The sequence below is a fragment of the Kribbella sp. NPDC020701 genome (assembly GCF_055562215.1).
Genome location: NZ_JBVHFT010000004.1, coordinates 401,912 through 458,206 on the forward strand (window position 1 = coordinate 401,912; position 56,295 = coordinate 458,206).

At 67.6% G+C, this 56,295-nt stretch carries 54 protein-coding genes (2 of these 54 only partly in view); 21 read left to right on the plus strand and 33 right to left on the minus strand.

Annotated elements, in window-relative coordinates:
- Positions 1 to 698 carry the end of an RHS repeat-associated core domain-containing protein gene (locus ACZ3HV_RS12145; RefSeq protein WP_465683538.1) on the plus strand. It extends 1,630 nt beyond the left edge of the window, so the window shows 698 of its 2,328 coding nt (coding positions 1,631-2,328); the start codon falls outside the window, past its left edge; its stop codon occupies positions 696 to 698.
- A gap of 508 nt (positions 699 to 1,206) precedes the next feature.
- On the opposite strand, the gene ACZ3HV_RS12150 is transcribed toward ACZ3HV_RS12145, so the two are convergent.
- Positions 1,207 to 1,692: a hypothetical protein gene (locus ACZ3HV_RS12150; RefSeq protein WP_465683540.1), complete on the minus strand. Its 486-nt coding sequence runs from the start codon at positions 1,690 to 1,692 to the stop codon at positions 1,207 to 1,209.
- A gap of 339 nt (positions 1,693 to 2,031) precedes the next feature.
- Positions 2,032 to 2,637: a recombinase family protein gene (locus tag ACZ3HV_RS12155; RefSeq protein WP_465683542.1), complete on the minus strand. Its 606-nt coding sequence runs from the start codon at positions 2,635 to 2,637 to the stop codon at positions 2,032 to 2,034.
- Between the two features lie 743 nt (positions 2,638 to 3,380).
- Here ACZ3HV_RS12155 and ACZ3HV_RS12160 point away from each other — a divergent pair.
- The 4 genes from ACZ3HV_RS12160 to ACZ3HV_RS12175 all read left to right on the plus strand — a co-directional run bounded on the left by ACZ3HV_RS12160 (position 3,381) and on the right by ACZ3HV_RS12175 (position 6,425).
- On the plus strand, positions 3,381 to 4,010 hold the full coding sequence (locus tag ACZ3HV_RS12160; RefSeq protein WP_465683544.1) for an AfsR/SARP family transcriptional regulator: 630 nt from the start codon (positions 3,381 to 3,383) through the stop codon (positions 4,008 to 4,010).
- A 268-nt stretch (positions 4,011 to 4,278) separates the two neighbouring features.
- Entirely contained in the window at positions 4,279 to 4,677 is a 399-nt protein-coding gene (locus ACZ3HV_RS12165) for a hypothetical protein (protein ID WP_465683546.1), read from the plus strand.
- 142 nt (positions 4,678 to 4,819) lie between these two features.
- Positions 4,820 to 5,569 carry a hypothetical protein gene (locus tag ACZ3HV_RS12170; RefSeq protein ID WP_465683548.1) on the plus strand — a complete coding sequence of 250 codons (750 nt, stop codon included), beginning with the start codon at positions 4,820 to 4,822 and terminating at the stop codon, positions 5,567 to 5,569.
- A 79-nt stretch (positions 5,570 to 5,648) separates the two neighbouring features.
- Entirely contained in the window at positions 5,649 to 6,425 is a 777-nt protein-coding gene (locus tag ACZ3HV_RS12175) for a GntR family transcriptional regulator (RefSeq protein WP_465683550.1), read from the plus strand.
- 137 nt (positions 6,426 to 6,562) lie between these two features.
- Here the strand turns inward: ACZ3HV_RS12175 and ACZ3HV_RS12180 are convergent, their stop codons facing one another.
- Positions 6,563 to 9,499: a Tn3 family transposase gene (locus tag ACZ3HV_RS12180; protein WP_465683553.1), complete on the minus strand. Its 2,937-nt coding sequence runs from the start codon at positions 9,497 to 9,499 to the stop codon at positions 6,563 to 6,565.
- A gap of 121 nt (positions 9,500 to 9,620) precedes the next feature.
- Here ACZ3HV_RS12180 and ACZ3HV_RS12185 point away from each other — a divergent pair, with 121 nt between their 5' ends.
- Positions 9,621 to 10,913, plus strand: coding sequence for a pyroglutamyl-peptidase I (locus ACZ3HV_RS12185; protein WP_465683555.1), 1,293 nt, complete (start codon positions 9,621 to 9,623; stop codon positions 10,911 to 10,913).
- Between the two features lie 71 nt (positions 10,914 to 10,984).
- Here ACZ3HV_RS12185 and ACZ3HV_RS12190 read toward each other — a convergent pair whose 3' ends face one another.
- The 6 genes from ACZ3HV_RS12190 to ACZ3HV_RS12215 form a co-directional block, all read right to left on the minus strand.
- Entirely contained in the window at positions 10,985 to 12,286 is a 1,302-nt protein-coding gene (locus ACZ3HV_RS12190; RefSeq protein ID WP_465683557.1) for a Gfo/Idh/MocA family protein, read from the minus strand.
- Between the two features lie 10 nt (positions 12,287 to 12,296).
- On the minus strand, positions 12,297 to 13,127 hold the full coding sequence (locus tag ACZ3HV_RS12195; RefSeq protein ID WP_360375349.1) for a carbohydrate ABC transporter permease: 831 nt from the start codon (positions 13,125 to 13,127) through the stop codon (positions 12,297 to 12,299).
- Positions 13,124 to 14,110, minus strand: a complete 987-nt coding sequence (locus ACZ3HV_RS12200) for a carbohydrate ABC transporter permease (RefSeq protein WP_465683559.1) — start codon at positions 14,108 to 14,110, stop codon at positions 13,124 to 13,126. Before ACZ3HV_RS12200 ends, ACZ3HV_RS12195 begins: the two co-directional genes overlap by 4 nt.
- Positions 14,111 to 14,115: 5 nt before the next feature.
- Entirely contained in the window at positions 14,116 to 15,582 is a 1,467-nt protein-coding gene (locus tag ACZ3HV_RS12205) for an ABC transporter substrate-binding protein (protein WP_465683561.1), read from the minus strand.
- An 18-nt stretch (positions 15,583 to 15,600) separates the two neighbouring features.
- Complete coding sequence (locus tag ACZ3HV_RS12210) at positions 15,601 to 18,708, minus strand: endo-1,4-beta-xylanase (RefSeq protein WP_465683563.1); 3,108 nt, start codon at positions 18,706 to 18,708, stop codon at positions 15,601 to 15,603.
- A gap of 116 nt (positions 18,709 to 18,824) precedes the next feature.
- On the minus strand, positions 18,825 to 19,931 hold the full coding sequence (locus ACZ3HV_RS12215; RefSeq protein ID WP_465683565.1) for a LacI family DNA-binding transcriptional regulator: 1,107 nt from the start codon (positions 19,929 to 19,931) through the stop codon (positions 18,825 to 18,827).
- 276 nt (positions 19,932 to 20,207) lie between these two features.
- Here ACZ3HV_RS12215 and ACZ3HV_RS12220 point away from each other — a divergent pair, with 276 nt between their 5' ends.
- Positions 20,208 to 22,169 (plus strand): MGH1-like glycoside hydrolase domain-containing protein, encoded by a 1,962-nt coding sequence (locus tag ACZ3HV_RS12220; protein WP_465683567.1) that lies wholly within the window; start codon positions 20,208 to 20,210, stop codon positions 22,167 to 22,169.
- On the opposite strand, the gene ACZ3HV_RS12225 is transcribed toward ACZ3HV_RS12220, so the two are convergent.
- A complete protein-coding gene (locus tag ACZ3HV_RS12225; protein ID WP_465683569.1) occupies positions 22,091 to 22,789 on the minus strand; it encodes a hypothetical protein in 699 nt (232 codons plus the stop codon). The two genes, ACZ3HV_RS12220 and ACZ3HV_RS12225, sit on opposite strands and share 79 nt — an antisense overlap.
- Before the next feature lie 169 nt (positions 22,790 to 22,958).
- Here ACZ3HV_RS12225 and ACZ3HV_RS12230 point away from each other — a divergent pair, with 169 nt between their 5' ends.
- Together ACZ3HV_RS12230 and ACZ3HV_RS12235 are read left to right on the plus strand one after the other, a co-directional pair.
- Complete coding sequence (locus ACZ3HV_RS12230) at positions 22,959 to 24,107, plus strand: sensor histidine kinase (protein WP_465683571.1); 1,149 nt, start codon at positions 22,959 to 22,961, stop codon at positions 24,105 to 24,107.
- Positions 24,104 to 24,772: a response regulator gene (locus tag ACZ3HV_RS12235; protein WP_465683573.1), complete on the plus strand. Its 669-nt coding sequence runs from the start codon at positions 24,104 to 24,106 to the stop codon at positions 24,770 to 24,772. The genes ACZ3HV_RS12230 and ACZ3HV_RS12235 overlap by 4 nt, the downstream gene beginning before the upstream one ends.
- On the opposite strand, the gene ACZ3HV_RS12240 is transcribed toward ACZ3HV_RS12235, so the two are convergent.
- Both ACZ3HV_RS12240 and ACZ3HV_RS12245 read right to left on the minus strand, forming a co-directional pair.
- A complete protein-coding gene (locus ACZ3HV_RS12240; protein ID WP_465683575.1) occupies positions 24,701 to 25,405 on the minus strand; it encodes an HAD family hydrolase in 705 nt (234 codons plus the stop codon). The genes ACZ3HV_RS12235 and ACZ3HV_RS12240 overlap by 72 nt on opposite strands.
- The gene (locus ACZ3HV_RS12245; RefSeq protein WP_465683577.1) at positions 25,405 to 27,489 is read right to left on the minus strand and encodes a DNA gyrase/topoisomerase IV subunit B; all 2,085 of its coding nucleotides are present in this window, start codon (positions 27,487 to 27,489) and stop codon (positions 25,405 to 25,407) included. Before ACZ3HV_RS12245 ends, ACZ3HV_RS12240 begins: the two co-directional genes overlap by 1 nt.
- A 446-nt stretch (positions 27,490 to 27,935) precedes the next feature.
- Here ACZ3HV_RS12245 and ACZ3HV_RS12250 point away from each other — a divergent pair, with 446 nt between their 5' ends.
- Complete coding sequence (locus ACZ3HV_RS12250; protein WP_465683579.1) at positions 27,936 to 28,166, plus strand: DUF7455 domain-containing protein; 231 nt, start codon at positions 27,936 to 27,938, stop codon at positions 28,164 to 28,166.
- A gap of 93 nt (positions 28,167 to 28,259) precedes the next feature.
- Here the strand turns inward: ACZ3HV_RS12250 and ACZ3HV_RS12255 are convergent, their stop codons facing one another.
- A complete protein-coding gene (locus ACZ3HV_RS12255; protein WP_465683581.1) occupies positions 28,260 to 29,735 on the minus strand; it encodes an aminotransferase-like domain-containing protein in 1,476 nt (491 codons plus the stop codon).
- A gap of 84 nt (positions 29,736 to 29,819) precedes the next feature.
- Here ACZ3HV_RS12255 and ACZ3HV_RS12260 point away from each other — a divergent pair, with 84 nt between their 5' ends.
- The gene (locus ACZ3HV_RS12260; protein ID WP_465683584.1) at positions 29,820 to 30,449 is read left to right on the plus strand and encodes a LysE family translocator; all 630 of its coding nucleotides are present in this window, start codon (positions 29,820 to 29,822) and stop codon (positions 30,447 to 30,449) included.
- On the opposite strand, the gene ACZ3HV_RS12265 is transcribed toward ACZ3HV_RS12260, so the two are convergent.
- Positions 30,407 to 32,416 carry an amylo-alpha-1,6-glucosidase gene (locus ACZ3HV_RS12265; RefSeq protein ID WP_465683586.1) on the minus strand — a complete coding sequence of 670 codons (2,010 nt, stop codon included), beginning with the start codon at positions 32,414 to 32,416 and terminating at the stop codon, positions 30,407 to 30,409. The genes ACZ3HV_RS12260 and ACZ3HV_RS12265 overlap by 43 nt on opposite strands.
- Positions 32,417 to 32,476: 60 nt before the next feature.
- Here ACZ3HV_RS12265 and ACZ3HV_RS12270 point away from each other — a divergent pair, with 60 nt between their 5' ends.
- The 5 genes from ACZ3HV_RS12270 to ACZ3HV_RS12290 all read left to right on the plus strand — a co-directional run bounded on the left by ACZ3HV_RS12270 (position 32,477) and on the right by ACZ3HV_RS12290 (position 37,186).
- On the plus strand, positions 32,477 to 32,962 hold the full coding sequence (locus tag ACZ3HV_RS12270; protein WP_465683588.1) for a DUF456 domain-containing protein: 486 nt from the start codon (positions 32,477 to 32,479) through the stop codon (positions 32,960 to 32,962).
- Positions 32,963 to 33,072: 110 nt separating this feature from the next.
- The gene (locus ACZ3HV_RS12275) at positions 33,073 to 33,606 is read left to right on the plus strand and encodes a DUF5666 domain-containing protein (RefSeq protein ID WP_360375377.1); all 534 of its coding nucleotides are present in this window, start codon (positions 33,073 to 33,075) and stop codon (positions 33,604 to 33,606) included.
- 65 nt (positions 33,607 to 33,671) lie between these two features.
- On the plus strand, positions 33,672 to 34,373 hold the full coding sequence (locus tag ACZ3HV_RS12280) for a response regulator transcription factor (protein ID WP_360375379.1): 702 nt from the start codon (positions 33,672 to 33,674) through the stop codon (positions 34,371 to 34,373).
- Positions 34,373 to 35,896, plus strand: a complete 1,524-nt coding sequence (locus ACZ3HV_RS12285) for a sensor histidine kinase (protein WP_465683591.1) — start codon at positions 34,373 to 34,375, stop codon at positions 35,894 to 35,896. The genes ACZ3HV_RS12280 and ACZ3HV_RS12285 overlap by 1 nt, the downstream gene beginning before the upstream one ends.
- Before the next feature lie 552 nt (positions 35,897 to 36,448).
- Complete coding sequence (locus ACZ3HV_RS12290) at positions 36,449 to 37,186, plus strand: VOC family protein (RefSeq protein WP_465683593.1); 738 nt, start codon at positions 36,449 to 36,451, stop codon at positions 37,184 to 37,186.
- Between the two features lie 9 nt (positions 37,187 to 37,195).
- Here the strand turns inward: ACZ3HV_RS12290 and ppk2 are convergent, their stop codons facing one another.
- Positions 37,196 to 38,104 (minus strand): polyphosphate kinase 2, encoded by a 909-nt coding sequence (ppk2, locus tag ACZ3HV_RS12295; RefSeq protein WP_465683595.1) that lies wholly within the window; start codon positions 38,102 to 38,104, stop codon positions 37,196 to 37,198.
- Between the two features lie 199 nt (positions 38,105 to 38,303).
- On the opposite strand from ppk2, the gene ACZ3HV_RS12300 reads away from it, so the two are divergent.
- Both ACZ3HV_RS12300 and ACZ3HV_RS12305 read left to right on the plus strand, forming a co-directional pair.
- Positions 38,304 to 39,113, plus strand: coding sequence for a phosphotransferase (locus ACZ3HV_RS12300; RefSeq protein ID WP_465683597.1), 810 nt, complete (start codon positions 38,304 to 38,306; stop codon positions 39,111 to 39,113).
- Positions 39,114 to 39,173: 60 nt separating this feature from the next.
- Positions 39,174 to 39,905 carry a TetR/AcrR family transcriptional regulator gene (locus ACZ3HV_RS12305; protein ID WP_465683599.1) on the plus strand — a complete coding sequence of 244 codons (732 nt, stop codon included), beginning with the start codon at positions 39,174 to 39,176 and terminating at the stop codon, positions 39,903 to 39,905.
- Positions 39,906 to 39,911: 6 nt separating this feature from the next.
- Here ACZ3HV_RS12305 and ACZ3HV_RS12310 read toward each other — a convergent pair whose 3' ends face one another.
- The 10 genes from ACZ3HV_RS12310 to ACZ3HV_RS12355 all read right to left on the minus strand — a co-directional run bounded on the left by ACZ3HV_RS12310 (position 39,912) and on the right by ACZ3HV_RS12355 (position 48,899).
- A complete protein-coding gene (locus ACZ3HV_RS12310; RefSeq protein WP_465683601.1) occupies positions 39,912 to 40,967 on the minus strand; it encodes a Gfo/Idh/MocA family protein in 1,056 nt (351 codons plus the stop codon).
- 1 nt (position 40,968) lies between these two features.
- On the minus strand, positions 40,969 to 41,811 hold the full coding sequence (locus ACZ3HV_RS12315) for a sugar phosphate isomerase/epimerase family protein (RefSeq protein ID WP_465683603.1): 843 nt from the start codon (positions 41,809 to 41,811) through the stop codon (positions 40,969 to 40,971).
- Positions 41,808 to 42,947 carry an ROK family transcriptional regulator gene (locus ACZ3HV_RS12320; protein WP_465683605.1) on the minus strand — a complete coding sequence of 380 codons (1,140 nt, stop codon included), beginning with the start codon at positions 42,945 to 42,947 and terminating at the stop codon, positions 41,808 to 41,810. Before ACZ3HV_RS12320 ends, ACZ3HV_RS12315 begins: the two co-directional genes overlap by 4 nt.
- A gap of 77 nt (positions 42,948 to 43,024) precedes the next feature.
- A complete protein-coding gene (locus tag ACZ3HV_RS12325) occupies positions 43,025 to 43,702 on the minus strand; it encodes a YidC/Oxa1 family membrane protein insertase (RefSeq protein ID WP_465683607.1) in 678 nt (225 codons plus the stop codon).
- 45 nt (positions 43,703 to 43,747) lie between these two features.
- Positions 43,748 to 44,020 carry a DUF6412 domain-containing protein gene (locus tag ACZ3HV_RS12330; protein ID WP_465683609.1) on the minus strand — a complete coding sequence of 91 codons (273 nt, stop codon included), beginning with the start codon at positions 44,018 to 44,020 and terminating at the stop codon, positions 43,748 to 43,750.
- The gene (locus ACZ3HV_RS12335) at positions 44,020 to 45,345 is read right to left on the minus strand and encodes an RNA polymerase sigma factor (RefSeq protein WP_465683611.1); all 1,326 of its coding nucleotides are present in this window, start codon (positions 45,343 to 45,345) and stop codon (positions 44,020 to 44,022) included. Before ACZ3HV_RS12335 ends, ACZ3HV_RS12330 begins: the two co-directional genes overlap by 1 nt.
- A 252-nt stretch (positions 45,346 to 45,597) precedes the next feature.
- On the minus strand, positions 45,598 to 46,221 hold the full coding sequence (locus tag ACZ3HV_RS12340) for an HhH-GPD-type base excision DNA repair protein (RefSeq protein WP_360375403.1): 624 nt from the start codon (positions 46,219 to 46,221) through the stop codon (positions 45,598 to 45,600).
- A 1-nt stretch (position 46,222) separates the two neighbouring features.
- Positions 46,223 to 46,636 carry a universal stress protein gene (locus tag ACZ3HV_RS12345; protein WP_355464225.1) on the minus strand — a complete coding sequence of 138 codons (414 nt, stop codon included), beginning with the start codon at positions 46,634 to 46,636 and terminating at the stop codon, positions 46,223 to 46,225.
- Between the two features lie 445 nt (positions 46,637 to 47,081).
- Entirely contained in the window at positions 47,082 to 48,560 is a 1,479-nt protein-coding gene (locus tag ACZ3HV_RS12350) for a glutamate-cysteine ligase family protein (RefSeq protein ID WP_465683614.1), read from the minus strand.
- A gap of 81 nt (positions 48,561 to 48,641) precedes the next feature.
- Positions 48,642 to 48,899, minus strand: a complete 258-nt coding sequence (locus tag ACZ3HV_RS12355) for a hypothetical protein (RefSeq protein WP_465683616.1) — start codon at positions 48,897 to 48,899, stop codon at positions 48,642 to 48,644.
- Positions 48,900 to 48,970: 71 nt separating this feature from the next.
- Here ACZ3HV_RS12355 and ACZ3HV_RS12360 point away from each other — a divergent pair, with 71 nt between their 5' ends.
- On the plus strand, positions 48,971 to 49,264 hold the full coding sequence (locus ACZ3HV_RS12360; protein ID WP_465683618.1) for a hypothetical protein: 294 nt from the start codon (positions 48,971 to 48,973) through the stop codon (positions 49,262 to 49,264).
- Positions 49,265 to 49,283: 19 nt separating this feature from the next.
- On the opposite strand, the gene ACZ3HV_RS12365 is transcribed toward ACZ3HV_RS12360, so the two are convergent.
- Positions 49,284 to 50,060 carry an MBL fold metallo-hydrolase gene (locus ACZ3HV_RS12365; protein ID WP_465683619.1) on the minus strand — a complete coding sequence of 259 codons (777 nt, stop codon included), beginning with the start codon at positions 50,058 to 50,060 and terminating at the stop codon, positions 49,284 to 49,286.
- Between the two features lie 18 nt (positions 50,061 to 50,078).
- Between ACZ3HV_RS12365 and ACZ3HV_RS12370 the strand changes: the two genes are divergently transcribed.
- Both ACZ3HV_RS12370 and ACZ3HV_RS12375 read left to right on the plus strand, forming a co-directional pair.
- A complete protein-coding gene (locus tag ACZ3HV_RS12370; protein WP_465683621.1) occupies positions 50,079 to 51,434 on the plus strand; it encodes a DNA polymerase IV in 1,356 nt (451 codons plus the stop codon).
- Positions 51,427 to 52,362 (plus strand): hypothetical protein, encoded by a 936-nt coding sequence (locus ACZ3HV_RS12375; RefSeq protein WP_465683623.1) that lies wholly within the window; start codon positions 51,427 to 51,429, stop codon positions 52,360 to 52,362. Before ACZ3HV_RS12370 ends, ACZ3HV_RS12375 begins: the two co-directional genes overlap by 8 nt.
- On the opposite strand, the gene ddaH is transcribed toward ACZ3HV_RS12375, so the two are convergent.
- The 7 genes in view from ddaH to ACZ3HV_RS12410 are tightly spaced (at most 32 nt apart) and all read right to left on the minus strand, a layout consistent with a single transcriptional unit that may run on beyond the window.
- Positions 52,331 to 53,092 carry a dimethylargininase gene (ddaH, locus tag ACZ3HV_RS12380; RefSeq protein WP_465683625.1) on the minus strand — a complete coding sequence of 254 codons (762 nt, stop codon included), beginning with the start codon at positions 53,090 to 53,092 and terminating at the stop codon, positions 52,331 to 52,333. The two genes, ACZ3HV_RS12375 and ddaH, sit on opposite strands and share 32 nt — an antisense overlap.
- 32 nt (positions 53,093 to 53,124) lie before the next feature.
- Positions 53,125 to 53,856 (minus strand): MBL fold metallo-hydrolase, encoded by a 732-nt coding sequence (locus ACZ3HV_RS12385; RefSeq protein ID WP_465683627.1) that lies wholly within the window; start codon positions 53,854 to 53,856, stop codon positions 53,125 to 53,127.
- Positions 53,853 to 54,245 (minus strand): YccF domain-containing protein, encoded by a 393-nt coding sequence (locus ACZ3HV_RS12390; RefSeq protein ID WP_360375422.1) that lies wholly within the window; start codon positions 54,243 to 54,245, stop codon positions 53,853 to 53,855. Before ACZ3HV_RS12390 ends, ACZ3HV_RS12385 begins: the two co-directional genes overlap by 4 nt.
- Positions 54,242 to 54,580, minus strand: a complete 339-nt coding sequence (locus ACZ3HV_RS12395) for a hypothetical protein (RefSeq protein ID WP_465683629.1) — start codon at positions 54,578 to 54,580, stop codon at positions 54,242 to 54,244. Before ACZ3HV_RS12395 ends, ACZ3HV_RS12390 begins: the two co-directional genes overlap by 4 nt.
- Positions 54,496 to 55,116: an alpha/beta fold hydrolase gene (locus tag ACZ3HV_RS12400; RefSeq protein WP_465683631.1), complete on the minus strand. Its 621-nt coding sequence runs from the start codon at positions 55,114 to 55,116 to the stop codon at positions 54,496 to 54,498. Before ACZ3HV_RS12400 ends, ACZ3HV_RS12395 begins: the two co-directional genes overlap by 85 nt.
- Positions 55,088 to 56,224, minus strand: coding sequence for a saccharopine dehydrogenase family protein (locus ACZ3HV_RS12405; RefSeq protein WP_465683633.1), 1,137 nt, complete (start codon positions 56,222 to 56,224; stop codon positions 55,088 to 55,090). Before ACZ3HV_RS12405 ends, ACZ3HV_RS12400 begins: the two co-directional genes overlap by 29 nt.
- Positions 56,221 to 56,295 carry the 3' portion of an SDR family oxidoreductase gene (locus ACZ3HV_RS12410; protein ID WP_465683635.1) on the minus strand. The gene runs 759 nt beyond the window's last position, so only the last 75 of its 834 coding nucleotides appear in the window; its start codon lies beyond the right edge, outside the window; it ends in the stop codon at positions 56,221 to 56,223. The genes ACZ3HV_RS12405 and ACZ3HV_RS12410 overlap by 4 nt, the downstream gene beginning before the upstream one ends.

Genomic DNA, 56,295 nt, shown 5'->3' on the forward strand with positions numbered 1-56,295 from the left:
CGGGTCTGGCCATGACCGCCGACCAGGACGGCGGCTCGCTGGCGCTAGGGAACCCTCACGGCGACATCGTTACCACCGCGAATGTCGCCGCCCCCGGAACGATCGCGACAGCCATAGAGGCGTGGTCGAACTACGACGAATACGGAATGGTCACCGCACCTTCCGGCAACAACGCGCCTTACGGGTGGCTCGGAGCGAACCAGCGTCCAACATCCGCGAGTGGCCTGATTCTCATGGGGGTACGGGTCTATAACCCGGCAACTGGCGCGTTCCAATCCAATGACCCCGTTCCAGGCGGCAACGCGAACCGCTACACCTACCCAACTGACCCGACGACGAGCTTTGACCTCGATGGCCAAATGAAACGCCAGGAGCGAGGCGGCGGCAGTGGCCGCCACTACAAGAAGCTCACCAAGAAGCAAATCAAGAAGGCCAAGAAATACATGAGTTTCTTCAAGCACTATGGCAAGAAGACGCTCAAGAAGGCCAAGAAAAAGATGGACTGGGAGTGCATTTGGGCCTGCGCCACCATGGTGCTCGTCACGGTCGCGTTCGCGACGGCAATCCTGGCCGTCATCACGTTCGGTTGGACTCTTGTCGTCATCGGTGCCGTCGCCGGAGCTTGGGCAGCGCTCGTCGCCGCCTATTGGTGGTGGAAGACTGCATGCGTGAAAAGATACTATCCAGACAAAGCGTAGGCAGGAGGAATAACAGATGAAGGCGCTTAGGGGTGCGGCCATCCTTGAAATGGCAGGCGCAGTCGGTCTAATGGTGTTCGCAGCCGCTACAACCAACTGGCTGCCGGCGGCGATCGGGGGAGTCCTTTGCGTGACCGGAATCCTCTTTTGGCGGGCCGCGGATGATCCGCGAAGCGTCACGATCACAACTTGGCAGCTGCTGCTTCTGGCGGTCGGGTCCTGCGGGGCAGTGACTGCGCTCACCGCAGCCCGTCCATGGCTTCATGGCGGCTCCCTGCACGCCGCCGAGGCAGTCGGGCTGTGCGTCCTCGCCATCGCGCCCTGGTACGCCACTAGGGTGAGTCGCGCGAACAGGACAGACTCGCAGAGGTAACGACGCCCGAAGTTCGTGGCGTAACGAGGCGCGCCGCTGTCGATGCAACTAACCGCTAAGAATTGGTCTCAAATTCGCTAGGCTCTGGTCAATCGTGACCAGAGCCTGGCTGAGGCCAGGCTGAGGCCCGGCCCATCAGCTTGTTACACTGTGTTCCTTAAGGAGATCCTCAAGCCACTGTGCAAGGGCCGGCATGTTTTTGACCGCTGTTTGGTTAATGGTGAGATCCCTGCCCCAAGGATCCTTCGCAATGATCGGTAGAGCCTGGAAACCCGGGCCGCGACGGACCAGGCCAATCGCGCCTACCTCGGCCCACCTGAGAGATTTCTTGCGCCCGACAAGAATGCCTCGATGGTCGACCGTCAGCGCCGGGTAGCCTGTCACAAGTTGCCAGACGCCCTGTCCAGTAAGAGCGACGCCCACCCCGGCGATCACAACCAGGAGAGCGAGCCGGACCCCGCCGGCCTCACGTGTCGAGGACAGTGTGGGTAGCTGGGTCAAAGCGATTACGAGCCAGAGCAAGCCCAGACCCGCTAGTATAACTCTGGGTCGCGCGATGAAGACCACGCGACCGTTGCGCTGCAGTTCGTCCGTCCATACAGCTGGCGATGCCTCGCCCATTACTAGCACCTCAACCCCCACTCGTGATGACGCTGCCGGAGCTAATAGTATTTCGCATTGGATCGCAGAAGGGGATGTGCTGCGTCGCCGGGCTGCCTCCCGATGGCGCGGTGTTTGAGCGCGATGCCCGCTCAGCTGACCTTGGGCCCACGACGAGGGTGTTGGCTACCACGACGGTCGAGCCGAGGGCGACAGTGAGCAGGCTTGCGGCACAGGCAAGGTATACCTCTTGAGAGGGGCTGTACGTGGCGCCTGGGCGGCGAGGGGGTGAAGCCGCGCCATCGCCAGATTGGGACGTCGATAGAGCATGTCCCCAGCGACAAGACGAGATTGGATCGGTTATCCCTTCACCTCGTCCGGCTCGCCGGTCGCCGCCGATTGTGCTTTGACGCGCTCCAGCACCCGGTACACGGTTGGGCGGGAGACCTCGAACAGTTCGGCCAGTTCGGCGATGGTGTGCTCGCCGGCGGCGTGCAGTTTCAGCAGGTGCGCTTGCCGGGTGGCGGACAGCTTCGGTGCCCGGCCCTTCAGTTTTCCCTTCGCGCGGGCGATCGCCATGCCTTCGCGGGTGCGCATCCGGAGCAGGTCGACTTCGAACTCGGCGAAGGTGGCGAGGATGTTGAAGAACATCTTGCCCATCGGGTCCGACGGGTCGTAGACCATCGTGCCGAGTTGCAGCCGGACGCCGCGGGCGACGAGGGAGTCGCCGATCTCGCGGGCGTCGGGCACCGAGCGGGCGAGCCGGTCGAGCTTAGGCACGACGAGGGTGTCGCCGGCCCGGACGGCGGCCAGGGCCTTGTCGAGTCCGGGACGGGCGCGAGTACTACCGGAGTAGGCGCGGTCGAGGTGGATGTTGGCCGGGTCGACCCCGAGGTCGAGCAGGATCTGCCGGTTGGCCTCGAGGTCTTGTTTGTCCGTCGAGCAGCGGGCGTAGCCGATCAGCATGCGCCGTACTGTACCTGCGCTTGTAACGGATAGCCCCCGGTCACCGGACAAATCACCGGACACCCTATGTGAGACGCCACGCCAGGCGTTGATCCCAGATCGGCTGGCGGTGTTGGCGGGTGTCCGGTTGGGGTTCCCCTAACGGACGCTGCTGGTTCATTGACGAGTCAGCCCGCATGCGCAGCTGGTTGAAGTGCCGCCGCAGCACGCGACGCGCAGCTCGACCGGCGGACGCCAGCCCGCCCGCGCCCTTCGAGACCCACGGGTGGCGGCGCGGCTTCTCCTTATTCGACTCCCGCTCCGTTCGCCTCCCGCTCCGCGCAGGCCAGTAGGTCCGCCACGATCTGCACGTCGGGCAAGCTCGAGCGAGTCGTCGACCGACTTGGCCTCCACCGGCCTGTTCGATCTCGCTCGAGTGGCGGCAAGCACAGCGTCGATAATCATTAGCGGGCTTCGCGGTTCGCCGAGGACGGCACAGATCAACTGATTGTTTGGCGCCAAGTCGAAGCTCGGTTCTCCGAGTTGCAGGAAGTGGCAACGGCTACTGTGTGATGAGGTCTGGTGACGCGGTGCGAGCCGGCGTAGGTTCCAAACCTCCGGAAATCGCATTTTCCGGGAGGGTGGGGGCCTTCATGGCACGCGGACGTGACCGCGAGGTAGTAGTTCAGGTGCTTGGTGGCTTTGGGGTTTGGCGCGGGCGAAGACGATTGCACCTTCGTCCGAGCACGCGCCGACTGATTGCCTTGCTCGCGGTTGAGGGCGCGATCGCACGAGGTGACGCGGCGGTCCGGCTGTTCGAGGACCAGAGGCTGGAGCGTGCCTACGCGAATTTGCGGACGATCATGTGGCGACTTCGTGAAGATGCCGACGGGCTGGTCGTTGAGGAAGCGGACGGTCTGAGAATCGATGCTGACGTCGTTGACTTCCAAGAGGCCCTGCGGTGGAGCCTGTCGATGGTGCAGCGCGAAGCACCGCCGGAGGCCCCTCCCCCGTTCATCGGTCGGCGTCTGTTGCCCGGCTGGAGCGAGCCGTGGCTTATAGCGCCGCGTGAACACCTTCACCTGCTGCAACTACATGCGATCGACGCAGCAGCCGAACGTCTCTTGATGGCCGGCCGATTCGGCGAGGCCGCGGCCAGTGCGCTCCTCGCGGTGACCATGGATGCGCTTCGGGAAAGCTCGAACCGGCTACTGATCGAGGTGCTGATCCGCGAGGGCAATGTCGCTGATGGCCTGCGCAACTATGAGGCCTACGAGCGGCTCCTCGAGGCTGAGATGAATGCGAAGCCGGGAATCGCAGTTCAGACCCTGATCGCGCCTTTGCTCGCAGCGGGATTAGTTGTGCCACACCGGTCGCGGACCGCTCACCGCTGACGCGCACCTCACACGCCTCCACCCGTGCCGCATGCGTCGCGCTCTTTGTCTCGAGCGGCGAATTCCTTCGAGCCCGGTGAGACGGATCTGCGACGCCACCGCGATGGAGGTGCGACTGCCGTGAGGCGGTCGTCGGCCGGCCACCGAGGCGGTATCGCGGGCTCGTCGAGGCGGAGCGACGTGACTCCCGAGACGGTCCCCAGAAGACGATCGAGGCCTGCGAGTGCGGTTCTGGACGCGCAAACCTCGAGCGTGAAGGGACGAGACAATGAGAGTCCGCACTTTGCTGTCGGGCGCCGTGGCCGTAGTGGCGCTCCTGATCGGAGTGACCGGCCCGGCAAACGCCGCCGACAAGGATGGATCGTGTCAGACCAACGAGCTGTGCTTGTACTGGAGCACTACCTCGACTTCGTTCATCGACTTCTATTACGGCGACAACGACCACCGGAACAACACCTGGACGTGCTGTTCCGACCGGCTGGGTTGGGGCACCAAGGTCTCCGACAACGCGGCGACGGCCTGGAACCGCCACGGTACCTCCTACGCGGTGGTCGCTTCGCTCCTGGCATGTGAGGGGGCCTTCGACGTCGTCGTCCCTCTGGAGACGACGCTTCTGAGCGATGCCGTGCGGAACAACAACTGGTCGAACTGCTGGGAGCTCCCGTAGAACCATGACGAGACACTCTCGAGCACCGCTTCGCTGCGCACGCCTCCTGGCGTGTGCAGCGATCCTCGGCTCCGTCATCGGCTGCACTACGCACAACAATGGTCGATCCGGCGAAGCACCTCCCGTCGCATCGATCACAGCAATGACAGACACCACGAACCTGCAGTTGCCACTCGACCAGTACATGTTCTCGATGAAGGACTACCGCCTCCTCAGCGATGCTCACGGAATCCTCGTGCAGCGCTGCATGCAGCGCTTTGGCGTCAGTTACATGGTCCGCCACTTGCAAGATGGCGGAGTTGGAACGAGGAACCAGCGTCGTTACGGCATCACGGATCCAGCAGAAGCCCGCCGCTACGGTTACCGCGTGCCCGGTACGGGCAAGCCGGCGCCAAAGTCAGCACAGGACCGCGACCCGAAGGTTGCCGCTCTCCTGACCGGTGAAGGAGCCAAGAGCATCAACGGCCGAACGGTCCCATCGGACGGCTGCGCGGGCGAAGCCCAACGCTTCCTTACGGGAGGCGCCGCGAGGCCCGATGACATCGCTCAGCCGATGGGAATGAAGAGCTGGGATCAATCGAGCGCCGACCATCGAGTCCAGGAGGTCTTCGCACGCTGGTCAGAATGCATGAAGAGAGCCGGGTTCAAGTACAGGACTCCGCTGGAAGCCAGTCGGGATCGTGACCTTGCCAGCCAACCGCTCCCGCTCCAAATCAAGACGGCGGACGCTGATACGACCTGCAAGCAGGAAACCAATGTGATCGGGACCTGGGCCGCTATCGAGGCGGCGTATCAGGAGATCATGGTCCGAGAAAACAAGCCGGCTCTTGAGCTCTTACGGAAGGCGAACTTGGCCCGGCTGCAGCGAGCGGCCACCGTGGTGCCCGCTTGATAGGCCGATGAGGATTCGCCATCAGATCGGCTCTTGCCGAGTGCCGTTATCGTGGTCGAACAGCAGCTTAGGAGCGGCAATGCCACCAAGACACCAGGTCGTCGCCTACCTCATCCAGCGCAGCATCGCGGCCGGGGAGCTCGCCCCCGGCCAACTCCTGCCACCCCACGAGGAACTGGCGCGCCGGTATGGGGCCTCGTCGGAGGAACTGCGCCTGGCGATCGCCCATCTACGCTGCTGCGGGCTGATCTCCGCGGACGACACCCACGGCTCGGCCGTCGGCAACCCACCCACCCAGAGCCACATCACAACAGCGTCAGTCAGTTACCTGAAGCCGTTTCCGACCCAGGACAGCCAGTTCCGCGAGTCAGCCAGTCAGGTCGGCCTCGCCGCGACTCAGCGGGCTGCGACCGACGTTAGACCCGCCTCGGCCGAGATCGCGGATCGGCTCGACATCAAGATCGGGCAGCAGGTCCTTCATCGGCGGACCATCCGACTCACGAACGCAGTACCGGCCGAGTTGGAGGACACGTACTACCCCTGCGATCTGGTCGGCACCGAACCCACCGTGATTGACGACCTCAACGACGACTTCCTTCACGGGCTCGGCTGGATACGAGTGGGGTGGGAAGACGCGATCACAGCTCGCAGCGCGGCCGATACCGAAGCAGCGCTCTTAGGGCTCGATGACGCCACGCCCGTCATCGACCGCACCCGAGTCCGCTACGCACTGCGAGAAGATGCGCAGACTCGGCCAGTCAGCTACACCCAGTCTGTCCTCGTCGGCGGCCGCAACCGCCTGAACTATCACCTGAAACAAGCCGACTTGCCCCAGCGCGAAGAAGGCAAGGGATAGCTCCAGTCAGATCAGCGCATGATCGTGTCGGCAGCCGTCGTACGAGAGGTTGCTCGCGGGGCGCTGACAGGCTGTACCGCCACACTCAGGTCGGGTGCTCGGAGAGATCGCGGTTCCCGAGGGCCGTGACCTCAGGCTCAGGTCTGGTGGCGCAGAGGGAGCCTGCGGGTCATGTTCAGCCGTACCTCGCCGTAGGGGGCGACGTGGGTCCAGAACAGCGGTGTGAGACCGCGGTGGTCGACGTCGGTCATCTTCTCGGCCCATTCGTCGTCGGCCAGAACGTCTTGCACCATCAGGGTGTTGACGTACACCAGCGCTGACTGCAGCACCCGCAGGCACAGCACCGATAGTTCTTGTTCCTCGCGCCGGTTCGAGGCGATATCGCCACCCTTGCCGAAGAAGATCACCTGGTTGCCGCCGTTCCACGACTCGACCACGTTCAGGCCCTCGTTGATCTCACGCTGCAGATCGCGGTCGCGCAGATACCGGGCGACGAACAGGGTCTTCTGGGCGCGGCCGAGCTCGATCATCGCCTGATAGGTCGGGTGAATCGCGTTGGCCTTGGTAAACCGTCGCAAGATCGCCTCCGTGGAGGCGGTGCCGGCCCGGATGGCGGTGGCGTACTTGATCATCTGGTCGTACTGCTCACCGATGACGTCCCACCGGATCGGCCTGGTCAGCGCCGGCGCCAGCCGCGGATAGGCGTCCGGTTCGCCGGTGGCCGGCCGGTACAGCTTCACCATGTTGATCCGCTTGATCCTCGGCAGCAGATCGAACCCGAGCAACCGCGTCAACCCGAACCCGACCTCGGATTGGCCGTGGGAATCGACATAGTTGCCGTCGACCTCCATCGAGGTGCCGTGCCGCATCGCGCCCTCGATCATCGCCGCGACCTCCGAGGCCGAACAGTTGATCACCTGCGAGTGGATCGCCATCGACTTCTTCTCAACGTGCCAGTAGATCAGCACCCCGCGGCCGCCGTAGCGCGAGTGCCACTCGGTGAAGATGTTCTGGTCGAACGCCCCGAAGTGCGTCGAATCGCTCGCCACCGCTGACGATCCGGCGCCCCAGACTTGCTGACGCCGGACAGCGAAGGTCGCATTGGCGATCTCGGTGGCCATCGCCCTCGCTACGTCGACCGACAGGTAGCGGCGCCGCACATAGCGCAGGTCGTCCTCGGAGTGGCCGTGCTCGCCGCCAGAGATCGCCCGGATCCCGGTGTTGGTGCCGTAGGCGTACACCGCGAGCAGCAGCCTCTCGGCCAGCACCTCCCGCGACAGGTCACCACGCCCCGCCGTACCGGTCACCTGGTCCAGGCAACCGGTCCGCAGCACCGCCTCCTTCAGCATGTCGATCAACGGCACCGTGCCCCACCTGGTCCGGATCTCGCTCTTCAACGCGCGGAGATTCTTCGGCTCCGGCGCGGCATCCAGTGCGGTCAGCTTGATCGCGCCCTGCTTGCCCCGGGCGCGGAGATCGACCCATCCCAGCTGGTCGACCTGGTCGTTCAAAGTGGCGAGCTCGGCGCGCAGCTCGGCCTGGAGTTCGCCGATGAACGCGGTCGGATCCAGCGGTTTCCGCAGCGCGCCGTAGTGCTCCAGGCGGCGAGCGTCGAAGTCGCTGGGCAAGTCCTCGTCAGGGTTGCGCCACCGGTCCGCGCCGACCACCCAGATCTCCTTGCAGCGCAGCCGTTCCCGCAGCGCCTGGAACGTGCACACCTCATACGTCGACCGCACCACCTTGCTGCGGCCGTTCTCGTCGGTACGGCGGACCAGGTCCGCCCAGTCGCCCAGCACTCCCTTGTGGTCAGGGACGTGTTCGCCGGCCGGGTAGAACGTGAACCGGCCGTCCTTATGGCGGGCCACCAGCTCCAGCGCGTCCAGCACCGGCCGGTGCGTCGCGTTCGACGACCGGAACTCCAGCACGGCAAGCAGCTCGATCAAGCCGCGCCGGTAATGGTTGGTGTAAGAGGCCTTCAGCGTGGTCTGCACCGTACGCCGATACACCGGGCCCTTCGTCTTGTACTCGTGCACCAACTCCCGCAACGTCTGCTCACCACCGGCCACCGCCGGGAACACCACCGACCGCACCTGGTCGTCCGGAGCATCCAGCGCCGCCTCGGCGATCGCGAACAAGATGTTCTCCTTGCCCGTCACCTTCTTGAAAGCGTTCACCAACTCCTGCGTCACCCGCCGATCCGCCCGGGCGTTGATCCGGTGCACCGTGGAGATCAGCAGATCGACCAGCGTGTCGGTGATTTCCCGCTCCCGAGCATGCAACAGCGCCGCCAGCAGCGTCAGCCGCAGCTCGACCGGATGGTCGCGCAGATGTGACGGAGACTCCACCGCCGCCCGGGACCGCCACCCCGCCAGCACCTTCGGCGCCACATCACCGAACAAGCCCGCCGGGAGCCCGATCGCGCGGACCGCGCGGAGCTTCTTGATCTCGGTCAACATCGACTCCAGGCTCACGCTGCCCGGATCCGACTTCACCAACGCCAGCACCGAATCGACATCGTCGGCGGCATCGCCGATCCCCGGCACGGGAGCTTCCAGCCGGGCGGTTGCCGATGCTGGCAGCCTGGCCGCGATCCGACACGTCACAGCTACCTCGGCCTGACGCAAAGCCGACCGCACAACCCGGTCGACGCGGCCAGTTGTCGGTGGCTCGATCCGCTCCGCCCGGCAATGGACCAGCAGCTGCTCGCGCACCCGATCGTGCTGGCGCTCCACCTCGCACACCTCGCCCGCCAGCCACGACGCCAGCTCGTCGGCATCCTCGACCGAGCACTCCCGGAAACCCAGATGCCGCCGGACCTGGCTGCGATGGAACTCCACCGTGCGGCCCGACCACTCGTACAAGCCCAGCTCGGACGGCACCACGCCGACCTGGCGCGCCACAAACGCAACAACATCGTCAGGTAGCTCAGCTCGGCCTCGAGGAAACCGGCCATGCCGGCTGTAGAACTTCAACAACAGCGCGAAACCCAGCCTCGTCGCACCACGCTTGCCAGCAACTAAACCCTGCTCGGCCGCCAGCAACGTCCAGCACTCAACCAGCTCATCAATCTCCACCGACCGATCCACAGGCCGCATACTCCCGGCTCGCCAGGGTCAGCCCACCAGCTCGTTTGCGGCTGGTGACAGCGTTCTTACAGACACCCCAACTCGCGCCGGGATCTGATAGACACCCCGTATGAGACTCCGCCCCAGCTCGTTCTCACGTTCACTGCTCGTCGGCGCGATCGCCCTCACCACGGTTTTGTCCGGCGCTCCGTCGGTCCAGGCGACCACCATCACCGGCTGCCTCGACGAATCCGTCACCGGGACGGTCGAGGAGCAACGTCTCGACAACGGCGTCGCCGGCGGGCCGTCGGTCCCGGCCGAGATCCTCCGCCGCTCCGGCTTCGACCGCCAAGTGGCGCTCTTCAACCGCCTGCTCTGCTCGGTCCCCAACTCGCAGGCCGCCGCTGCTCTCGTCGGCACACAAGGCCAAGCCCTCTGGCGTACGGCGATTCACCGCGCCCAGCACACGCCCGCCGGAGCCGACGCCCTCCCCGCCACCGACGACCGCGGCCTGTACTGGGCCCGCCTCTCGATGGCCCTCGCGCTGCGGCAGTGGCAGCCCGGCTTCGGCCTCGGTACGACGGAACGCGCCGACTTGATCCGATCCCTCGAATACACCTCTCGCGGCATCACGAGCCGCCGGTTCGCGCCCGGCGTACGGAAGATCCTGGTCACCGGGTTCGACCCGTTCACGCTCGACGCGGACATCCGGATCGGCAACCCGTCCGGAGCGAACGCACTCACCCTGGACGGACAGCGCTGGACGATCAACGGCAAGACCTACGAGATCCAGACCGTCATGTTCCCGGTCCGCTACACCGACTTCGACGAGAACATGGTCGAGAACGCGCTGGCGCCGCACTACCGTCCCGGCCCGCAGCGGGCGGACCTGGTGATGACGGCCAGCCAAGGCCGCGTGGGGATCTTCGACCTCGAGGTGTTCAACGGCCGGCGTCGTTCGGTCAGTTCGATCGGTGACAACAACAACCTCTGGGGCGGCGGCACGATCTCAGCACCGGTCGTCTCCCCCAGCATGCCGGCCGGACCCGAGTGGATCACCTCAAGCCTCCCGCTCGCCCGGATGGCCCAGGCCGACGTCACGCCGTTCCGGACCCGCGTCAACACCTCGGTGCTCGAAATCCCGGCCGGCCAGACCCAGCCGGTCCGCCGGCCGAACGGCCCGACCCCGGGCTCGATCGCCTCGGAGGGCACCGGCGGCGGTTACCTCTCCAACGAGGTTGCCTACCGCAACACCCTGCAGCGCGATCTCCTCGACCCGTCGATGCCGGCCGGTCACCTGCACGTCCCGGTGCTGTCCTTCGACCCCGCCAACAAGACGGCCATCACCGACCCGACTTACGAAGCCAACCGCGAAGCCATCGTGAGCGGAGCCCACGCGGTCCTCCGAGCGGCGCTCGGGTAGTACAGAAAACTCATCATCACCACGTGTGGCATGATCAGTTTTCTGATCACGCCACACGTGGTGATGGCCACTCAAAGATCCAGTACGTCGGACGTTCGGACAGGCTGGCCGGTGGTGAAGGACTGGTTGGCCGCCAGGCCCGTGACCAGCGCCAGGGCGGCCTGTCGGGCGTCGGCGACGTCCGCGTCCTCGGTCGGGTCGTCGTCCAGCAGGGCTGCGAGAACTCGGGCGTCGGCACCCCCGTGGCCCGCGTGGTCGTGAGGGACGGTGTGATCGACCGGAGGTGACCAGAGCGGCCTGAGGGTGATGCTGGTCCGACCTGCCGTTGGTGCGGCGAGGTCGCCGTGGACCGCTCCCCTGGTCGACTCGACCCGCTGGTTCGGCATCGTCCATGTCGACTCTTCGACATTCAGCTCCAGCCGGCCAAGCGAGCCGTTGAACATGACGCGATAGCCCTCGGCCGGCGAATAGGCGGTGAGGTGATAGGTCATCGTTGCCCCGGAGTCGTACGTCACCAGGACCGCCATGTCGTCCTCGATCGATACGCCCGGCGCGAAGACATTCCGATCGCGGTGATAGCCATCCTCGGCTTCGGCGTCCAGGTAGAGCTCGCGCAACGTGGCGTTGTCGGCGAGGTGCAGCGCGAACGCATCGTCCAGCGCGGCCGGGGAACCATGCACTCTCGCGTAATCCCGCGCGTACCCGTGGCTTTGCTCAGGACCGTAGAACGCCAACTGGCCTTGGGCGTAGACGATGCGTGGCTCCGCGGCGAGCCACCAGTTCACCAGGTCGAAGTGGTGGCTCGCCTTGTGGACCATGAGGCCACCTGAGTTCGCCTTGTGGCGGTGCCACCGCCGGAAGTAGTCGGCGCCGTGTGACACGTCCAGCATCCACTCGAAGTGCACCGAGTGCACGTCCCCGATCGCACCTTCGGCCAAGAGCTCACGCACGCGGCGATGCACCGGATTGAAGCGGTAGTTGTACGCCACGGCCAGCTCGCCGCCGGTCTCCCGGACGGTGTTCAGGATGCTCTGCGCCTTGGTCGCGTCGGTCGTCATCGGCTTCTCACTGATGACCCGTACGCCGGCCCGCAGCGCCGCCTCGATATAACGGTCGTGAGTCGCGTCGACGCTGGTCACCACGAGCAGCTCGATCCGCTCGACCCGCAGCATCTCGTCGAACCGCGCCGGCGGCCACTGATGCGCCGTACGACGACCTGCCGCGAGCAGCATGCGGTTGTGGAAGGCCATCCGGACCGAGTTCGGGTCGCACAACGCGACGACGTCGTACCCGTCCCGCTTGGCCAGGCCCTCGGTGAAGAGCTGGGCGCGGTTGCCGGTGCCGACGATCGCGGTCCGCACGGGTGTTGGCATTCAGGACCTCCTATTGCTTGACCGCGCCGGCCAGGCCGTTGACGAAGAAACGCTGCAGCAGCACGAAGAGCAGGATGATCGGCGCGAGCGTGATGACGGTTCCCGCGCAGAGCAGCGTCCATTCGGTCGAGTTCTCGCCGATGAACGCGTACATGCCGATCGCGAGGGTGCGCAGCTCGGGCCGCCCGAGCGTGAAGACGAGCGGGATGAAGAAGCTGTTCCAGGCCGTGATCGCGGTGAACAGACCAACCGTGGCCAGCATCGGTCCGGACAGCGGCAGCATGATCCGGGCGAACGTCTGGTGGAAGTTGGCCCCGTCCACCTGGGCCGCGTCCTCGAGCTCTCGGTCGATGGCCATGAAGTAGCCCATGAACAGGAACGTCCCGAAGACCACGCCACCAGAGGCCTGCACGATGATCACCGACCACAGGCTGTTCAGCAGATGCAGCCGCTGCATCAGGTCGAACACCGGAATGATCGTGTAGCCGTGCGGCAGGAAGAGCGTCGCCGACACCAGCCCGAGACAGAAGCCCCGGCCCGGGAACCGTGTGCGGGCAAGTACGTATCCCGCGCAGGACGTGACTACTAAAGTGATCACTACCGTGCCCAAGGTGATCAGGATTGTGTTCATGAAGTACCGGCCGAACGACGCCTCCTGCCAGGCGTTGAGGTAGTTCGACCAGAGGAAGTGCGAGGGCAACGGACTGAGCCCGTCGGTGAAGAAGTCGTCGTCGCTCTTCAGCGAACTGCCGAGCGCCCAGAACAACGGGTACAACCACGCCAGGCCGCTGACCAGCAAGGCGACATGCGTCATCACAGTGACCATGCGTCGACGAGTCATGCGATCCCTCCGGTCCCCCGTCGCCGTGCGAGCGAGCGCAGTACGACGACCTGGACGACGGAGAACGCGATCAGCAGGACGCCGTAGATGAACGACGCGGCCGACGCCAGACCGATGTCAGGCTGCACCGCGTTGGCATTACTGCCCCCGAACGCCAGATGGTAGATGTAGGTGTTCACGACCTCGGTCGCGAAGTACGGGCCGCCGCTGGTCAGCACCTGGACCAGGTCGAAGATCTGGAACGTCCCGATCACGGCCAGGATGACGATCACCACCCCGACGGCACGCAGCATCGGGATGGTGATGTACCGGAAGGTCGCGATCCGGCCGGCGCCGTCCAGCCTCGCCGCCTCGTACAGCTCGTCCGGGATCGTCTGCAGACCGGCCAGGAAGTACACGAGGTTGTAGCCGAACGTGTGCCAGATCCCGACCAGGATGATGATCCCCAGCGCGAAGTGCGGATCTCCCAGCCAGTCGATGTGCTTGTCGATCAGGTGCAGCCTCAGCAACAAGTCGTTGATCGAGTCCCCGAAGTTCGACACCAGCAACTGGATCACGACGCCGATCACCGCGGCCGACGTCACCACCGGCAGGAAGAACAGCGTCCGGTAGAACGACGCGAACCGCAGTCGCTTGTTGTTCAGTACCAAGGCGAGAGCCAACGCCAGCACGAGCTGGATCGGTACGACGAAGGCGGCGTACACGAAGGTGTGTCCGAGGGACCGCCAGAAGATGCTGTCGTGGACGATCTGGCGGAAGTTGTCGAGCCCGACGAAGTCCGACGGGTCACCGATCCCGTCCCACTTGTAGAACGTGTAACCGAGCGACGCGATGATCGGGTAGACCACGAACGCCAGCAGCAGCACCATCATCGGTGCGAGGTAGACGTACGACCACAGGTAGGTACGGCGACGCGCCCGCCGGCGCGCCACCGCGGGAGGCGGCCCACCGGTGGCGACCTCCTCCCGCACGGCAGTGGTCATGACCATCAGGCGCCCGGCTTCGTCGTGTACGGCTTGGTCAGATCCCAGTCGGTGAAGGCGAAGTCCTTCGTGCTCGCCCCGGCGCCCACCTTCTTCACCGCGTCGTCGAGCGCCTGGTTCATCTTGTCGGTCAGCGTCGTCAGCGCCCCTTGCACGTCCTTCACCTGTCCGCTGTAGACCCCGGACAGAAGGTCGTTGATGTCCGGTTTGACCGCGGGCAGTTGGAGTTTCGCCAGTTGCGGGTTGCGGATGGTCGGCTGCGGACCGACCACCGCGGCCCCCGACATGGCGACGTACTGCGCGAAGGGTGCGAACGTCACGCCCTTCGGGTCGTTGTTCTTCGCGTAGACGGACAGGCCCTGGCCCTGCTCGACCCACCGCTTCCCCGCGTCCGGGCTGTAGAGCCAGTCGAACCAGGCCCATGCCTCGTCGGCGTGCGCGGTCTTCGACGACACCGCGACGAACTTGCCGCCGGGCGGTCCGTAGAACAGTGCCTTCGGCTCACCGCCCGGCGCGGGCAGCGTCACCAGGCTGTAGTCGGTGAACTTGTGCTGGGTCCACTCCGGCTGGTTCCAGACACCGCCGACCGTCATCCCGAACCGGCCGCGCTCGAAGAACGCGCGGGCCTGCTCGTCGGAGATGCTCATCGAGTTCGGGTAGAACCAGTTCTTGTTCTTCCACTCCAGCAGCAGATTGATGACGTCGAGGTAGTTGCGGTCGGTACCGAACGTCCACCGGCCGACCCGGTAGTCCATCCCGTCGATCCCACCGACCGCGGCTCCACCCGGCGAGCCGGCGCCGCGGACGAACAGATCCAGCCACCAGGCCAGGGTCGTGTTCGTCGAGTTGCCGAAGCCGAACGGCGCTACCTTGCCGCCGCTCTTCGAGGCGATCGCGTCGGCCGCGCGGCTCACGTCGTCCCAGGTCTTCGGCAGTTTGACGCTGCCGTCGGCGTTGGTCAGGCCGGCGTCCTTGAAGACGCCGTGGTGCACGTACAGCTGCAGCGACGGTGCCGGCGCCGCGAACGGTGCGGTGTAGACCTTGCCGTCGAAGACGTCCACTCCCTCGACGAAGCTGTTCTCCGGGAAGCGCGACTGCCAGGACGTCGTCGCCCACTTGTCCACCGGCAGCAGCCAGCTGTCCGACACCTGCTGGCTGAGCTGGGGGCTCTTGGGCACCATCAGGATGTCCGGCGGGTTGTTGCTGCGGTACGCCAGCGAGACGAGGTCGGCGTACTTGTCGCTGACCTGCGTGGTCTTCTTCACCGCGATGCCCGGGTGGGCTTCCTGGAACAGCTTGATCTCGTTGTCCACCCAGCCGGCCTGGCTGGCGTACCAGTCCCAGTAGGTGATCGTGGTCTTGGCCTTCGAGCCCTCGGAATCGTTGCCCGAGGAACAGCCGGCGAGCGCGCCGGCCCCGGCCAGTGCGGCCGCACCCCGGAGCAGTGTCCGTCGGGAGATGGGTGATGACATGACAGTTCCTCCAGTGATTCAGGTGCAGGCCGGCGTAGCCGACGACGCGGTCTGGGTCAGGGATCCCAGCCGCCAGGTGAGCGGGCTGCCGTCCCAGGTGACCGCGACGCGCCGCGGCCGTTGGAAGGGCAGGAACGAGACGGTCTGGCCGCGGTCGGCCGGTCCGGGACTGAACACGTTGTCGGTGCCGACCGGGACCGGGATGTAATAGTTGTTCGCGTTGCTGTAGCCGAAGTACGCCGTGTAGGTGTTGTCGACCGTGTTGTGGACGACGCAGGCCGCGGTCGGCTGCACGGAGTTGAACACGGTCTCCGCCGGACCCGTGCCACCGCTGACGGTCTTGGCCATCGGGGCGAACGAAGCGTCGTCCACCAGCAGGTCACCGGTGCCGGTCGTGGTGCTGATCCACCACTCGGCCCTGGTCAGCGTGCCGGTCCAGGAGATGCTCGTGTTGGCGGCCGAGATCTGGGTCCAGCCGGTACTGCTGACCGGAGCGGAACCGAGTCTGATCGTCGTTGATCCGGTCGACGTAGTGAGCTTGAGACTCACCATCGTGGTGTCCGATCCGCTGGCCAGCCGCACCCAGGCGGACGAGTCGTAGAGCCCGCCGTTCACCACCGACACTCCCTGCGCCGGACCAGCCCACGCCGCGGCTCGGCCGGTCACCGACAGATCGCCGCTGCCGGTGTGCGGAGTCGTCGACGCGTTCTTCAACGTGCAGGTCCCCAGGCAGTACCAGCCTGTGGTGTTCGACTGGTTCTCCAACGTCCCGTTCCCGAGCACCGAGGGCGTCGGCAGGGACGGCGTCACCGCAGGCGGGCCTTGGGCAGGTGGTGGGGTGCCGTCCGTCGGCGTGATGGCGAGGTCGTCGAGGGTGCACTCCGGCGAGCTCGAACTGGGGTTGGACCAGGCGAATGCCTGGACCCACATCGTCCCCGTCGGTGGGGTGAACGCTGCCAGCTTCTGTGTGTACGCGCGTTCGTCGGCATACGTGAGCGCGTACTGGAAGGTCGGCGTACCGGCCGTGGCGCCGCCTCGGACGCCTACGTAGCACTGGGTGCCACTGCCGTTCAGACGACCCCAGCCGGACAGTAGGTAGCTGGTGCCCGGAGTGAGGCCGGTGACGTTCTGGGTCACGCCGGAGCCAGGGCTGAGGGAGAGTGCGGTGTGACCGCTGTGAGCGTTCGCTGCGGTCGCCGGCCCGGTGCCGAGCGGTGTCCATCCACGTACGCCGCTCTCGAAGTCGCCGTCGCCGATCGGGTTGGGCGCATCGGTGCGCACCGTGGTGGCGATGCCGTCGAAGATCACCTTGACCGAGGCACCGGCCGTGGTCGGCATCGGCACCTTGACCTGCTTCGAGACGCCGTTCGCGGTGACCGTCACCAGGTAGTCACCGAGGAATCCGCGCGTACCGAAGGTTCCGGCGCCGGTCGTCTGGCCGGCGACACTCGTGTGCCACTGGTGCTTGATCAGGTCCTCCCAGACCAGGGCGTTCGGTTTTGGTGACCAGTCCGCGTTGTAGAGCGCGACGCGGGGGTTGTAGATGTTGCTGGCCCAGATGCCGAAGTTGCTGATCTGGTTGACGTTCGGGTTCGAGAACATCGCGGTCATGAAGTCGCGGGTGTAGTCCGCCTGCAACTGCAGATCGTCGGTGTCCACGTCGAACTCCGTGATCGCGACCTTCACGCCGAGCCCCGCGAACTGGTCGACGATCGCCATCAGGTCGTCCGGCGACGTCAGCTGCAGTCCGTTGAAGTGACTCTCGAAGCCGACCAGGTCGATCGGCGCACCCGACGCTTTCAGCGATTGCACGGTGTCGTAAACGTGGTCGCGGTGGCGCTTCTCCCAGCCGTTGTTCTCGACCAGTCCGTAGTCGTTGAGGGCGAGCTTCGCGTTCGGGTCGGCCTGGTGGGCGAGCTGGAACCACGAGGCGATCTCGTCGGTGCCGAGAATGTCCTGGACGCTGTGCTCGGAGTACGGCTCGTTCACGACGTCCCACTCGTCGACGATGCCGGCCAGGGCGCTCGCCTCGTCGGTGATGTGGGTGTTGATGCGCGCTCTCAGCGCCGCCGGGTCGTTCTGCAGGTTGACGACATCGGGTTGCATCAGACCCCATGACGGCCAGATCAGGTTGTGGCCGCGGATGCGGATGCCGTGTTCCTTCATCCACTGCAGGGCGGGCAGGGTGCTGGTGTCGCGTTCGGTCTGGTTCTCCCAGTGGTTCCACTTCAGGTTGTTGCCCAGGGCCCCTTGGTTGAAGAGCGTCGAGGCCTTCGTCTGGTACTGCTGCAGGTCGGTCCCGCTGATCCCGCCGGACGGATCGCCGATCAACCGGGCTCCGTCGGACGCGGCTCCGAACTTGAACGCGCTGGTCTGCTGTACGGCGGACACCGTCGCGCCGCTGACCGGGTTACCGGCCGGGTCGACGACCGAGACGTTGAGATTTCCCTTGCGGTACTGGTCGATCCGGGCGTTGGCCGCCGTACGCCAGGCAGCGTTCGCGTCCCGACCGTCGTACGTGACCTGCGGATAGCCGGCCGGAGTGCCTGGTCCCCAGTCCTGCACCGAGACTCCGGCGATCTGGAACTTCTGAGCGCCGTACCCGAGCCAGAGACTCAGGTGCGCGGCGGTGGTCGTCCCGGCCGTGTAGGTGACGGCCGCGCGGAACGGGAACTCGAACTTCTGCCACCCCGTGCCGTAGAGCAGCGCTGCGTTCAGCGACTTCTTGTACGGCGATCCGTCCGTTTCGAAGACCAGGTGAGCATTGCCGGTCGTGGCAACCGGGGTCGGCTCGATCGAGCGCGCCCAGACGGTCGCGACGAGGGCATCGCCCGCGGTCACCGTCGCAGCCGTCGGTACGCCGAGGGTGATCTCGTACTCACCGTCCAGGCCGGGGCTCTGCGGCGCGTTCGGGACGGTGATCTCGAGGGCCTTGGTGAAGTTGGGATTCCCGCTGATCGGGACCTGTGCGGTCGCGTCGGCGGGAACACTCTTGAACTCGGTGAAGTTGGCGAGTGGGTCGGCCGGCAACACCTCGAAGGGCGCCGCGTCGGCGCGGGCTGTGGGCTGGATCGCCACCGCGGCGAGCAGGGCAACGGTCACACCGGTGGCCAGTTTTCTGATCACTCCGGATCCTTCCAGAGGGCGCGCAGCAGCACCTCCCCCGCCGGCCGTGGGCCTGGGGCTGTGAGGAGACTGCCGGGTGAACTGTCGGTGGTCGGGCGGGACCTCGATCCGGAGGATCAGGCCTTGGTGGTCTGCGAGCGTCCGCGCGGGGACCGGGTCACGGGCACCGGCCCGCAACTCGCCCGGACGATCAAACTGGTGGGCATCACCAGGCGCGGCAGGTCGGCCGCCGGCTCCGCGCCGGCGTCCTCGCCGTCCGGTGCCGCGTCTGGTTCTTCATCGTTCGGGCCGATGGCGGCGAGCAGCATCTCGGCGGCTCGCCGGCCCATGTCGACGAACGGTTGCTGGATGGTGGTCAGCGGCGGGCGGATCTGCGCCGCCGACTCGATGTCGTCGAAGCCGATCACGGACACGTCCTCCGGCACCCGCAGGCCGGCCTCGGCCGCCGCGGTCATCACGGCGTACGCCGTCACGTCGGAGTGCGCGAACACCGCGGTGGGCCGCTGGTCCGGCGGGAGTGCGAAGAGTTCGCGGGATCGGGACCGGATCTGGTCGGGCAGGAAGTCACCGGGTTTGGTGAGCTCCGGATCGGGCTGGATGCCCGCGCCCCGTAGCGCGTCCAGGTAGCCGCGGTAGCGGTCCTGGCAGCAGCGGTACACCATTCGGCCTTGGACACAAGCGATTCGTTCGTGCCCCAGCTGCATGAGGTGGTCCATCGCCGTCAACGCGCCGTCGTAGTTGTCCGCGGTGACCGATGGGAGGTCCACATCGGCGTCGATGGTGTTCACCAGGACGACCGGCAGGCCTTCCCGGTGCAGCTGGACGAGCGGTTCGAGCGGCTGCTCGTGGCTGACCACGAGCAGACCGGACGCCATGCTCGAGGTCAGGATCCGGTCGATCAGCGAGCCGTAGTCACGGTCGTTGGTGGCGGTGTAGAGGATGATGTCGAATCCGCTCCGCTCGGTCACCGCGGCCACCCCGATGTTGATCGAGGCAACCATGTGCCACGACAGGCCGGGCACGACCATGCCGATCAGCCGGGTGCTCCCCTTGGCCAGTGCGGTCGCCGCGAAGCTCGGCACGTACCGATGCCGGCGCATCACCGCCAGCACGTGCCGCCGGGTCGCGGGATCGACCTTGGGGCTGTTGTTCAGCACCAGCGAGACTGTGGATTTGGACAGGCCGGACAGCGCGGCGATGTCACGAATCGTCAGCTTCGCCATCCGGTTCATCCTCTGCTAGGTCCGTTGGACTGGTCCAACGGCTGGTGCACCGGAACGTAACAGTGCGCCAGAACGCCGTCAACACCTAATGCGCAAACGGTTTCCATCCGAGGCATTGCGCCGCTCGGCCCTTTCGTGCCAGCATCGCCCCATCGTGTTGGACCGGTCCTACGCAGGCCGGGATCACCTGCCGGGACCGGTCCGGCACGTCACCTCACCGTGCTCCCACATCCAGCCGGCCCGGCCGGCTGCTCGTGCTGCCCAGGAAGGCCGCCCATGCCGCCGTACTCGCTCGACGACTTCGCCTTCGACCTCCGCCGCGCCGTACCGCCCGCTGACCTCTGGGTGGGCAGCGGCACAGGCACCGTCAACCAACTGACGGGCACCGTGTGCGGCGTCGGCGGTTGGTTCGCTCCCCCGCTCGCCGCCCCCGACAGCCGGCTGACGATCTCGTTCGACGTCGACGGCCGGCACATCCTCGACGCCGCGCGACCCGGAGCCGGCAACCGTGGTCTGCTCCCCGCCGGCGGCACCTGGCGCCCGGACCGGCTCGTCCGTCGCGGCACCTACCACCAGTACGACGCCGGCCGCCTGACCTCGCTAGCCGTCGAGTCCACCCTCACCCCACGCCACGGCTCCCCCGGCTACGGCCTCACCCTCACCATCCGCAACCGCTCCGCCGGCGCCCACCAACTGACGATCCACCCGGAGCTCGCCGCGACCCAAGCCAGCCAGGTACCGCTCTCCGACTGGGGCTGGGTCCCGCCCGAACCCGGCACCGGTCTCCCGGTCACCTTGGATAAGGACAGCCTGTCCGCAACCCTCCAACCCCATGGCGAGGTGACCATCACCCTCGGCGTCGGGACTAGTGCCGCGGTCACCGACGCTGAGCACACCACCCGCCAGTGGGAGTCCCGTCTCAGTCAGGCGCTCGGCAGACTCCCCACTCTCACGTCCGACATCCCCGGGCTCGAGCAGTACTACCGCCGTTCGCTCGCCAGTGGGCTCGTGTGCTGGTGGGACCACCCGGACTTCGTCTCCCAGCCGTTCATCGCGACCTCTGGGCTCGACGGTGGTGCCCTGTGCGCCTACGCCTGGGACACCGGCGGCTACGCGCCCAACCTGCTCAGTCTGATGCTCGGCGACAACGTCCTCGGCATCATCGAGTCACTGCTCGACGCCGACCTCACCGACCGCTACGCGATCGCCCCCGACGGCACCGGTCTGGGCGTCGCCTATGCCTACAGTGGCTGGTCCCTCGTCGCCCTGACCCGGGCCGCGGCGGCCGAGCACCGGCTCGATCCCACGGTGATCGCTCGGCTGTACGACGTACTGATCGCGCTCGACAAGCGGTTCCAGCCCGACGACCAGACCGGCGTACTGCGTGACTACGGCGACCAGAGCAACTTGCTCGAGATGCGGAGTGCCGGCTGGGAGCACGTAGTTGCCAGTCCGAACGCCGAGCGCGCGTGGGCGCTCGACACTCTCGCCGACCTCTCGGATCTCACCGGGGCCGCACTGCCGGCCGACGAGCTCCGGGCATCCGCGCTGCAGATCCGCGCCGAGCTGATCCGGCAGCTCTGGGATCCAGAGGCAGGCTGGTTCCGCAGTCGCTACCCGGGCGGCCACACCGAACTCACCTACTCGATCCAGGCCTTCGACGTACTGCGTTCCGGCGCGTGCCCACCCGAGGTCGCGGCCGAGTTGACCAAGAAGGTCGGCGCCTTCCTCGGCGAGTACGGCGTGAGCAGTGTCAGTGCCGAGGACGAGTTCCACTACGAGACCGCCGACATCGACTGGTCCGGCGCCGGCGCCTACACCGGCGAAGGCCCTCAACTCGCTCTCACGCTCTGGGATCGCGGCGAGTCAGCACTCGCGTGGGACGTCCTGCGCCGCCACTTCTGGATGGGCGACCACTACCCGTACTTCCCCCAGGACCACTACTGCGACAAGCCGGGAGCCCCCGCCACCGGCCGCCGCATCAACATCATCGCCGGCCTCACCGGCGCCGAAGCCATCCTCACCGGCCTCGCCGGCATCCACCCGCACCCTGACGGCTCCCTGACCATTCACCCGCAACCCGTTGCCGAGGGCACCATAGAGCTTCGTGACCTCGTGTACCGCGACCGAACCATCGACCTGACGATCACCACCGACGGCTACCAGGTGTCCGTCGACGGCATTCCAGTCGCTCCCGCTCCGGACGGTACCGTCCTCGCCGTACCACCACGGGAGTAACTCCGGACGACCGACGCAGCCGCCACTGCCCAGCCCCACATGAGTGGCAGCAGCGCGTTGCCCATCGACGTCACCGTCGTGATCGCCATGAAGAACGGCAGGAACGAGATCAGTAGCCAGGCCGTGACGCGCGGCCGGAATCCCTTGCGGAGCAACATGATCCCCAGGACCGGGCCGCCGAACCCGACGAGCGCGAAGGCTCCCAGCCCCACGAGGAAGAACTGGTCGGTCCACCGCGTGTAGTAGTCGCCTGCCACCGACAGCGTGAGGACCACGTAGGCCGTCAGTTGTACGCGCCATGCCCACTTCTCGGCGCCGCTCGGCCGGCGGCGCCGGTACACCAGATAGGCCGCCGCGGTGAACGCAAGGCAGATCGGCAACCAGATCTTGCCGTAGGTCCAGTAGACGAAGTACGGGTCGCCCCAGTCGAGCAGCGGCCGTACGGCGGACATCGCGGGGACTGCCCAGGCCCGGGTGAGCCCGGACGCAAGATCCCCGGGGTGACTGTTGATCCGAGCCAGCGCGTGCAGCTCACCGGCGACCGTTCCGAAGGCCGCCATCACCCAGGCGGCCAGGCTGATCCGCCGCGCCGCGGCCGGCGTGATGTCGATCGATCTCATCTTCGTCCTCCCTCAGCGGGCCACTCCTGCGGCCGTTGGGACGAACCTAGGGATCGGAGCCTGTCGTGGTCGTCCTGCGCTCGCAGGAAATCGGGTGGACCACAGCAGGATGCCCGGGTCCTCCTCGAGGAGGACGTGAGCCGGTGGACAGCGGCGTACCGTTTCACTCGTGAGCCCCCGGAACTGGGCGTTCGACATCACCCTCGCGGTGATGGTCGGCGTTCTCGGTCAGCTGGAGGCGTGGGCAGGGATCGGCGCCACGCACCGGCAAGGACCGCTCTGGGCCCAGTCACTGCTGTACGCCGTGACCGCGCTGCTTCTCGTGGGCCGCCGGGTTCGCCCACTCGCCGTCCTGGCCGCGATGGTCGCGGTATACGTTGCGGAGTTCGCGATCTTCGGCTCGCCGGAGGGGTATGGCGTCGCCCTCGCGCCGCTGATCGCGATCTACAGCGTCGGGCGCTACGTCGAGCCGCGGCGGGCATGGCTCGGGCTCGCACTCGGGGTGGTCCTGTGGGCGGGCTGGGCAGCCTTCGACCCGATGAACGAGCGCACCGCCGACCGCCTGGACACCATCGTCTGGCTCGCACCGTGGGTCATCGGATGGCTTGTCGGCGCGCTGGTTCGGACGACACTGCTCTACCGGGAGCAGCGAAGGGTGAGCCGCGAACAGCTGGCGTCGCGCGCCGTAGCCGAGGAACGCAACCGGATCGCGCGCGAACTCCATGACGTCATCGGACACAGCGTCAGCGTCATGACTGTGCAGGCGTCGGCGGTGCGACGCCGGCTCACCGCCGAGCAGGCGGCCGAGCGCGAGGCGCTGGAATCCGTTGAGGCGGTCGGCCGCGAAGCGCTCGCCGAGATGCGCCGGATGGTCGGGGTTCTCCGTCAGGACGGAGACGGCCCGGCAGGCCAGGATCGTCAGCCGCCGCCCGGGCTGTCCCAGCTCGACGGCTTGGTCGGGAAGTTCCGCACCGCCGGCCTGCCGGTCGAACTCACGGTGATCGGGACAGTCCGCGATCTGACGCCCGGCCTGGACCTCACGGCGTACCGGGTCGTGCAAGAGGGACTGACCAACACCTTCCGCCACGCGCGAAGTCCGCGCCGGGCCGAAGTGGTGATCGACTACGGTCAGGACCGCCTCCGGCTCGCGGTTCGGGACGACGGCCCTGCGACGGCGCCGTCTCAGAACGCCAAGCCCAGCAACGGCCTGCTCGGCATGCGAGAGCGAGTCGCCGTCTACGGTGGCTCGCTGGTGGCGCGGGCACGGCCGGAAGGCGGGTTCGAGCTGGTGGCCACGCTGCCGATGGAGCCGACATGAGCCCGATCAGCATCCTGCTCGTCGACGACCAAGCACTGGTCCGCGCGGGATTCCGGATGATCCTCGAGATCGAACCGGACATGTCGGTGGTCGGTGAGGCAGCGAACGGTATGCAAGCGGTCGAGATGGCCGGGCAACTGCGACCCGACGTCGTACTGATGGACGTACGGATGCCCGAGTTGGACGGCATCGAGGCGACCCGCCGGCTGCTGGCCGACGGCGCCACCCGGTCGCGGGTGGTCATGCTGACGACGTTCGACCTGGACGAGTACGTCTTCGAAGCCCTTCAAGCGGGAGCGAGTGGTTTCCTGATCAAGGACGTACGCCCTGAGCTGCTGGTCGCGGGAATTCGGGCGGTGCATTCGGGCGAGTCCCTTCTCGCCCCTTCCGTGACGCGCCGGATGATCGAGTCGTTCCTCGACAGACCTCGGGCCGTCGACCCGTCCTTGCGTGCCCGGCTCGATGCACTCACGGCCCGAGAGCAGGAAACACTCAGCCTGCTGGCCCGCGGCCTGACCAACGCCGAGATCGCTGCGGAGCTCTTCGTCTCCGAGACGACAGTGAAGACCCACGTCGGCCGTGTCCTGATGAAGCTAGGCCTCCGAGACCGCGTCCACGCCGTCATCTACGCTTACGAAGCCGGCCTCGTCCACCGCGGCGCCTGACGGCGAGCCGGCCAGGATGGCCGGGAACGCCTTCAGCACAATGTCGAAGTGGTGGTCGGCCCGCGGCTCCTCGACGGCGTGATGATGACCGATCCGGATCGTCCGAAGGCCCGCGTTGATGCCGCCTGCGATGTCGTACGACGGATGGTCGCCCACCATCCACCCGTCGGTCAGGGACGCGCCGGCCTCCGAGGCTGCGATCGCGAAGATCCGCGGATCGGGCTTGCGTACTCCGACTGCTTCCGAGATGCAGCAGTAGTCCACGGCACCCGCGATCCCGGTGTGCTCGAGCTTCCGGGTTTGCTGAACCACACCGCCGTTCGTGACCACGGCTACCCGCCAACCCGCCGTACGCAAGGACTCCAAGCCCGCGAGCACCGCCGGCTCGACCCACGTGAACGACGGATGCTCCCGGTCGTACTCGGCGACCGAGACGACGACCCCGAACCGTTCCCGGAACGCGGCGAACAGCTCACCCCGCGGCGTGAACCCACCGTTGTCATGGGCAACCAACCACTCGACCGCGTCCGGACCGAGCCCGGCACGATCCACCCACCACCGAGCCCAGGCCAGGAACGCGCCGTCCCGATCGATCAGCGTGTTGTCGAGATCGAAGCAGACCAGCCGACGCATCAGACGTCGATGCGGTTCTCGTCCAGTTCGTAGGCGCCCTGGACGATGAACTCCTTGCGTGGCGCGACGTCGTTGCCCATCAGCAAGTCGAAGACGCCGGCGGCGGCCTCGCCGTCGTCGACGGTGATCCGGCGCAGCGTGCGGTGCCGCGGGTCCATCGTGGTCTCCGCCAGCTGGTCGGCGTCCATCTCACCGAGGCCCTTGTAGCGCTGCGGTGGCTCCTTCCAGCGGACGTTCTTCTTCATCAGCTCGGCCGTCTTCCGCTGGTACTCCGCGTCGCTGTAGGTGTACAGGTACTTGTCCTGCCCCTTCTTCGGGTTCGTCAGCTCGAACCGGTGCAGCGGCGGTACGGCGGTGTAGACGCGACCGGCGTCGACGAGCGGCCGCATGTACCGGAAGAACAGCGTCGCGAGCAGGCAGCGGATGTGGGCACCGTCGGAGTCGGCGTCCGCCATGAAGATGATCTTGCCGTAGCGGGCCTGCTCGAGGTCGAACGTCCGGCCGGAGCCGGCACCGACCACCTGGATGATCGAGGCGCACTCGGTGTTCTTCAGCATGTCGCCGACCGACGCCTTCTGCACGTTCAGGATCTTGCCCCGGATCGGCAGCAGCGCTTGAAACTCAGAACTCCGAGCCAGCTTGGCCGTACCGAGGGCCGAATCACCCTCGACGATGAACAGCTCGGACCGATCGACATCGTTGCTGCGGCAGTCGGCCAGCTTGGCCGGCAGCGCCGACGACTCCAGCGCGGTCTTCCGCCGCTGCAGCTCCCGGTGCTGACGAGCCGCCACCCGCGTGCGCGACGCGGCGACGACCTTCTCCAGCACCGCCCGCGCCTGCGCCTTCTGGGCGGCCTTGTTCGAGGTGAGGAATGCCTCCAGCTCGCTCTGCACGACCTTCGCCACGATCCGCGAGGCGGCCGGCGTACCGAGCACCTCCTTGGTCTGGCCGTCGAACTGCGGCTCGGCCAGCCGCACCGTCACCACCGAGGTCAGGCCTTCGAGGACGTCGTCCTTGATGACCTCCTCGCCGTTCTTCAGCAGCCGCGTCCCGTCGAGGGCGTTGGTGAAGCTCTTCGACAGCGCGCGCTCGAAGCCGGCCACGTGGGTCCCGCCCTTGGGCGTGGCCACGATGTTCACGAACGAGCGGACCTCGGTCTCGTACCCGTCGCCCCAGCGGACCGCGATGTCGACGTCCAGGTCGCGCTCGACGTCGGTCGGCGTCATGTGCCCGGCGTCGTCGAGCATCGGCACGGTCTCGGTGAAGTGCCCGGTCCCGGTCAGCCGGACGACCTCGGTCACCTTCTGGTCGGTGGCCAGGAACTCGCAGAACTCGCTGATCCCGCCGTCGTGCTTGAAGTGCTCCTCGGTGGGCTCGGCACTCCGCTCGTCGCGGATCACCAGCTCGAGCCCCGGCACCAGGAACGACGTCTGCCGCGCCCGGGTGACGAGCTCGTCGTAGTTGAAGGTCGCGTCGCGGGTGAAGATCTGCCGGTCCGCCCAGTACCGGATCCGGGTGCCGGTGACACCCTTCCTCGCCCGGCCGGCCTTCCGCAGCCCCTTGGCCGGCGTGAACGAGGCGTTCGCGCCCGGGCTGTCGAACTCACCGGCAACACCGCGCCGGAACGAGGTGGTCCAGACCACACCACCGCGGTCGACCTCGACGTCCAGCCGCGCGGACAGCGCGTTCACCACCGAGGCGCCGACACCGTGCAGACCACCGGAGGCGTTGTACGACCCGCCGCCGAACTTGCCGCCGGCGTGCAGCTTGGTGAAGACGACCTCGACACCGCTGAGCTTGGTCTTCGGCTCGATGTCGACCGGGATGCCGCGGGCTCGGTCGATGACCTCGACCGAGCCGTCCTGGTGCAGCACGACGTCGATCCGGTCGCCGTGCCCGGCCAGGGCCTCGTCGACGGCGTTGTCGATGATCTCCCACAGGCAGTGCATCAGGCCGCGGCTGTCGGTGGACCCGATGTACATGCCGGGGCGCTTCCGGACCGCCTCGAGTCCTTCGAGGACGAGCAAGTTGCGGGCGTTGTACGTCGGGTCGAGCTCGGTACTGCGAGGCGTCGGGGCGGCCACTGGGCTCCTTCACTGGTTCACACACTCAGGCCACATCCGGGACCGGCCAGGTTCCGAACGCATGCCGACAGCCTATGCGGCCCGACCCCCAAATCCCTGCAGGCGGGGCTGTGCAGGCCATCAGATGGGTACTTAGGTCCTCAGCGGATCGCTCGACCAGAAAGGTGTTTCGGCAGGTATCGATCCGGAATCGATCCGGAGTGGTGTACGACACTCCGATCATCAGCGCACGGTGATCGCACCATGGCGCACAGTGAGAGAAGACACGCCCGACACCCGCCGGAAACAAGAATTCGCCCGCTTCCGAAACGATTCCTCGTCAAGATGCGTCATACGGGAACAGATGGTTCGTCTCACATACGGACACGTTGCCCCACCCGGGAAGCGATCCGCATGTCAGGATGTTGCTATCTGGTGAGTACGGAACTAGATGAGATGAGGCCTCAATGACTACAGCACTCGCCCCGAGTTCGGCCCTGTCGGCCGCGGATCGTTGTGACCGCTGCGGTGCGCAGGCCTACGTCCGAGTCACCCTGACCAGCGGTGGTGAGCTGCTCTTCTGCGCGCACCACGGCCGGGAGCACTCGGAGAAGCTGCGCCACATCGCGATCACGATCCACGACGAGACTGGACGGCTCGAAGCCACTCCCAGCATCGCCACGGAAGACGAGCGGTAAGAAGGACCAGACTTTCCAAACGCGCCAACGGCGGCGCCAAAGTCATACAGGCTTCGGTGGCGGTCACCCGACAGGGTGGCCGCCATCCTTCATTTACACGACAGGTACGCCGGGCGCCGGACCATGCCGGCGCTGTTCGTGCCAGGCCCGGGCCAGCCGTGTGACCGCATCATCAAGCACTTGCTCTGAGTAGGCGAACGGAACCCTTAAGTAGTCGTCGTGGAAGCCTGTCGGATCCATCGCATGACCCGCCACCACCTCGACGCCGTGCCGCAACGCCACCTGGGCGAACACTCGTGCATCCGTCTCCGGCAGCCGGATCCACAGCGCCGATCCCCCGACGGGTGCGGACCATTCCCATTCGGGCAGTCGTTCGGTCAGCAACTGTCCCATCAACTTCTTCCGCACCGTCGACACCCCTGCCCGTTCAGCGGTCAGCTCCGCGAGCCGCGGCAGCAAGCGTGCGGTGAGGGCCTGATCGATCACCGGGCTTCCCAGGTCCGCCAGCGCCTTGTGCCTAGCCAGCCGTTCCGCGAGCGGTCGCGACGCACGGATCCACCCGATCCGCAGCCCACCCCACACCGCCTTCGACACCGATCCGATCGACAGGACCTCGGCTCCCTCCGGCGCGTACGCGGCCAATGGCGGCGGGATCGACGGACCGGCCGGGTCCCAGGCCGAGTACGCGTTGTCCTCGACCACGACGACACCGTGCCGCGCGGCGACTTCGGCGACCTGCCGTCGCCGGTTGGCCGACATCAGCCGGCCGGTCGGGTTGTGGAACGTCGGCATCACGAACAGCATCGCCGGCTGGTGCTCGGTGAACGCGGCCGTCAGCAGGTCGGGACGGATCCCGGCATCATCCAGCGGTACGCCGACCACCTGTCCGCCGGCCGCACCGAACAGATCGAAGCACCCCGGCCAACTGGGCTGCTCGATCGCCACCGCGGCACCGGTCCGCAGGTACATCTGCGTCACCAGCGCGATCGCCTGGTGCGCGCCCGTCGTGACCACGATCTCGTCCGGCGAGGTCGGCAGCCCGGACTCGGTGAAGTGCTCGGCGATCCGCTCCCGCAGGACGAGCAATCCGCGCGGGTGGTACCCGACGTCGTCGAGTAGTGCCGGGAGATCACCGGTCGCCAGGTCGATCAGTTCCTCGGCGAGTTCGGGCAGCCCGGGGTCGACGGCGTACGTGAGCGAGATGACCTCACCCGGGCCGACCGCGATCCGGTGGAACAACGAGTCGCCGTACCCGGTCGGCATTCGCTTGTCCGCTCGTGAACGACCACGTCCCGCCGATCGCGCGACCGTCGTACCGCTGCCGCGCCGGCTCTCGACGAGACCGCGGGCGCGGAGGTCGTCGTACGCCGCGACCACGGTGGAGCGACTGATCGCGAGGGACTCGGCGAGCCGGCGCTCGGCCGGGAGGCGGGCGCCGACCGGGAGCTCGGCCGAGCCGATCAGGGCCGCGATCTCGTCCGCCAGCCGACGGTACAGGCCGCCGGCGCGACCGGACAGCCGGTGGCCGATCAGGTGCGCCAGCGCCGCGGGGTCTCCAGAACGGTCCACTTCTCCTCGGATTGGCTCGGGTGGACTGCTTTTCGCGCCGCCAGGCTAGTACAAGGAAGCAGTCCAGTTCGAGGGAAAGGCGGGATGATGGGGATCGGGCAACTGCTGGGGTTCGCCGGCGCGACGGTGGTGCTGGTCGGAATGCCCGGCCCGAACAACGTCTACATCTCGCTGCGCAGCCTCACCCAAGGACGGCGTGCCGGAGTGGTCTCGGCACTGGCCATCGAGACCGGCACCATCGTCTACATCGTCGTCACCGCGCTCGGCCTCGCGACGCTGGTGAAGGCCTCCCCCACGTTGTTCACCGCGATCACCGTCGCCGGGGCGCTGTACCTGGCGTACCTCGGCCTCAGGCTCATTCGGACCCGGGCAGCCGAGCACTCCGGTGGAGTCCAAGCCGCACCACTCGGCCGGGTCTTCCGCGACGGCGTACTGGTGAATCTGCTCAACCCCAAGGCCGCATTGTTCTTCCTGGCGTTCCTTCCGCAGTTCACCACCCGTGATGCCGCACCGGACCAACTCCGCACCGAGATGCTGCTGCTCGGCGTCGGCGCGATGCTCATCGGCCTGGCGCTGGACCTCTGCTACGCCGTCGGCGCGGATGCGGTCGGCCGACGCTTCCGCTCGGCTCGTACGACCAGCCGCAGCCGCAACCTGGTCGTCGCCTCGATCTACCTCGGGCTGTCGGCGTTCGCACTCGTCAGCGCGTTCTGAGGTCCCTCCAGCACAGTGAGAACATCGTCCTCGACGCGCACGGACAGTACGTCGTCACCGAGCCGAAGCCCGGTGATCTCGAGAGCACGCCAGGGAGATTGCGCCGGATTCACCACCAGCGTCTCCCCCGGCACGTCCGGCTCGATGCCGAGTGAAGCGACGATCGCCGCGACCGCCGAAGCAGCGGCCCAGGCTTGCGGCCGGCACGACAACGGGTACGGCGTCGGCGTGTTCTCCTCTCCCGTACCGCGACCGCCGTACAACTCCGGAAGCCGGTAGTCGAAAGCTTCCGCGGCACGGATCAGGCCGTCCACGTACGACGACGCCACCGCCGCGTGACCGGTGGCGTACAGGCCCTGGATCGTCATCGCGGTGTCGTGCGGCCAGACGCTGCCGGTGTGATAGCCGAGCGGGTTGAACCGGGTCATTGCCGTGGACAACGTTCTCAGGCCGAAGCCGCTGTTCAGATCCGCGCCGGCCAGGACATCGGCGACCGTCTGCTCCTCGTCCGCGTCGAGCAGGCCGGTGCCGAGCAGGTGGCCCATGTTGGACGCGCGGCCGATCACCGGGTTCTTGGCGCCGTCGAGCGCGATGGCGGGATAGCCGTCGACCCAGAAGGCGCTCCGGAATCGCTCCTGCAACGCGGCCGCCCACTCGCGCCACTCGTCGCCGGACTCACCGTGCGCTTCGAGAAGCTCGGCTCCCTTGACCGCGGCCGCGTAGGCGTAGCCCTGCACCTCGCACAACGCGATCGGTGCGGTGGCGAGTGTTCCGTCGGGCCATTGCACGGCGTCGGCGGAGTCCTTCCAACCCTGGTTGGCCAGCCCGTGGCCGGACTCATCGACGTACTCGAGGAAGCCGTCGCCATCGGGATCGGCGGACTCCTTCATCCAGGTGAGCGCGCGACGGAGGTTCGGCAGGAGCTCGCGGACCTCGGCGGCGGGCATGCCCCAGCGCCAGGCCTTGTGGAGCGTGATGATCCAGAGCTGGGTCGCGTCGTGCGTGCCGTAGTACGCCGCCGGCAGGACGAGGCCGCCGCCGTGGTCCGCGACCTCGGCCCGCAGTTCGTGCGGGATCTTGCCGGGCTGTTCGGCGGACTCCGGATCGACCTTCGTGCCTTGCCAGGCGGCGAGCGCCCGGAGCGTGCCGGCGGCCAGACTGGGGTCGACCGGGATCAGCATGCCCGACGAGATCAAGGAGTCGCGGCCGAAGAGGGTGAGGTACCAGGGCGGGCCGGCGCCGAGGTAGCGGTCGTCACCGACAGCCAACTGCAGTGCCTGCACATCTTCCAGAGATCGGGTCAGCCAGCGCTCGACCCGTTTGTCGTCGCAGGTCAGCTCGACGGCGTACGGCGCCCTGTCCGCAGGCGGCTCGATCGAGAAGCCGGTGGCGGACTTCGGGAAGTCGGCGGTGACCCGCAGGGTCAGCGTGAACTCCTCCCCCGGCTCGACCCGCGGTGTCGCCGAGATGCCCGGGTCGGCGTTCACACTGACCCTGGTCTCGCCGCTCTCGAAGCGCATCCGGCGGGGACCTTCGGACAGCGGCGGCAGCTGCGGCAGGCTGGTCGCCGCGCCGCTGCGGACGGCCGCGGTGCCGGCGAGATCGGTGCCCAGGGCAACATCCAGCCGGCACTCGATCGGCACCCGGGAACGGTTCACCAGCGTGATCCGCTCGGTCAGCCCGTCGCTGTCCACCTCCCGTGTCCGGTACAGCATCACGGTCGGATCGTGCCGGGTGTCGCCGAGACCTTCGACCATCGCGACGTACTGATGGGCGGCCGCGCCGACCTCGACGGCGTGCACCGGGACCGGCTCGCGGCCGTCGACGGTGACGCTGAGCCGGGACAGGATGCGCCGGTCACGGGCGTACACCCCCTCGGCGCCGGAGCCGGTGAGCTGACCGGACCTCGGCGAGAGGACCACCCAGGGAGCAGCCAGTGCGGTAACCAGTTCGTGCAGCTGGGACATGCCTCCACCCTAAAGCCACGGATCGAGGCTTTAGGGCCTCGTTTGCGGCAGAGTGTGGGTGTGAACACCGTGGCGACCATCCTCGTCGGCGTGGCGATCTTCGCCGGCATCCTCGGCATCATCATCCCGATCCTGCCGGGCGCGATCCTGAGCCTGGCGGCGATCCTGGTCTGGGCGCTGGAGGAGCAGAGTGCGACCGGCTGGATCGTGCTCTCCGCCGCGATCGTGCTGATCGGGGCCAGCCAGGTGGTCAAGTACGTCGTACCCGAGCGCAAGCTCCGCGAGTCCGGCGTACCCCGGCGATCCATGCTCGTCGGAGTGGTGCTCGGGATCGTCGGGTTCTTCGTGATCCCGGTGGTCGGCATGTTCGTCGGTTTCCCGGTCGGGGTGTACCTGTCCGAGCGGCAGCGGCTGGGCGCCCACGCGCACGCGTGGACCTCGACCAAGCACGCGCTGCGCGCAACCGGTCTGTCGATCCTGATCGAGCTGATCGGCACCTCACTCGCCGCAGCGGTCTGGCTGACCGCCGTACTGTTCCTGGTCTGATTGCCAGGCTTTTCTCAGCCGCACCGGAGGCCTGTCTCAGGTCGGAGGGGCAGCGTGGAAAGAACCAGTGCCAGGTGATGGCCTGGCACCAAGTACGGAAGGCAGGCAGCATGAAGCTTTCAGAGAAGCGGTGGAGACTTCTCGGCACGGTGGCCGCGGTCGCCGTGACCACCACCGCCGGCGGGGTGGCCTGGGCGGCGAACAGCGCCGACCCGACGCCGTCCCCGTCCAACTCGCCCTCGGCCTCACCGTCGGCCCCGAACCAGCAGGGCCAGCCAGGTCCCGGCAAGGGCTTCGGGCACCGCGGCGAGTTCGGCCTCGGCGGGGCGCTGCACGGCGAGTTCGTGGTCCCGAAGGACGGCGGCGGGTACCAGACCGTCGCCACCCAGCGCGGCGAGGTGACCGCGGTCAGCAAGGATTCGATCACGGTGAAGAGCGAGGACGGCTACAGCCGCACCTACCAGGTCGCCGCCGAGACCTTGGTGAACTCGGCCCGGGACGGCATCGCGTCGATCAAGACCGGCAGCACCGTGTCGGTGAGCGCCGTCGTCGCGGACAACACCGCGACCGCGACGTCGATCAACGACGGCACGGCCCGCGACGCGGCCGGTCAGAAATGGGGGTTCAAGCACGGGCCCAGATGACGACTCACAGCTGATTGCCAGGAACCTTCCAGGGTTCACACGGATATCGGCGGCAGACTGAGGGCATGAGTCCGCACCTGCTGGTCGTCGACGACGAGCCGAACATCGTCGAGCTGCTGTCCGCGAGTCTGCGTTTCGCCGGGTACGACGTGACCACGGCGACCCATGGCGCCGAGGCGCTGCGCAAGGCCCGTGAGGTGGAGCCCGACCTGGTCGTTCTCGACGTGATGATGCCCGGTCTGGACGGGTTCGAGGTGGTCCGAAGGCTGCGCGGTGAGGACCGGCATGTGCCGGTGCTGTTCCTCACCGCTCGCGACGCGGTCGAGGACAAGGTCCTCGGCCTGCACACCGGTGGCGACGACTACGTCACCAAGCCGTTCAGTCTGGACGAGTTGGTCGCCCGGGTCCGCGCGCTGCTGCGCCGGTCCGGTCATCGTGAGCAGACCACCACCGAGGCCGCCGTACTGCGGTACGCCGATCTGGAACTGAACGAGGACAGCTACGAGGTCTTCAAGAGCGGCGAGGCGGTTCAGCTGTCGCTCACCGAGTTCAAGCTGCTGCGTTGCCTACTGGAGAACGCCGAACGAGTGATGTCGAAGGGCCAGATCCTCTCCGCGGTCTGGAACTACGACTTCGCCGGTGACGCCGGTGTGGTCGAGTCGTACATGTCCTACCTGCGCCGTAAGGTCGACACCGGCGACCAGAAGCTGCTCCACACCGTCCGCGGGGTCGGCTATGTCCTGCGCACCCCGCGAGGCCCCAACTGATGCAACCGACCCACCGGCGCTTCGCCGACCGGTACCCCCTCCGCGTCACCATCGTCGTCGTCCTGCTGACGTTGGTGGCGCTCGCTCTTGCCGCCTCCGGAGTCCTGGCCACCACGATCATGCGCGGCTACCTGATCGACCGCGTGGACGACCAGTTGCACCAGACCGCGATGCAGCTCCAGCACGTTCCGTTCGAGCGGCGTCCGCAGCCCCAGGGACCCGATGAGCAGCCGGCTCGACGGCCACTACCGAGTGAGTTCGTCGTGCAGTTCAACGACGCCGAGGGCACCAATGACGGCGGGCCGAGAAGTGCCCCGCTGGCCGAGACAGAGCCGCTGCCGAAGTTGCCGACGCTCAACCTCAACCAGATCCGGGCGCTGAACGGGAAGTCGTTCAACGTCGACGCCGTCTCCGGCGGTGCGACCTGGCGGGTAGTCGCAGTACCCACGGACAAGGGCAACGGCTCGGTGATGGTCGCTCAGAGCCTGAAGGACATGGACCACACGATCCAGCGCCTCGTCGGCATCCAGGTGGCCGCGGGCGTCATCCTCCTGGTGCTGCTGGCCGGCGTCGGGACCTACGTCGTACGGCGAAGTCTGCGTGGACTGGAGGACGTCGAGCACACCGCGGTCGCGATCGCCGGCGGGGATCTGAGCCGCCGGGTGCCGCAGCGCGATCCGCGGACCGAGGTCGGGCGGTTGTCGCTCGCGCTGAACCAGATGCTGGGGCAGATCGAGACCGCGTTCGCGCAGCGGACCGCGTCGGAGCTCGCGGCCAGGCGGTCCGAGGAAGCCGCTCGTCAATCCGAGGACGTCGCCCGCCAGTCCGAGGAGGCGGCGCGGCAGTCGGAGGACCGGATGCGCCGGTTCGTCGCGGACGCCTCGCACGAGCTGCGTACGCCGCTGACGTCCATCCGTGGATTCGCCGAGCTCACCCGGCAACGCGGCGACGCGGGCGACGCCGACACGATGCGGCGGATCGAGGACGAAGCGAAGCGGATGGGACTCCTCGTCGACGACCTGCTGTTGCTCGCGCGGCTCGACCAGCAGCGTCCGCTGAAGATGGAGCCGGTCGACCTTCTCCCCATCGCGGCCGACGCGTTGCACAACGCGCAGGCCGTGCAGCCGGGTCGCAACATCTCGCTGCGGATCCTGCCGGACTCGGAGGCGCCGGTGGTCGAGGGCGATGAAGCCCGCCTGCGCCAGGTGCTCGGAAACCTGGTCAGCAACGCGCTCCATCACACACCGCTCGAGGCCCCGATCACCGTGTCCGTCGGCACCCGCGGCGGCGAGGCGATCCTCGAGGTCAGCGACACCGGCCCCGGCCTGAGCGACGAGCAAAAGGCCCGCGTCTTCGAACGCTTCTACCGAGCCGACTCCGCCCGCACCCGCTCCACCGGCGGCTCCGGCCTCGGCCTCTCGATCGTCGCCGCCCTCGTAGCCGCCCACCGAGGCCGAGTCCTCGTCACCGACACACCCCCCACCGGCGCCACCTTCACCGTCCACCTACCCCTCACCACGTAGGTTCTTCCCAACGCGTGCTACGCACGCTCCCACCCACCCTCCGGCTTACCGCCGGGCCGGGCGGGCTGCCGCCCGCGATCGAGTGCCTCGCGCACCGCGGTGGGTCAGGCGACTGTGCTGACGCGTGCTGGGATGAGCCCACACGTGCTGCCCGCTGTCGTGCGCTCAACCATCCCCGGGCCGGCACACGCTCCGCGAGACGTTCCCCCCGTCGCCGACCGACAGCGACCCGTAGACCGGGGAGGGTTTTACCCCCGATTCGGCGAGAAACCCTCCCCCGTCCATCGTGAGTTCACAGCTCTGCGAACTCACCTGGAGCTGCTGCCTCGGGGTGTACCGGGCTGTGGCTCGGCGGTCCGGCTTGTCGCTGACTCCGCCCGCGCTGCGCAGGGTGTCGTCCTGCGGTCGGCTGGCTTAGCGCCGGCTCCGCCGGGCTGTTGTCGGCTGACATTGTCTTGTGGGATTGAGCACTCGAGGTGGCGGGCAGGTTGCTCTGGTGGGTGGTGGTATTTCGGTGGGTCGTGACACGGCGGTGTGCATAGGATCGCCGGCATGAGTACGCGGCTTGTGCAGGTGAACATCAAGGCTCGGGATGATTCCGCGCTCGGGGCGTTCTGGGCGGAGGCGCTCGGCTGGGGTGTTTCCAGCGAGGGTCCCGGCGTGACGAACCTCGAACCCGTGGGCTTCGTCTGGCCGGACCCCACCGCTGTCTGTGTCGATCTCGTCGTCGTCCCGGACGCGGAGACGGTGAAGTACCGGGTGCACCTCGATCTCGCCACCACCTCCACGGCCCATCAGGCGGAGTTGGTCGCGCGCCTCATAGAGCTTGGCGCGACGCCGGCCGACGTCGGGCAGGGCGACGTACCGTGGACGGTCCTGGCCGACCCGGAGGGCAACGTGTTCTGTGTGCTGGAGCCGCGCGAGATCTACCGGGACACCGGGCCGATCGCCGCGGTGGTGGTCGACTGCGCGGATCCGAGGGCGATGGCCCGGTTCTGGGCCGAGGCAGCGGACTTCACCCTGCACGAGGTGACCGACGATCACGCGAGGTTGCGTTCGGCCAAGGGTGTCGGGCCCTATCTGGAGTTCCTCCGTACGCCCGGTGAACCGGCCGTGTGGAACCACATCCATCTCGACGTCCTGCCGTACGACGGAGACGATCAAGCGGCCGAGGTGGCTCGGCTGCGGTCCCTCGGCGCCACCGACGTCGACCTCGGCCAGGGCGACGTGGCCTGGAAGATCCTGGCCGACCCAGAAGGCAACGACTTCTGCGTCCTCGCCCCACGCTGACCGAGAGCCCTACAGAGTCGGGAACACCCGGGTCGCTGATTCGCCGTGTTCCAGGACTTGGGCGGCTGGGCCGAGGATCTTGGGGTCGGGGGCGCCGACGAGTTCTACGTCTTTGTCGGTGTAGTCGTAGAGGCTGAGGACGTGGCGCATGGCTTCCAGGCGGGCGCGTTTCTTGTCGTTGCTCTTGACCACGGTCCAGGGGGCGTGCGGCGTGTCCGTGTAGTGGAACATCGCCTCCTTGGCCTCGGTGTAGTCGGCCCACTTGTCCAGCGACGCGAGGTCGGTCGGCGACAGCTTCCACTGCCGGACCGGGTCGATCTGCCGGATCGTGAAGCGGGTCTGCTGCTCGGCCTGTGACACCGAGAACCACAGCTTCACGAGCAGGATCCCTGAGCGGACCAGCATCCGCTCGAACTCCGGCGCCTGCCGCATGAACTCCTCGTACTGATCCTGCGAGCAGAAACCCATCACCCTCTCGACGCAGGCCCGGTTGTACCAGGACCGGTCGAACAGCACCATCTCCCCCGCGGCCGGCAGATGCTCGACGTACCGCTGGAGGTACCACTGGGTCTGCTCGCGGGCGGTCGGCTTCTCCAGCGCGACAATGCGCGCGCCGCGCGGGTTCAGGTGCTCCATGAACCGCTTGATCGTGCCGCCCTTGCCGGCCGCGTCGCGTCCCTCGAACACGATCACCAGCTTCTGCTGCGACCGCTTCACCCAGTACTGCAGCTTGAGCAACTCGATCTGCAGCAGCCGCTTGTCCCGGTCGTAGATCTCCCGCGGCAGCCGTTCGCCGTACGGATAACCCTCGCGCCAGGTGTCGACCGGCGTACCGTCGGCGCGCAGCAGCACGGGGTCGTCGTCCTCCTCGTCGACGACGCGGAAGCCGAGCTCTCGAACCAGATCGGGGGTGCTCATCGACGTCCTCGCTTCGCTCCGGGCGCCGATGAGACACAAGGTGCCCGGTGCCTTTTGATGACCTCGCTGCGCTCGCTCATGAGCCCAAGACTCAACTCCAACGATGACGTCCAGGTGAACAACTCATCCGGGTAATTCAGTGAGAGTCCAACGGACGCGAGCCCTAGGATCAAGAGTTCACGCACTGAAATGAGGCTTTGTGATCGACGAAGGTGAAGAGATTCCGCTGACCGGCGGTGACGTGACCGAGGGTTTGGTCCGCGTCGGCGACACCGTACGGCGGCCGCCCGGTGAGCGCGCCGAACTCGTCCGGGAGGTGTTGCTGCACCTCGAGTCGGTCGGGTTCGACGGTGCGCCACGGTTCCTGGGCATCGACTCCGCCGGGCGTCACGCGCTCACCTACATCGAAGGCGAGGTCGCCGGCCGGCCACGCCCCGACTGGATCGCGGACGAGGAGCGGATGCTCTCGGTCGCCCGCCTGATTCGCGCGTACCACGACGCCGTCGAAGGATTCGGGATCCCGACGGACCTGCCGCCGCCGATCGAGCCGCCCGGTCTGCCGGAACTCGCCGATCCGCCGGAGCTCGTCGGGCACCAGGACATCACACCGGAGAACGTGATCTTCCGCGACGGGCGCGCGTACGCGTTGATCGACTTCGACCTCGCCCGCCCGGCCAGCCGTGCCCGCGAGCTCGTCAACCTGATGCTGTGGTGGGCGCCGTTCGGCGCGGACGCCGACCTCGACCCCGCGATGCGCGGTCTGGATCGCCATCGGCGGTGCCGGCTGATCGCTGATGCGTACGGCCTCTCCCTGGAGGACCGCAAGCGGCTGATGGGACTGGCGATCGGGCTGGGCGAGCGGGGCTGGTACGTCATGAAGTACCGGGCGGAGACCCTCGGCGGCGGCTGGCAGCGGATGTGGAGCGAGGGAGTCGGCGACCAGATCAAGCACCGCCAGATCTGGCTCAAGGAGAACGCCGACTCCCTCACCACCGCCCTGATCAGCTGAGCCCAATTGAACGCTGGTCAGGTCCTGCACGGTGTTCAAGGAATGGCTACGGTAAGGCGTATGGCGACCGAGGAGTACTCATCTGTCTGGACGCGACCCAAGCGCGGGCGCCGGCGGGCGCAGCCGGCGCTCAGTCAGGAGCAGATCGTGGCCGAGGCGATCAAGTTGCTGGACGCCGACGGGCTCCAGGCGCTGACGATGCGCAAACTCGGTGCCGCGCTCGGCGCGGTGGCGACCGCCGTCTACTGGCACGTCGCGAACAAGGACGAGCTGATCGAGCTCGTCGTCGACGAGGTGTACGCCGAGATCGAGGTGCCTGAGGTCTCCGATCCGGCCGAGTGGCGGACGGCGGCAGAAGCGTCCGCGCGGAGCCTCCGGGCGATGATCGTGCGCCACCCATGGGTCGCCCAGACCCTGTCCGACGTCGGGATGAACTACCTCGGCCCGAACCTCATGCGTGTCTCGGACGACATGCTGGGCACCTACCTGACCGCAGGCTTCGATCTGATCGAGGCCGATAACGCCTGCAAGACGGTGCTCGGATACGTCATCGGCATCGCCTCGGTCGGGGCCGCGACGATCAGCAAGCTGCGGCGCAGCGGCAAGGACATGGCCGCGTGGCAGGCGGCGGCGTGGCCGGCGGCGGTGCGGGCCGCCGAGCCGTACGCGCGGATGCGCGCGCTGTACGCCGCGTATGGAGAAGCGGACCTGGTCGAAGGGTCCGAGGACTCCTTCAGCTACGGGCTCAACCGGATCCTCGACGGACTCGAGGCCCGGTTGGCCCGCAACTGACCACGGTCACCGCTTGATGGTCACCTCGGACCCGATCCGGGCGGACTCGTAGATCGCCGACAGGATGCGAGCCATCTCGAGGCCCTGTTCGGCGGTGGCGTCGGCCGGGATCTCCCGGCGGCAGATCTGCAGGAAGTGATCGATCTGGTTCGCGAACCCGACGGCGAAGTCGAAGCCGAGCGAGTCGATCTGCGGCTGGATGTGCAACAGCGTGTCGTGCCGCTCGGTGATCATCAGCAGCTCGGGCTCGATCTCCGCGCCGCCCTTGTCACCGTGGATCTTCACACTCGTCGAGTTCCGCGCGTGCAGCGAGTACGACGTGTCCACGTCGAGAACCGCCCCGTTCTCGAACCGGACCTGCGCGGTCGCGTAGTCCTCGACGTTGTTCACCCGCGTCTCGGACGCGGCCCGGTACCGGGTCAGGTGCTGGATGTTGTCCCGGGCACCCAGCGTCGAGAACGTCACCCCCGACACCGAGACCGCGGTCGGCATGCCCATCAGGTACCAGCACAGGTCGATGATGTGGACACCCAGGTCGATCAGCGGGCCGCCACCGGAGATGTCGACGTCGCCGAACCAGCCACCGGGGTTGCCGGCCGCACGGATGATCGTGGCCCGCGCGGCGTAGATGTCGCCGAACTCACCCTCGTCCAGGAAACGCTTGGTCACCAGGGCGTTCGGGGCGAACCGCCGTACGTAGCCGATCTGCAGCGCCTGCCCGGTCTCCTGGGTCGCCCGGACCAGCGACTCGGCCTCGGCGACCGTCACGGACATCGGCTTCTCGACCAGCACGTCCTTGCCGGCTCGCAGCGCCGCCTCCGCGATCTTGGCGTGCAGGAGGTTCGGCACGCAGATGCTGACGGCATCGACACCGGGGTCGGCCAGCACCTCGTCGACGACATCCGTTGCCCGCGGTACGCCGAACTTGTCGGCCTGCGCCTTGGCCCGCGTCTGGTCGATGTCGCAAACGGCCACCAGTTCGGCCTGGGGGTTCTTCTGGTACGAGATCAGGTGCTGGGTCGCGATCGCGCCCACACCGATGACAGCAATTCGGGTCGTCATGTCAGGCAGCTCCTGCCAGTCTGAGGATGTTGTTGAGCGAGCGCTCGATGGCGTCCGGAGTCGACTCCAGACCCTCGAACTCGAGGCTCACCGGTACGTCGGGCTTGGTGCTGACCAGTGCCAGCAGGCCGGCCAGGTCCAGGTCTCCGTGTCCCGAGATCGTGCCGAGCAGGTAGTCGCCGGCCAGCGTCTTCAGCCAGCCGTCGCCCGCCGACCGGCGGATGTGGAAGTCCTTCACGCCCACCGAGGCCGCGATGTCGATCAGTCCGGCGGCCGTCTTGCCGGGCACCTCGCCGACGCAGAGTCCGTTGCCGAGGTCCAGCGTGACCCGGAAGTTCGGGCGATCCACGGCGTGCACGAGCCGGGCCAGCCGGTCGCTGCCGTTCATGAAGAAGCCGTGGTTCTCGATCGTCGAGACGATGCCCAGCTCCGCGGCGTGATCCGCCACGGCCCGGCAGCCCTCGACAACCTGCGCGAACGTCGACTCGAACTCCCCCGGATCCTGCTCACGCCACGCCCACGGGGCGACGTCGTGGCGGAAGATGCGAGCCCCGAACCGGTGCGCGACATCCAGTTGCCGGCGAAGGCGGTCGATCTCCTTGTCCTCCGCCGTCCGCAGGTCGCCGCTGACCAGGTAGTTCACGATCGGTACGCCGACGTCGCTCGCGTGCGCGGCCGTATCGCGCACCACGGCGTCGTTCTCCAGGTAGTACTCCCCGTCCATGGCCGCGATCTCCAGATGTCCCGCGGGTGATGCCGCGACCCAATCCAGGACAGCGATCAGGTCCATCTCACCGCTGGCCATGAGCGAGCGGAAGCAGTACGAGCTGACTCCTAGCTTCACTGGGTGGTCCTCTCCACGTCGTGAGTGATCTGGCGCCACGGACTCGGGTAGTCGTGGACGCCGTAGATGCTTGAACCGAACTGGTCGAACGCATTGCCGACCGCCCCGAGCACCACTGCCTCATGACCCAGGGCCGAGGCGACGAACGGTGGACGCTCCGGGAAGAGCAACTCCCTCTCGACCGCGGCCTCGAGGGGACGAAGCAGCTCGTCGCTGTCCTGCGCCGGCCCACCCCGCACGACCACGACCTCGGGATCGACGACGAGCAGCACGGTGGCGATGCGCCCGGCGATCTGCCGGCAGAAATCCGCGATCTCGGCTCGAGCGTCCGGATCGCCGGCAGCCGCCGCCCGCACTACGGCCTCACTGGTCGGGTGTGACGTCCAGACCAAGTGACCCCGCTGCGCGTTCCGCGTCCAGCGCATGCCGCGTTGTGCTCCGAGCTCCCCGGCGAGGCGGTGACGTCCTTGCCGGATGACTCCGTTCAGGACGATCGACACGGACAGCCGACGACCGATCTGGAGATAGACGACATCGGAGTACCCGCGGCCGGCGCCGCCGCGCTGCTCGGCAAGTGCCGCCAGCTTGATGTCGTTGTCGATGGCAACTGGCCGCCCGAGGTCCTGTGACACCTCGTCCGCGATCGGCAGGCCGACCAGCTCGGGCAGCGCGAGACTGGCGCGCAGGTGGCCGTTCGTTTCGATCACCCCGGGCAGCGCCACGCCGACCGCCCGAAGTCGCTGGAGGTCGATCGAGTTCTCGTCCGCGGCGGCCTGGACCGCGCGCTGGATCACCGAGACGCCGGCGCGCCGGTCCGGCTTCAGCTCGGTGTAGCCGATCCGGCGGCCGGACAGGTCGCAGATGATGGCCCGCGCCCCACGCGGTCCGAGGTCGACGCCGGCCACCAGCCCAGCCTCCCGGGCGAACCGGAACGCCCGCGCCGGCCGCCCCGGCCCGACCGTTGACGGGTCGGTGGCCTCGACCAGGCCGGCCACCAGGAGATCGTCGAGAACGGCGTGCACCGTGGGCCGCGACAGTCCGGTCTCCGCACTGATGACCCCGACCGTTTGCGCGCTGTCGGTGTCGGCCAGAACGCGCAGGCAGGCGACCTGATTCGCCGTTCGTACGGCGTCCATCGGCCTCCCATCGCGGTTATGCAACCGGCTTTATTAAAGACGGTAGCAGAATGATCCGGTGCGCGGCAACGGCTAGTTCACCGTTGCAGGATGGTGCGTTCGGCGACCGTCCAGGCGGTGGTGGTGAGCAGGTAGAGGCCGGCGGCGAGCGGGAGGAACGACGCGCTGAGCAGCGTGCCGAAAGGCAGCAGCTGGGCGAGGCGCCGGGACAGCGGTGTGGCCGTCTCGTCCAGTTGACGCAGTGCGAGGCGCGCCGAGAACCAGGCCACCACTGCCAGCAGGACGGCGAGTACGACGAACGCCGGGGTGCCAGTGAGGATGGGCCAGTGCAGGCCGAGCGGTGCGCCGAGGAGGCTGCCGCTGATCAACTGGTTCGACTCCCCCGCCACGACCGCGCGGGAGAACAGCATGTACATCAGCCAGAAGAACGGCAGTTGCGCGAGCGTCGGCAGGAACCCGGCGAAGAGCGTCGTACCCGACTCCGCCTGCAGCTTCGCGACCTCGCGCTGAAGCCGCTCCGGATCGCCACGGTGACGGTCACTGAGCTTCTTCAGCTCGGGTACCAACTGAGCGCGGGCACGCAACCCGCGATGGGCCCGCAGGCTGAGCGGAACGAGACACAACCGTACGGCGAGGGTGCACAGGACGATCGCGATCACAGCGGCGTAACTGCCGGTGAGCGGCTGAATGGCGGTGACGAGGGACGTGAGCAAGTGATAGGCACCGGCGACCGGTGCCTCCAAGAAGGAAGGCACTGCGAAACTCCACGAGTGAGAAGGAACGGGTAGCGAGGTGGAGCGCTACCGTCCCGGTGCTCGTGGACGTGGCCGGCCGGCGGCGTCAGGGTCGCACAGCCGGAGGAAGACGGTCTGCTCGGCGCGGTCGCGGACCGAGGCCGCCCGCGCGAGGAGTGGGGTGGCCGCGGGCGCCGACGAGCGCGCGACCAGGACAAGCATGAACAGCAAGGCCGCCGCCGTGAACACGGCGGCGGCCACAGAGGCTGTGTCGGTGACAATCCAGGGGGCAGGGACCAGCAGCGCGAGCACGCCGGCGATCGCCTGACCCATGGTCATCAGTCCAGGTAATCCCGCAGGACCTGCGAGCGGGACGGGTGCCGCAGCTTCGACATCGTCTTCGACTCGATCTGCCGGATCCGCTCCCGGGTCACGCCGTACACCTTGCCGATCTCGTCCAGCGTCTTCGGCTGGCCGTCGGTCAGGCCGAACCGCATCGAGACCACACCGGCCTCGCGCTCGGACAGCGTGTCGAGCACGGCGTGCAGTTGCTCCTGCAGCAGCGTGAACGAGACCGCCTCGGCCGGCACGATCGCCTCGGAGTCCTCGATCAGGTCGCCGAACTCGGAGTCGCCGTCCTCACCGAGTGGAGTGTGCAGCGAGATCGGCTCGCGACCGTACTTCTGCACCTCGATGACCTTCTCCGGGGTCATGTCGAGCTCCTTGGCGAGCTCTTCCGGAGTGGGTTCGCGACCGAGGTCCTGCAGCATCTGCCGCTGGACCCGGGCCAGCTTGTTGATGACCTCGACCATGTGCACCGGAATACGAATCGTCCGGGCCTGGTCGGCCATCGCGCGGGTGATCGCCTGCCGGATCCACCAGGTGGCGTACGTCGAGAACTTGTAGCCCTTGGTGTAGTCGAACTTCTCCACCGCGCGGATCAGACCGAGGTTGCCCTCCTGGATCAGGTCCAGGAACAGCATGCCGCGGCCGGTGTAGCGCTTGGCCAACGACACCACCAGGCGCAGGTTGGCCTCGAGCAGGTGGTTCTTCGCCCGGCGGCCGTCCTCGGAGATCCAGTCGTACTCGTCGCGGACCTTCTCCTTCAGCTTGTTCGCCTCGTCACCGATCTGCTCCTCGGCGAACAGGCCGGCCTCGATCCGCTTCGCGAGCTCGACCTCCTGCTCGGCGTTCAGCAGCGGGACCTTGCCGATCTGCTTCAGGTAGTCCTTGACCGGGTCCGCGGTGGCGCCGGCCACCATCACCTGCTGCTCGGGCTCGTCGGTCTCGTCGGCCTCGGAGACGACGAAGCCCTCGTCCTCGGTGAGCTCCTTCTCCAGCGGCTTCACCGCGTCGGGGCTGAAGTCCGCCTCGTCCACTTCGTCCAGCGCGCGGGGCTTGCCGGTCTTCGGGTCGATCGCCAGACCCGCCTCGGAAACAGCGGCCTTCTTCGCCGGCGCCTTCTTGGCGGCGGCCTTCTTCGCGGCGGGGATACCGTCCTCCTTGGTGCTGGCGGCAGACTTAACCGCGGCCTTCTTCACGGCCGCCTTCTTGGCAGCGGGCTCGGTCACTCGGGCGCTGGTCCTCGGAGCCGTGCTGCGGGCGGTGGCGGCCACGGCCCGGGCTGACTCGGCGGGAAGATTCTCGGACGAGCTGGACGACACGAATTACCTCTCGTCTGACGCAGGGTTTGTACGGCGGTACGTTGTGATGGTGCTGGTGGTGCCATGTTCTGGATATGACTCAGTGTGCGCTGCTCGCTGGTCAGGCGGCGGCAACACTACATTGTAATCCGCGAACCAAGCCCACGCCTCGCGCGACCCCCCGAACGACATGCTCAGGCCTCCACCGTACGGGCGTTCCCGCACCGGTAGAGGCCTGCGCACGTCAGCGAGTTCCTGCGCCGTCGGTCGTCCTCACCCGTTGCGGGTCTGCCGCAGCGGCCCCCGGGCCACGACCCGCTGCCGGACCAGCTGTTGTTCTTGTTTGAACTGCCGCACCCGCACCAGCGAGGCGACGTCGATCACGTCCGCGACAGACTTGTACGCGCCGTCCTCGCCGTACGGCTCGGACGCCTCGCGCCAGCCGCGCGGGCGGACCTTGAGCTGCTTCCCGAGCAACGCGACGAAGATCTTGGCCTTCTGCGCGCCGAAGCCCGGCAGGGCCGACAGCCTGGCCAGCAGATCGTCCCCTGACTTGACATCGGACCAGAGCCCCGAAGCGTTACCGCCGTACGCCTCGTCGAGGTGCTTGGCCAGGGTCTGGATCCGCGCGGCCATCGCGGTCGGGAACCGGTGCACGGCCGGCGGGCCGGCCACCACCTCCACGAACGCGTCCGGGTCGTAGTGCGCGACAGTGGCCGGGTCGAACGGCCCGTCCATCCGCTTGGCGATCGAGACCGGGCCCGCGAACGCCCGCTCCATCGGAATCTGCTGGTCCAGCAACATCCCCACCAGCAGGGCGAACGGATCTCTGCTCAGCATCTCGTCGGCGTCAGGCTGCTGTGCCAGGCACAGCTTCTTGCTGCGTGTCGAAGTCACCTCACTCCTCCCCTTCTTCGGCCTTCACAGCCAGCACGGGACACGGGGCATCGAGCAGCACCCGCTGCGCGTTGCTGCCGAGGATGAGCTTTCCGACCGGGGACCGGCGGCGCAGGCCGATCACGATGAACTCCGCGTGCACCTGCTCGGCGACGGCCACCAGGTCCTCCGCCGGATCGAGTCCACGCACCAGTTGCCGCACTTCGTAGGGCACGCCGGTCGAGTCGAGCTGCTCCCGTACTTCGGTCAGTGCGGCATCACTCGCCGCGGCCTCGTCACTGTCGAAGCTGCGTCCGCCCCGATGCGAGTTCACCACCACCAGCTTGGCATCTCGAAGCGTTGCTTCTTCCGCCGCCCGCCGAAGGGCCGCACGGCCCTCCGCCTTCGGCACGTAACCCACGACGATGGTTGTCATCGCCCTGCCTCACCTCCGGGTGTCGTGTCGACCCGTTCCGAACGATACTGCTCCCGACCGTGGTCGGCATCCGCAGCGTTTACACCTGTTGTGTCGCGGCGGACGCGGTCGGCTGATCGTCGCGCGGGTAGTACTCCACCACCGCCCCAGCCACCGTTGTGGCAGCCACGCCGGTGCCCGAGTACTACCCGCGACGGAACTCTCTAACCTTCCGGTGGCCACACCTTTGCAGGGCTGTCACCCAACGCGCCACCCCTGTAGTCCGGGTCGTTATCGAACTCGTACACCCAGTTGCCCTGGGCAAGGTCGCAAGGTTCCACCCGAGGGACCCCAGTTCCGTCCCCGCAACCCCCGCCCAGCCAGGCGAGGCGTGCCCCGAACACTCCCGCCGAGCGAAGCAAGGTGGGCTTTTCTTGTCCTTCGTTGTCGTAAATAACTAACCGGTTCAGTCCACGGGCCACTCGTGCACGGGAGTGTTCTCGTGCATGTGATCGCGGTATCTACGCAGCATCCCGCGCAACGCGTCGCGTCGTCCGTGCGATCCCTTTGTATACAGTCGATGAAACTCATCCGCCTGCCATGACGCACCGTTGCGGTTCATCAGGCAGCGCTGCTCGATGATCCCCAGCAGCCGATCACGCACCGCGGCGTCGACGCCCCACGCGTCGAGACCCCGGGAAGCCAATGGCAGAAGGCGTCTTAGCACAAGCTCGGTCGCCCGCGCCGTACCGACACCCGGCCAGAACACCTCGGCGTCGATCCCGTTCTTGGCCGCGTTGTGGAAGTTCTCTTCCGCGGCGCTGAAAGACATCTGCGACCAGATCGGCCGTTCGTCGTCGGCCAGCGCCCTGACCAGACCGAAGTAGAAGGCGCCGTTCGCGATCGTGTCGACGACTGTCGGCCCGGCCGGCAGCACACGATTCTCGACGCGCAGATGCGGCTTCTCCCGGACAACGTCGTACACGGGCCGGTTCCAGCGATAGATCGTCCCGTTGTGCAGCCGCAACTCCGAAAGTGCCGGCGTGTCACCGCGGTCGAGGACCGCGATCGGATCCTCGTCGGAGGTGACCGGCAGCAGGGCCGGGTAGTACCGCGAGTTCTCCTCGAAGAGGTCGAAGATCGAGGTGATCCAACGTTCACCGAACCACACCCGCGGCCGCACGCCCTGCGTCTTCAGCTCGTGGGTCCGGGTGTCGGCGGCCTGCTCGAACAACGCGATCCGGGTTTCCCGCAGGAGCTCCTTGCCGAACAGGAACGGCGAGTTCGCACCGACGGCGAGCTGTACGCCGGAGATCGCCTGCGCCGCGTTCCAGTATCGCGGGAACGCCTCCGGGGTGACCTGGAGATGGAACTGCGTCGACGTACACGCGGCCTCGGGCACGATGCTGTCCGCGGTGACCTGCAACCGCTCGATCCCGTCGATGTGGATCTGCACGTCCTCACCCCGCGCGGCGAAGATCTGGTCGTTGAGCAAGGCATAGCGCGGGTTCGTGCTGAGTGCCTCGCGATGGATGTGCTCGGTGAGCAGCGTCGGCAGGATGCCGACCACGACCATCGACGAACCGGTCCGGGACGCCTTCTCCTCGGCCGCGTTCAGGCTGTCGCGGATGTTGGACTCCATCGTGTCCAGCCCGATGCCGTCGATCTGCCCGGGCGGCACGTTGATCTCGATGTTGAACTGGCCGAGCTCGGTCTGGAACGCGTCGTCCTCGATCGCGCTCAGCACCTCGGAGTTCTTCATCGCCGGGTCGCACTGTTCGTCGACCAGGTTCAGCTCGATCTCGATCCCCGTCATCGGCCGGTCGGGGGCGAACCGGGCCTCGCGCAGCATCCGCGCGAAGGCATCCAGATTGCGATGGACCTGATTGCGAAAAGCGGTCCGGTCTGCCCGGGTGAACTCGACCCGGTCGACTTCCTCACCCATTGCGCCTCCCCTGCTGGCTACTGGCCTCAGTGTGCCTGAAGGTGCCCACTCGTGGGGTACGCAATCGCGTCGTGGGATCGGTCAGTCGGGGTAGACGGCGGGATCCGCCGAGACGGCCGGCGGTTTGCGCGGCTGGAGTGACGGGTCGGACTGGACGGCGTCGGCCAGGTCGCGGCAGCGTGCGAAGGTGACGCCGCCGGACGCCTGGGCGTACTCGATCAGCGAGCGCAGGGCGAGCAGGCGGCTCGGGCGACCGGACAGGAACGGGTGCAGGCACAGGTTGAACAGGCAGCGATAGTGCCGCATCGCGTCCAGCTCCGCCGTCCACAGCTCCAGCACCTTCCGCGGATGACCGACCCCATCTGCGGCGACGGGAGATACGCGTACTGCTCCCAGTCGTCGAGCGACCAGTGCACCGGCAACTCCACGATCGGCCGGTCCGCGACCTCGAGGACGTACGGGCGATCGTCGCCCATCAGGGACGAGTCGTACGCAAGGCCGTGCTCGGCGATCAGGTCGAGCGTGACCCGGGTCGCCTCCCACAGCGCGGCCCGGTGCCCGCGGATCTCGATGCCTTGCGCAACGAACACCTCCAGGGCACGTTCGAAGGCCGCCCGCTCCTCCGCCGCCGTGAGCGTGGTCGGAGCGCGATGGCTGTACGAGTGATGCGCGACCTCATGGCCGTACTCGACGATCATCCATGAACCGCCTGCCTCAGCACGCCTAGACCGGGTAGACGATGAAGTGGTCGCGCACGATCCGCGTCGGCTCGGGTCCGGCCTCGTCGAGCACGTCCGCGAGCTCGGTCAGTACGCCGGGCTCGAGCGGCAGCTCGTGTTCGCCGGGATGCCGGTCGGCGCCCATCTCGTAGTCACGGCCGGGCTCGCGGGTCAGCTCGATGTGCGCGCCGAGGATCCACTCCACCGGATTGCCCGAAGCAACGAAGTCGGCCAGTCGGCGCACGCTGGCGCGGAAGGCGGTCCAGTCCTTCACGTACAGCCGGCCCGGATAGAGGGAGTCGCCGGTCAGCAGCAGCCGGGTCGCCCGGTCGTAGACGGCGATGTCGGCGCCCTGATGACCTGGGATGGGAAGGAGGTCGACGACCCGCTCCCCGAGGTCGAGCCGGCCGGCACCCTCCGGCCAGTCCAGACCGAAGTAGGTTGCGACCTCGTCGGCGGTCAGCCCGACGACGTGGTCGAACTCGGAGTCCCCGCCGACGTGGTCGCCGTGGCCGTGCGTGTGCGCGACGATCAACTCCTGGCCGGTGAGCAGGCTCTCCACGAGCGGGCGCAGCTGGGCGTGACCGGTGCCCGTGTCCAGCAGCAGGGCGCGTTCAGTGCCGAGGAGCAGGTACAGGAACGGGCCCTCGAAGTTGGTCCGGAGCGACTGGCGGATGATCGCCGTGCGGTCGTCGTACCAGTGGACCTGGTGCTCGGGACCGGCCGGATCGGTGCCGTCGTCCCAGTGCGTGGGGAAGCTCATCCCGGAATTGTCGGTCATACCGGGGACACTGGGTTCGTGCGAGGGGATCCGTCGGTGCTGCATGTCGATCTGGACGCGTTCTTCGCGGCCGTCGAGCAGCGGGACAAGCCGTCGCTGCGGGGCAAGCCCGTCGTCGTCGGCGGCGTCGGCGTCCGCGGTGTCGTGTCGACCGCGTCGTACGAGGCCCGCAAGTACGGCGTCCGCTCCGCCATGTCGACCGCGGAAGCGCGATCCCGCTGTCCGCACGCGGCGTACCTGGGTCCGCGCTTCGAGGTGTACCGGCGGGCCAGCCAGGCGGTGATGGCCGAGATGCGGGCGCTCTCGCCGCTGGTCGAGCCGCTGTCGCTGGACGAGGCGTTCATCGACCTGGCCGCGTCCGGTCTCAGCGGGCTCACGGTCGACGACGTGCAGGCGATCGCATCGGATCTCAAGGAGGCGATCCGGAAGGTCAGCGGCGGTCTCACCGCGTCGGTCGGCGCCGGGACCTCGAAGCTGATCGCGAAGATCGCCAGCGACCTGGACAAGCCCGACGGTGTGGTCGTCGTGCCGGCCGGGACGGAGGCCGAGTTCCTCGCGCCGATGCAGGTCACCGTGATCCCCGGGGTCGGTCCGGCGACGGCCCAGCGGCTCGGCATGGCCGGCGTCCGTACGGTCGCGGACCTGCAGCAACTCGACGAGGACGAGCTGGTCCGGCAGGTCGGATCCGCCCACGGCACGAGCCTGCACCGGCTCGCGGTCGCGGCCGACGACCGCCCGGTGGTGAGCGACCGGGAGACCAAGTCGGTCAGCGTCGAGGACACCTTCGAGACCGACCTCATCGACCGCGCGCTGCTGGCCGCGATCGGCGACCGGATGGCCCACCGCGTCTCCGAACGCCTGCAGAAGGCACAGCTCTCCGGCCGGACCGTCACAGTGAAGACCCGGATGCACGACTTCACCACCCATACCCGCTCGTCGACGCTGGCCGGTCCGACCGACGATGCCCGGGTGATCGCCCGGGTCGCGCGCCGGCTCCTCGACGACAGCGAGATCGGTGGCGGCATCCGGTTGCTCGGCGTCGGTGTGTCGTCACTGGCCGACTGGATCCAGGACGACCTCTTCACCGAGAGCGAGCATGCCGAGACGCCGGTCGAGGTGGTCGAGTTGCCCGAGCGCGCCCGCGACTCGATCGGCTTCTACCCGGGCCAGGACGTCACGCATGCGGACTACGGGTCCGGCTGGGTCTGGGGCTCCGGCCGCGGCCGGGTCACGGTTCGCTTCGAGACCGCCGAGACCCCTCCAGGCCCGGTCCGCACGTTCGCCGTCGACGATCCAGCCCTGGCAAAAGTCGTACCCGCCGCGGCGGATGAGGACGACGAACCCGACAATGACCAGAATGGGTCAGGTGAATGAGGAACGGCGGGGGGTTTACCCGTTCTGTGGACCGTGTACGGCGTCGTCCGTGGCGTCGCGGGGCGTCGAGACAGCCAGGCCGATGGGCGGCCGCTTCTACGGGCACCACGACGTCTGTGAGAACTGCGGCTCGTCGGTACGCACGCTGTACAGCACGATCCTGTGGGTCCCGGTGTCGAAGATCGGGCGGTACCGGATCATCCCGACCGGCGGCCGCAGCTACGTCGGCCGGCAGGTGATCGAGCAGCCGATCGAGACCGTCGTACGCCGGCCGGTGTCGGCACTCGCGCAGCACCCGGAGCTCGACGGCGATCCGGCGTACCAGCGGGCCGAGGCGTACTGGGACGAGAGCGAGCCCGGTCAGGCGCTGCCCTTCTACCAGTCGGCACTGATCGAGCGGGAGAAGGTGCTCGCGGCCGACGATCCGGCCACGCTGCGGGTTCGGCTGCGGGTCGCGCAAGGGCTGCTCGCGACTGCGAACTACGGACGGGCGATCGCGTGGTTCGAGCTGGTGACACCTCAACTCGTGGAGGTGTTCGGGCCGAACCATGAGCTGACCCGGGCCGCGGCCGAGGCGGTCGCCGGGGCACGGTTGATGGTCGGCGGTCCGCGCTCGGAGGCGCAACTCCTCGCGGACATCGTCGCTGTCGACGCCCGGGACCTGGATCCGCACGACCCACAGCTGCTCCGCGACCGAGCGGCACTCGGCCGGGCGCTGCTCGCGTGTGGCGAGATCTCGGCCGCGCTCGAGGCACTGACCCGGACGGTCGAGGACGCCGCCGCGGGCCATCCCGACACCTCGGTCTATCGCACGGCACTGGTGGAGGCGTGCGACGTGGCCGAGGCGCGGGGCAAGAAGCGGGATGTGGTGGCAGCCGAGGAAGCGCGGCGGTTGCTCAACGGCGCAGCCGCACCGACAAGCAGGTGACACAGCCCTCGAGCTTCTCGAACTCACTGATGTCGACGACGACCGGCTTGTAGCCGAGCTGCTCGAACAGCTCGGCCGACTTCGGCGCGGACGCGGCGATCAGCAGCCGGTCCTCCCCGAGCAGGACGACGTGCGACCCCGCCACCTCGGGCACCGGCCGGAAGCGGTCGAACGCTGCCGGGTCGTCGACGAGTGGCTCGTACCCGACTACGGTCCCGTCCGGCAGCGCCGTCACGGCCGACTTCAGGTGCAGCACCTTCCGGACCGGCACCGGGCGTACGTCGGTCCCGAGCGGCGCTAGCGCGTCTCGCAGTTGCCGGATGCCCTCTTCGTTCGTACGTCCGCCTTGGCCGACGTACACGATCGATCCGATCTTGAGAACGTCGCCGCCGTCGAGGGTGCCCGGTTCGGCGATGTGCGTGAGGCGGTAGCCCAGTCCCTCGACCGTCTTTGCCGCTGCGGCGGCTTCCGGCCGGCGTTCCTCGGCGCCGGACCGCGCGATCACCGCGAGGTCGTCGTACACGACCATCGTGTCCTCGATGAAGACGCCGTCCGGGCAATCGTCGATCGCGGGCACCTCGACCGTGGTCCATCCGGTGGCCTCGAGTGCGGCGACGTACGCCTGCCACTGCCGTACGGCGAGATCGGCATCGACCGGGGTCCGTTCGATGTGGGTGACGAGTCCGTCGGCGAGGCGCGGGCTGGGACGGCGAACCAAGGCGGTGGGCATGCCCGCAGGTTAACGGGGTACCGGGAGTCGGGTCAGAGCGTGAGTACGAGGCCTTCCTCGGCTGCAATGACCTCGCCGTCGAACTCCTGTGCTGCCTCGGCGACCGAGACCGACCGATCAGAGCCTGGCCAGAAGTGCGTCAGGAGTAGGCGCCTCGCCCCGCCGGCACCACGGGCTGCCTCGGTGGCGGTCATGATGAAGCGGGGGGTTGTCTGTGGCGACGGGCCCTGCAGGGTCGCGTCGGAGATGAAGAGGTCGGTTCCGTCAGCCAGCTTGTGCAGGTCGGGCGACGGTCCGCTGTCGCCGGTGTAGGCAACGGACACTCCCGGCGCTGTCAGTCGCACACCGAGGTTGGTCTTGTAGTGCGGCAACTCGACGGTCTCGACGGCGAATGGGCCGAGCTGCGTGGTCGTCGCGAGATCGTGCACGGCGAAGACGGCGGCCGGGTCCGGCTCCGGTTCGAGGGCACGGAGTACGTCGAGAACGCCCGGGGCGCAGTGCAGCGGGATGGGCGGTGCATCCGGTGCCTCGTAGTACCTGACGCGGGCGAGAGCGCTTACGTCGACACAGTGGTCGGGGTGCTGGTGGGTCACCACGACCGCGTCGATGTCGCCCTGCGGACGGTGTTCGAGCAGCCGTGGGAGGGCGGCGTACCCGAGGTCGAGGACCACGCGGAAGCCGTCGTACTCGAGCAGGAAGCCGGCGCACGCGCGGCCGGCCTCGGGCCAGGCGCCGCAGGAGCCGAGGACGGTGAGCGACCTCACCGGGCCGCGAACGGGCGGTCGCTGGGCACGATCTCCTTGCCCAGCGGGACCAGCGAGATCGGGATCAGCTTGAAGTTCGCGACGCCGAGCGGGATGCCGATGATCGTCAGGCACAGCGCGATGCCGGTGGCCAGGTGGCCGAGCGCCAGCCACCAGCCGGCGAAGATGATCCAGATCAGGTTGCCGAGCAGCGCGCCCGCGCCGGCGCTCGGCTTGTCGACCATGGTCCGGCCGAACGGCCACAGCGTGAACCCGGCGATCCGGAACGCCGCGATGCCGAACGGGATCGTCACGATCAGCACACAGCAGATGATGCCGGCGACCGCGTAGCCGATCGCCAGCCAGAACCCGGCCAGCACCAGCCAGATCAGGTTGAGAAGTGTCCTCATGCCTCCCAGCCTGCCACCTGACGGGTGTGTTCCCGTACCAGCCGGGCGACAAGTCCGGGATCGTTCCGGGGCATCCAGTGGCCACCCCTGACCAGCTTCACAGTCAGGTTCGGGGCCCAGCGCGCGATGTCGGTCTGCAACGGCGTGGTGACGAACGCGTCGCCGTCCGGGGAGACCGCGAGGACGGGTACGTCGGTACGGCGTTCGGCCGGCCTGATCAGTCGCGGGAGGATGTTGGCGCGGTAGAGGTTCAGACCGTTGAGGTAATCGCCCAGCGAGCGCTCTCCGAACGGTGACTCCGCTCCCCCGGCCGCACGCTCGAGGCGGCCGAACACCCGGTGCGCCCAGCCCTTGCGCCAGCCTCGCTCCGGCAGCCAGGCAGGTGGAAGTAGAAGATGTACCAGGAGTGCAGCAACTGGCGAACGCCCTCACCCGGCCGCTTGCGGGTCCGGAGGAAGTAGCCGGCGTGATCCAGCGACGGCCCCGAGATCGACACGTACGACGAGATCCGGCCGCGCAACCGCTCACTCGTGACGAAGTGCCAGGACTGGATCGATCCCCAATCGTGCGCCAGCACCTGCACCGGCCGATCCGGTGACACGGCGTCGATCACCGCGACGAAATCGTCCTCGAGCCGGTCCAGGTGGTACGCCGATCGCCCGCGAGGGTGATCGGAGTCGCCGGCACCGCGGACGTCGTACGCGACGATCCGGAACTGGCCGGCCAGCCGCTCGGCGACCGGTCGCCACAGGGACGCGTTGTCCGGGTAGCCGTGGACACAGACGAGCACGGGTGCGTCCGGATCGCCGTACTCGTGGATTGCGATCCGGACTCCGTCGGGACTAGTAGTCGTCCGTGCTGAGGGTGGCAAAGGTCATCCCCGCCTTCACGAGCCGCTCGCGCAGCGCCGGACCCATGGCCGCGGCTGTGGTGGTCTGGCCGGCCGTGACCGGGAGATCGTCGCGGGACAGGCAGACTGCGCTCTCCGCGAGCATCTTCGCGGTCTCGTCGTACCCGGGATCGCCGCCGGCGACCTCGGTGATCACCTGCTTGCCGCCACCGCGGCCGACGAAACGGACGTTGAACCAGGACCGCGCGCGGCGCTCCGGGCTCGGACCATCTCCGGGCTTCAGCCTGCTGAGCAAGGCGTTCCGCAGCGGCGGTATCTGCGCGGCGGCGATCAGGAGGCCGACGGTACCGATGCCTCCGGCAACCATCGGGAGGCGCTTCATCGCCGCGTAGTGCGAGTAGCGGAAATCGGGACCGTAGGTATCGAGCAGCCGGGCAGAGTAGGCAACGATCTGCGGGTCGACCGTCGGCAATGGGACCGCCCAGAAGCCTTGCTGGCGGTGGATCTTGCCCGGCACGGCGCGGGCCTTGCGGTCCTCGGGACGCGGCTCGGCGCGGCGGCGGGCGCGGTGCGCGTCCAGGTTCTGCTTCGGGCGGGAGAACGCGGTGATCGCGGTGTGGAAGGTACCGCCGGATGGCCGGCCGCCGGCGCGGAGCAGGCCGTCGACCTGGATCGGGACCCGCTCCGGCAACTGCTCGACGGTGTACTGGACGCCGAGGTCGTACGGGATCGAGTCGAAGCCGCAGGCGTGCACGATCCGGGCACCGGTTTGGACGGCTCGCTCGTGGTAGCGGACGTACATGCGGTCGACGAACTCGGACTCGCCGGTGAGGTCGAGGTAGTCGGTGCCTGCGTCAGCACACGCGGCCACGAGCGGTTCGCCGTACTGGACGTACGGCCCGACCGTGGTGGCGACGACCTTCGTCGACTCGGCCAGGGCTTGGAGGGACTTCGGATCCGTGACGTCCGCGTAGAGGACGTCCTTGCCGAAGGCCTCCAGCTTCTTTTGGTTGCGTCCGGCAACCGCCCACTTCAGGTCGGCCGGCGCGTTCTTGGCGAGGTACTCCACGGTCAGCGATCCGGTGAACCCACTCGCGCCGAGCAGGACGACGTCGTACTCGCCGCTCACTGGTGTCCGGCCTTCTCCTCGTAAGCGAGCGCTGCCCGGTCGGCCTTCGGCACACTGAAGCGCGAACCCGC

Coding starts and splice junctions, on each gene's coding strand:
- ACZ3HV_RS12150 (WP_465683540.1), bottom strand. CDS start 1,692: ATGGGCGAGGCATCGCCAGCTGTATGGACGGACGAACTGCAGCGCAAC.
- ACZ3HV_RS12155 (WP_465683542.1), bottom strand. CDS start 2,637: ATGCTGATCGGCTACGCCCGCTGCTCGACGGACAAACAAGACCTCGAG.
- ACZ3HV_RS12165 (WP_465683546.1), top strand. CDS start 4,279: ATGAGAGTCCGCACTTTGCTGTCGGGCGCCGTGGCCGTAGTGGCGCTC.
- ACZ3HV_RS12170 (WP_465683548.1), top strand. CDS start 4,820: ATGACAGACACCACGAACCTGCAGTTGCCACTCGACCAGTACATGTTC.
- ACZ3HV_RS12175 (WP_465683550.1), top strand. CDS start 5,649: ATGCCACCAAGACACCAGGTCGTCGCCTACCTCATCCAGCGCAGCATC.
- ACZ3HV_RS12185 (WP_465683555.1), top strand. CDS start 9,621: ATGAGACTCCGCCCCAGCTCGTTCTCACGTTCACTGCTCGTCGGCGCG.
- ACZ3HV_RS12190 (WP_465683557.1), bottom strand. CDS start 12,286: ATGCCAACACCCGTGCGGACCGCGATCGTCGGCACCGGCAACCGCGCC.
- ACZ3HV_RS12195 (WP_360375349.1), bottom strand. CDS start 13,127: ATGACTCGTCGACGCATGGTCACTGTGATGACGCATGTCGCCTTGCTG.
- ACZ3HV_RS12200 (WP_465683559.1), bottom strand. CDS start 14,110: ATGACCACTGCCGTGCGGGAGGAGGTCGCCACCGGTGGGCCGCCTCCC.
- ACZ3HV_RS12205 (WP_465683561.1), bottom strand. CDS start 15,582: ATGTCATCACCCATCTCCCGACGGACACTGCTCCGGGGTGCGGCCGCA.
- ACZ3HV_RS12215 (WP_465683565.1), bottom strand. CDS start 19,931: ATGGCGAAGCTGACGATTCGTGACATCGCCGCGCTGTCCGGCCTGTCC.
- ACZ3HV_RS12220 (WP_465683567.1), top strand. CDS start 20,208: ATGCCGCCGTACTCGCTCGACGACTTCGCCTTCGACCTCCGCCGCGCC.
- ACZ3HV_RS12225 (WP_465683569.1), bottom strand. CDS start 22,789: ATGAGATCGATCGACATCACGCCGGCCGCGGCGCGGCGGATCAGCCTG.
- ACZ3HV_RS12235 (WP_465683573.1), top strand. CDS start 24,104: ATGAGCCCGATCAGCATCCTGCTCGTCGACGACCAAGCACTGGTCCGC.
- ACZ3HV_RS12240 (WP_465683575.1), bottom strand. CDS start 25,405: ATGCGTCGGCTGGTCTGCTTCGATCTCGACAACACGCTGATCGATCGG.
- ACZ3HV_RS12250 (WP_465683579.1), top strand. CDS start 27,936: ATGACTACAGCACTCGCCCCGAGTTCGGCCCTGTCGGCCGCGGATCGT.
- ACZ3HV_RS12260 (WP_465683584.1), top strand. CDS start 29,820: ATGATGGGGATCGGGCAACTGCTGGGGTTCGCCGGCGCGACGGTGGTG.
- ACZ3HV_RS12265 (WP_465683586.1), bottom strand. CDS start 32,416: ATGTCCCAGCTGCACGAACTGGTTACCGCACTGGCTGCTCCCTGGGTG.
- ACZ3HV_RS12275 (WP_360375377.1), top strand. CDS start 33,073: ATGAAGCTTTCAGAGAAGCGGTGGAGACTTCTCGGCACGGTGGCCGCG.
- ACZ3HV_RS12280 (WP_360375379.1), top strand. CDS start 33,672: ATGAGTCCGCACCTGCTGGTCGTCGACGACGAGCCGAACATCGTCGAG.
- ACZ3HV_RS12285 (WP_465683591.1), top strand. CDS start 34,373: ATGCAACCGACCCACCGGCGCTTCGCCGACCGGTACCCCCTCCGCGTC.
- ACZ3HV_RS12290 (WP_465683593.1), top strand. CDS start 36,449: ATGAGTACGCGGCTTGTGCAGGTGAACATCAAGGCTCGGGATGATTCC.
- ppk2 (WP_465683595.1), bottom strand. CDS start 38,104: ATGAGCACCCCCGATCTGGTTCGAGAGCTCGGCTTCCGCGTCGTCGAC.
- ACZ3HV_RS12305 (WP_465683599.1), top strand. CDS start 39,174: ATGGCGACCGAGGAGTACTCATCTGTCTGGACGCGACCCAAGCGCGGG.
- ACZ3HV_RS12310 (WP_465683601.1), bottom strand. CDS start 40,967: ATGACGACCCGAATTGCTGTCATCGGTGTGGGCGCGATCGCGACCCAG.
- ACZ3HV_RS12320 (WP_465683605.1), bottom strand. CDS start 42,947: ATGGACGCCGTACGAACGGCGAATCAGGTCGCCTGCCTGCGCGTTCTG.
- ACZ3HV_RS12330 (WP_465683609.1), bottom strand. CDS start 44,020: ATGACCATGGGTCAGGCGATCGCCGGCGTGCTCGCGCTGCTGGTCCCT.
- ACZ3HV_RS12345 (WP_355464225.1), bottom strand. CDS start 46,636: ATGACAACCATCGTCGTGGGTTACGTGCCGAAGGCGGAGGGCCGTGCG.
- ACZ3HV_RS12350 (WP_465683614.1), bottom strand. CDS start 48,560: ATGGGTGAGGAAGTCGACCGGGTCGAGTTCACCCGGGCAGACCGGACC.
- ACZ3HV_RS12365 (WP_465683619.1), bottom strand. CDS start 50,060: ATGACCGACAATTCCGGGATGAGCTTCCCCACGCACTGGGACGACGGC.
- ddaH (WP_465683625.1), bottom strand. CDS start 53,092: ATGCCCACCGCCTTGGTTCGCCGTCCCAGCCCGCGCCTCGCCGACGGA.
- ACZ3HV_RS12390 (WP_360375422.1), bottom strand. CDS start 54,245: ATGAGGACACTTCTCAACCTGATCTGGCTGGTGCTGGCCGGGTTCTGG.